Origin of the sequence: Rhodococcus sp. 008 (assembly GCF_001682295.1) — a bacterium.
GTDB lineage: Bacteria > Actinomycetota > Actinomycetes > Mycobacteriales > Mycobacteriaceae > Rhodococcus_F > Rhodococcus_F qingshengii.
This window is the reverse complement of the sequence record NZ_CP012749.1, coordinates 2,060,723-2,118,393: the sequence shown is the minus strand read 5'-3', so window position 1 is coordinate 2,118,393 and position 57,671 is coordinate 2,060,723. Positions and strand designations below refer to the sequence as shown.

The 57,671-nt window shown below is 62.8% G+C and carries 52 protein-coding genes (1 of these 52 cut by a window edge); 27 read left to right on the top strand and 25 right to left on the bottom strand.

The features are described from left to right. Positions 1–18: 18 nt before the first annotated feature. From AOT96_RS10005 to AOT96_RS09965, 9 genes are all read right to left on the bottom strand, one after another. Positions 19–933, bottom strand: coding sequence for an SMP-30/gluconolactonase/LRE family protein (locus AOT96_RS10005; RefSeq protein WP_065351661.1), 915 nt, complete (start codon positions 931–933; stop codon positions 19–21). 31 nt (positions 934–964) lie between these two features. After that, positions 965–2,164: a zinc metallochaperone GTPase ZigA gene (zigA, locus tag AOT96_RS10000; RefSeq protein ID WP_042450649.1), complete on the bottom strand. Its 1,200-nt coding sequence runs from the start codon at positions 2,162–2,164 to the stop codon at positions 965–967. 98 nt (positions 2,165–2,262) lie between these two features. Continuing rightward, a complete protein-coding gene (gene nthB, locus AOT96_RS09995) occupies positions 2,263–2,901 on the bottom strand; it encodes a nitrile hydratase subunit beta (protein ID WP_065351660.1) in 639 nt (212 codons plus the stop codon). Positions 2,902–2,927: 26 nt separating this feature from the next. Beyond that, the gene (gene nthA, locus AOT96_RS09990; RefSeq protein WP_042450854.1) at positions 2,928–3,551 is read right to left on the bottom strand and encodes a nitrile hydratase subunit alpha; all 624 of its coding nucleotides are present in this window, start codon (positions 3,549–3,551) and stop codon (positions 2,928–2,930) included. A gap of 73 nt (positions 3,552–3,624) precedes the next feature. Continuing rightward, entirely contained in the window at positions 3,625–5,190 is a 1,566-nt protein-coding gene (locus AOT96_RS09985; RefSeq protein WP_042450636.1) for an amidase, read from the bottom strand. Positions 5,191–5,304: 114 nt separating this feature from the next. Further along, complete coding sequence (locus AOT96_RS09980) at positions 5,305–6,711, bottom strand: substrate-binding protein (RefSeq protein ID WP_054187255.1); 1,407 nt, start codon at positions 6,709–6,711, stop codon at positions 5,305–5,307. Between the two features lie 44 nt (positions 6,712–6,755). After that, positions 6,756–7,124, bottom strand: coding sequence for an ArsR/SmtB family transcription factor (locus AOT96_RS09975; RefSeq protein ID WP_007735244.1), 369 nt, complete (start codon positions 7,122–7,124; stop codon positions 6,756–6,758). Positions 7,125–7,239: 115 nt separating this feature from the next. After that, positions 7,240–8,301 (bottom strand): aliphatic aldoxime dehydratase, encoded by a 1,062-nt coding sequence (gene oxdA / locus AOT96_RS09970; protein WP_065351659.1) that lies wholly within the window; start codon positions 8,299–8,301, stop codon positions 7,240–7,242. Positions 8,302–8,505: 204 nt separating this feature from the next. Continuing rightward, on the bottom strand, positions 8,506–9,486 hold the full coding sequence (locus AOT96_RS09965) for a helix-turn-helix domain-containing protein (RefSeq protein ID WP_030537648.1): 981 nt from the start codon (positions 9,484–9,486) through the stop codon (positions 8,506–8,508). Between the two features lie 176 nt (positions 9,487–9,662). Between AOT96_RS09965 and AOT96_RS09960 the strand changes: the two genes are divergently transcribed. From AOT96_RS09960 to AOT96_RS09950, 3 genes are read left to right on the top strand one after another with little or no spacing between them, the layout of a single operon-like run. Then, positions 9,663–10,298, top strand: coding sequence for a TetR/AcrR family transcriptional regulator C-terminal domain-containing protein (locus tag AOT96_RS09960; RefSeq protein ID WP_030537647.1), 636 nt, complete (start codon positions 9,663–9,665; stop codon positions 10,296–10,298). A gap of 36 nt (positions 10,299–10,334) precedes the next feature. Then, entirely contained in the window at positions 10,335–11,840 is a 1,506-nt protein-coding gene (locus AOT96_RS09955) for a class I adenylate-forming enzyme family protein (RefSeq protein ID WP_020971425.1), read from the top strand. A gap of 10 nt (positions 11,841–11,850) precedes the next feature. Then, complete coding sequence (locus tag AOT96_RS09950; protein WP_050655941.1) at positions 11,851–13,542, top strand: acyl-CoA dehydrogenase family protein; 1,692 nt, start codon at positions 11,851–11,853, stop codon at positions 13,540–13,542. Here the strand turns inward: AOT96_RS09950 and AOT96_RS09945 are convergent. Beyond that, entirely contained in the window at positions 13,539–14,417 is an 879-nt protein-coding gene (locus AOT96_RS09945) for a LysR family transcriptional regulator (protein WP_030537644.1), read from the bottom strand. The two genes, AOT96_RS09950 and AOT96_RS09945, sit on opposite strands and share 4 nt — an antisense overlap. A 146-nt stretch (positions 14,418–14,563) precedes the next feature. Here AOT96_RS09945 and AOT96_RS09940 point away from each other — a divergent pair, with 146 nt between their 5' ends. Genes AOT96_RS09940 through AOT96_RS09930 form a run of 3 tightly spaced genes read left to right on the top strand, consistent with a single transcriptional unit; the run spans position 14,564 to position 18,875 of the window. Next, the gene (locus tag AOT96_RS09940; protein ID WP_064075479.1) at positions 14,564–15,934 is read left to right on the top strand and encodes an MFS transporter; all 1,371 of its coding nucleotides are present in this window, start codon (positions 14,564–14,566) and stop codon (positions 15,932–15,934) included. Continuing rightward, the gene (locus tag AOT96_RS09935; protein ID WP_054828110.1) at positions 15,934–17,649 is read left to right on the top strand and encodes an acyl-CoA dehydrogenase family protein; all 1,716 of its coding nucleotides are present in this window, start codon (positions 15,934–15,936) and stop codon (positions 17,647–17,649) included. Before AOT96_RS09940 ends, AOT96_RS09935 begins: the two co-directional genes overlap by 1 nt. Continuing rightward, positions 17,646–18,875, top strand: a complete 1,230-nt coding sequence (locus tag AOT96_RS09930; protein WP_065351658.1) for a CaiB/BaiF CoA transferase family protein — start codon at positions 17,646–17,648, stop codon at positions 18,873–18,875. Before AOT96_RS09935 ends, AOT96_RS09930 begins: the two co-directional genes overlap by 4 nt. Here the strand turns inward: AOT96_RS09930 and AOT96_RS09925 are convergent. Beyond that, positions 18,797–19,591: an LLM class F420-dependent oxidoreductase gene (locus AOT96_RS09925; protein WP_030537640.1), complete on the bottom strand. Its 795-nt coding sequence runs from the start codon at positions 19,589–19,591 to the stop codon at positions 18,797–18,799. The genes AOT96_RS09930 and AOT96_RS09925 overlap by 79 nt on opposite strands. A gap of 285 nt (positions 19,592–19,876) precedes the next feature. Here AOT96_RS09925 and AOT96_RS09920 point away from each other — a divergent pair, with 285 nt between their 5' ends. Both AOT96_RS09920 and AOT96_RS09915 read left to right on the top strand, forming a co-directional pair. Next, complete coding sequence (locus AOT96_RS09920; RefSeq protein WP_007735229.1) at positions 19,877–20,485, top strand: ClpP family protease; 609 nt, start codon at positions 19,877–19,879, stop codon at positions 20,483–20,485. A gap of 4 nt (positions 20,486–20,489) precedes the next feature. Next, a complete protein-coding gene (locus AOT96_RS09915) occupies positions 20,490–21,077 on the top strand; it encodes an ATP-dependent Clp protease proteolytic subunit (RefSeq protein WP_065351657.1) in 588 nt (195 codons plus the stop codon). Here the strand turns inward: AOT96_RS09915 and AOT96_RS09910 are convergent, their stop codons facing one another. Genes AOT96_RS09910 through AOT96_RS09900 form a run of 3 tightly spaced genes read right to left on the bottom strand, consistent with a single transcriptional unit; the run spans position 21,078 to position 22,823 of the window. After that, positions 21,078–21,446, bottom strand: a complete 369-nt coding sequence (locus AOT96_RS09910; RefSeq protein ID WP_003946041.1) for a helix-turn-helix domain-containing protein — start codon at positions 21,444–21,446, stop codon at positions 21,078–21,080. Positions 21,447–21,504: 58 nt separating this feature from the next. Next, positions 21,505–21,948, bottom strand: a complete 444-nt coding sequence (locus AOT96_RS09905) for a TIGR04338 family metallohydrolase (protein WP_231917454.1) — start codon at positions 21,946–21,948, stop codon at positions 21,505–21,507. A gap of 50 nt (positions 21,949–21,998) precedes the next feature. Further along, positions 21,999–22,823, bottom strand: a complete 825-nt coding sequence (locus tag AOT96_RS09900) for a DUF2786 domain-containing protein (RefSeq protein ID WP_065351655.1) — start codon at positions 22,821–22,823, stop codon at positions 21,999–22,001. A 114-nt stretch (positions 22,824–22,937) separates the two neighbouring features. On the opposite strand from AOT96_RS09900, the gene AOT96_RS09895 reads away from it, so the two are divergent. The 6 genes from AOT96_RS09895 to AOT96_RS09870 all read left to right on the top strand — a co-directional run bounded on the left by AOT96_RS09895 (position 22,938) and on the right by AOT96_RS09870 (position 30,031). Next, positions 22,938–24,011: an ABC transporter ATP-binding protein gene (locus AOT96_RS09895; protein ID WP_003946073.1), complete on the top strand. Its 1,074-nt coding sequence runs from the start codon at positions 22,938–22,940 to the stop codon at positions 24,009–24,011. A gap of 170 nt (positions 24,012–24,181) precedes the next feature. Further along, positions 24,182–25,471, top strand: coding sequence for an ABC transporter substrate-binding protein (locus tag AOT96_RS09890; RefSeq protein WP_007735225.1), 1,290 nt, complete (start codon positions 24,182–24,184; stop codon positions 25,469–25,471). A gap of 20 nt (positions 25,472–25,491) precedes the next feature. Continuing rightward, complete coding sequence (locus AOT96_RS09885) at positions 25,492–26,667, top strand: carbohydrate ABC transporter permease (RefSeq protein WP_007735224.1); 1,176 nt, start codon at positions 25,492–25,494, stop codon at positions 26,665–26,667. Then, positions 26,664–27,500, top strand: a complete 837-nt coding sequence (locus tag AOT96_RS09880) for a carbohydrate ABC transporter permease (RefSeq protein ID WP_003946046.1) — start codon at positions 26,664–26,666, stop codon at positions 27,498–27,500. The genes AOT96_RS09885 and AOT96_RS09880 overlap by 4 nt, the downstream gene beginning before the upstream one ends. 19 nt (positions 27,501–27,519) lie before the next feature. Next, positions 27,520–27,729 carry a hypothetical protein gene (locus AOT96_RS09875; RefSeq protein WP_019746112.1) on the top strand — a complete coding sequence of 70 codons (210 nt, stop codon included), beginning with the start codon at positions 27,520–27,522 and terminating at the stop codon, positions 27,727–27,729. A 112-nt stretch (positions 27,730–27,841) separates the two neighbouring features. Further along, the gene (locus AOT96_RS09870) at positions 27,842–30,031 is read left to right on the top strand and encodes a transglycosylase domain-containing protein (RefSeq protein ID WP_058228172.1); all 2,190 of its coding nucleotides are present in this window, start codon (positions 27,842–27,844) and stop codon (positions 30,029–30,031) included. Between the two features lie 24 nt (positions 30,032–30,055). Here AOT96_RS09870 and AOT96_RS09865 read toward each other — a convergent pair whose 3' ends face one another. Both AOT96_RS09865 and AOT96_RS09860 read right to left on the bottom strand, forming a co-directional pair. Continuing rightward, the gene (locus AOT96_RS09865; RefSeq protein WP_003946055.1) at positions 30,056–31,354 is read right to left on the bottom strand and encodes a T3SS (YopN, CesT) and YbjN peptide-binding chaperone 1; all 1,299 of its coding nucleotides are present in this window, start codon (positions 31,352–31,354) and stop codon (positions 30,056–30,058) included. Between the two features lie 139 nt (positions 31,355–31,493). Next, on the bottom strand, positions 31,494–32,552 hold the full coding sequence (locus AOT96_RS09860; protein WP_042926153.1) for an SDR family oxidoreductase: 1,059 nt from the start codon (positions 32,550–32,552) through the stop codon (positions 31,494–31,496). Positions 32,553–32,643: 91 nt separating this feature from the next. Between AOT96_RS09860 and AOT96_RS09855 the strand changes: the two genes are divergently transcribed. Both AOT96_RS09855 and AOT96_RS09850 read left to right on the top strand, forming a co-directional pair. Further along, on the top strand, positions 32,644–32,955 hold the full coding sequence (locus AOT96_RS09855) for an ArsR/SmtB family transcription factor (RefSeq protein WP_007735219.1): 312 nt from the start codon (positions 32,644–32,646) through the stop codon (positions 32,953–32,955). Between the two features lie 150 nt (positions 32,956–33,105). Then, entirely contained in the window at positions 33,106–34,497 is a 1,392-nt protein-coding gene (locus AOT96_RS09850) for an amidase (protein WP_064075500.1), read from the top strand. On the opposite strand, the gene AOT96_RS09845 is transcribed toward AOT96_RS09850, so the two are convergent. Further along, entirely contained in the window at positions 34,489–35,220 is a 732-nt protein-coding gene (locus tag AOT96_RS09845) for an MBL fold metallo-hydrolase (protein ID WP_003946042.1), read from the bottom strand. The two genes, AOT96_RS09850 and AOT96_RS09845, sit on opposite strands and share 9 nt — an antisense overlap. Here AOT96_RS09845 and AOT96_RS09840 point away from each other — a divergent pair. Beyond that, complete coding sequence (locus AOT96_RS09840) at positions 35,186–35,881, top strand: hypothetical protein (RefSeq protein WP_231917423.1); 696 nt, start codon at positions 35,186–35,188, stop codon at positions 35,879–35,881. The two genes, AOT96_RS09845 and AOT96_RS09840, sit on opposite strands and share 35 nt — an antisense overlap. Here the strand turns inward: AOT96_RS09840 and AOT96_RS09835 are convergent. The 3 genes from AOT96_RS09835 to AOT96_RS09825 are packed head-to-tail and all read right to left on the bottom strand — an operon-like array spanning position 35,849 to position 38,395. Further along, positions 35,849–36,508 carry an enoyl-CoA hydratase-related protein gene (locus tag AOT96_RS09835; protein ID WP_007735215.1) on the bottom strand — a complete coding sequence of 220 codons (660 nt, stop codon included), beginning with the start codon at positions 36,506–36,508 and terminating at the stop codon, positions 35,849–35,851. The two genes, AOT96_RS09840 and AOT96_RS09835, sit on opposite strands and share 33 nt — an antisense overlap. Further along, entirely contained in the window at positions 36,505–37,164 is a 660-nt protein-coding gene (locus AOT96_RS09830; protein WP_003946066.1) for a TetR/AcrR family transcriptional regulator, read from the bottom strand. Before AOT96_RS09830 ends, AOT96_RS09835 begins: the two co-directional genes overlap by 4 nt. A gap of 43 nt (positions 37,165–37,207) precedes the next feature. Beyond that, entirely contained in the window at positions 37,208–38,395 is a 1,188-nt protein-coding gene (locus AOT96_RS09825) for a CaiB/BaiF CoA transferase family protein (protein ID WP_003946016.1), read from the bottom strand. 282 nt (positions 38,396–38,677) lie between these two features. Between AOT96_RS09825 and AOT96_RS09820 the strand changes: the two genes are divergently transcribed. From AOT96_RS09820 to AOT96_RS09810, 3 genes are all read left to right on the top strand, one after another. After that, complete coding sequence (locus AOT96_RS09820) at positions 38,678–39,793, top strand: XdhC family protein (protein WP_020909752.1); 1,116 nt, start codon at positions 38,678–38,680, stop codon at positions 39,791–39,793. A gap of 102 nt (positions 39,794–39,895) precedes the next feature. Continuing rightward, positions 39,896–41,539, top strand: a complete 1,644-nt coding sequence (locus tag AOT96_RS09815) for a PucR family transcriptional regulator (RefSeq protein ID WP_007735212.1) — start codon at positions 39,896–39,898, stop codon at positions 41,537–41,539. 148 nt (positions 41,540–41,687) lie between these two features. Continuing rightward, a complete protein-coding gene (locus AOT96_RS09810) occupies positions 41,688–43,121 on the top strand; it encodes a uracil-xanthine permease family protein (RefSeq protein ID WP_003946008.1) in 1,434 nt (477 codons plus the stop codon). A gap of 87 nt (positions 43,122–43,208) precedes the next feature. Here AOT96_RS09810 and AOT96_RS09805 read toward each other — a convergent pair whose 3' ends face one another. From AOT96_RS09805 to upp, 4 genes are all read right to left on the bottom strand, one after another. Continuing rightward, a complete protein-coding gene (locus AOT96_RS09805) occupies positions 43,209–44,720 on the bottom strand; it encodes a carboxyl transferase domain-containing protein (RefSeq protein WP_007735211.1) in 1,512 nt (503 codons plus the stop codon). Continuing rightward, the gene (locus AOT96_RS09800) at positions 44,717–45,943 is read right to left on the bottom strand and encodes a CaiB/BaiF CoA transferase family protein (protein ID WP_007735210.1); all 1,227 of its coding nucleotides are present in this window, start codon (positions 45,941–45,943) and stop codon (positions 44,717–44,719) included. The genes AOT96_RS09805 and AOT96_RS09800 overlap by 4 nt, the downstream gene beginning before the upstream one ends. A 289-nt stretch (positions 45,944–46,232) precedes the next feature. After that, the gene (locus AOT96_RS09795) at positions 46,233–47,930 is read right to left on the bottom strand and encodes a PucR family transcriptional regulator (protein ID WP_003946020.1); all 1,698 of its coding nucleotides are present in this window, start codon (positions 47,928–47,930) and stop codon (positions 46,233–46,235) included. 92 nt (positions 47,931–48,022) lie between these two features. Then, positions 48,023–48,646: a uracil phosphoribosyltransferase gene (upp, locus tag AOT96_RS09790; RefSeq protein ID WP_007735207.1), complete on the bottom strand. Its 624-nt coding sequence runs from the start codon at positions 48,644–48,646 to the stop codon at positions 48,023–48,025. 223 nt (positions 48,647–48,869) lie between these two features. Between upp and AOT96_RS09785 the strand changes: the two genes are divergently transcribed. Continuing rightward, on the top strand, positions 48,870–49,979 hold the full coding sequence (locus AOT96_RS09785) for a ring-opening amidohydrolase (protein ID WP_007735206.1): 1,110 nt from the start codon (positions 48,870–48,872) through the stop codon (positions 49,977–49,979). Here AOT96_RS09785 and AOT96_RS35245 read toward each other — a convergent pair. Continuing rightward, entirely contained in the window at positions 49,973–50,113 is a 141-nt protein-coding gene (locus tag AOT96_RS35245; protein ID WP_155277953.1) for a hypothetical protein, read from the bottom strand. The genes AOT96_RS09785 and AOT96_RS35245 overlap by 7 nt on opposite strands. Between AOT96_RS35245 and AOT96_RS09780 the strand changes: the two genes are divergently transcribed. From AOT96_RS09780 to cutA, 6 genes are all read left to right on the top strand, one after another. Next, entirely contained in the window at positions 50,105–51,583 is a 1,479-nt protein-coding gene (locus AOT96_RS09780; RefSeq protein ID WP_007735205.1) for an amidase, read from the top strand. The two genes, AOT96_RS35245 and AOT96_RS09780, sit on opposite strands and share 9 nt — an antisense overlap. Positions 51,584–51,623: 40 nt before the next feature. Continuing rightward, positions 51,624–52,847 carry an aminotransferase family protein gene (locus tag AOT96_RS09775; protein WP_065351653.1) on the top strand — a complete coding sequence of 408 codons (1,224 nt, stop codon included), beginning with the start codon at positions 51,624–51,626 and terminating at the stop codon, positions 52,845–52,847. A gap of 292 nt (positions 52,848–53,139) precedes the next feature. Continuing rightward, on the top strand, positions 53,140–54,579 hold the full coding sequence (locus AOT96_RS09770) for a uracil-xanthine permease family protein (protein ID WP_003945984.1): 1,440 nt from the start codon (positions 53,140–53,142) through the stop codon (positions 54,577–54,579). A gap of 89 nt (positions 54,580–54,668) precedes the next feature. Further along, the gene (locus tag AOT96_RS09765) at positions 54,669–55,571 is read left to right on the top strand and encodes an FAD binding domain-containing protein (protein WP_047271858.1); all 903 of its coding nucleotides are present in this window, start codon (positions 54,669–54,671) and stop codon (positions 55,569–55,571) included. 2 nt (positions 55,572–55,573) lie between these two features. Continuing rightward, positions 55,574–56,218 (top strand): (2Fe-2S)-binding protein, encoded by a 645-nt coding sequence (locus AOT96_RS09760; protein WP_003946048.1) that lies wholly within the window; start codon positions 55,574–55,576, stop codon positions 56,216–56,218. Beyond that, positions 56,215–57,671 carry the 5' portion of an aerobic carbon-monoxide dehydrogenase large subunit gene (cutA, locus tag AOT96_RS09755; protein WP_058039341.1) on the top strand. 1,066 nt of this gene lie beyond the right edge of the window, so the window shows 1,457 of its 2,523 coding nt (coding positions 1–1,457); the start codon lies at positions 56,215–56,217; its stop codon lies off the right edge, out of view. The genes AOT96_RS09760 and cutA overlap by 4 nt, the downstream gene beginning before the upstream one ends.

Sequence of the window (57,671 nt, the reverse complement as noted above, 5' to 3'; positions counted from 1 at the left end):
GTGCCGAAGAGATCGGCGTCAGCGGACGGGTGCGAGTTCGACGCCCGACGGAGGTACCAGGCGACGCAGCGTTCCGTCGAAGCCGGTGACGTAGAGCGCCCAGCCGTCGCCGTCCTGTCCGATACGCACGGAACTCGGCCCGTTCCACCCATTCGACAGACCCGAAGCGACGACGCAGGAAGTGCCGGTTTCAGGGTGTACGCGATAGATCGAGCCTTCGACGTGAGCAGCGGCGTAGAGCATTCCATCCTGCGACATGGTCAGATCGTCGAGTCCGGGTATCAGGCTCGGGACCGTCGCTACAACTGTCCACGCGTCAGGGGGATCCAAGGGCACTCGAATGATCTGACCGGTGAACAGGTCATCGGTGTACACGGCTCGATGATCCGGACTGAGCGCGAGTCCCTCCGAACGCGGCACTGTCGACCAATTGGGAACGACGGCTCCGGAGTCGTGCAGATAGCGCGAGACGCCCTTTGGCGGACCTCCTTCTGTTCCGACCCACGTGGTCAGCAGATCGCCGTCGGGAAGCCGGAGCAGGCCGTTGCCCGCGAAGTCGACGGGTGCGGACAGCTGATCCGTCGAGGTGTCCAGGTGCCACAGCTTGCCGTCCTGTCTGGTGAGGAAGGACAGCCTCGAACCGTCGAGTTGCAAACCGCCAGGGGCAGCCATGTCGTCGAGGACAGTTCGTACCTGTCCTGCGGCGTCGACGTGATAGATCTTCGACTCGCCGGAGAGGTAGAACCCGCCGTTGTCATCGGGCTCGAGGTTTTCGAGCTGTTCCAACCCTTGCGCTACGGTTTCGACCCGCCACTCGCCGCACATCGGCGCGACTGTCCAGGTGGCCCCCGCCGGCGTCACCGCGGCCACGGTCCCGGCTGCGATCGCCGCGACGATCAACAACGCCCGAGTTCGGTTGCGTGATACCCCCATTGCGCACAACTTACGGCAAACCGGACCAATATCAAACGGTCTGGTCGGTATAGCCGACGCCCAGAGGGTCGCTCCAGGTGGTCCACACGTCTGGCCCGAGTTCGATCTCGGCTGTGGTGAGTAGACACGCGTCGAGTTCTCGGTGCAGTCGAGACGGGTCGATGGATTGGCCGATGAAGACGAGTTCTTGTCGGCAGTCTCCGACGGGTTCTTCCCACTTGTCGAGGATTCCGTCACGACGGTAATCGTCGGCCGGCCACTCGTCACGGGGTAGAAACTTCCACCAACGGCCGACGTATCCGTGGCGAATGAGATGACCGGCCTGAGAAATACTCCCGATCTCGGTGAACCGGCCGGCATTCCAGTAGTAGCCCTTGGCCCGAAGTAACTTTCCGTTGGTCCACTCGCTGCTGAGGAAATCATGCAGCCGTTGGGGGTGGAAGGGTGCGCGCTCGCGGTACACCACCGAACTGATTCCGTACTCTTCGGTTTCGGGGATGTGTTCACCTTGGAGTTCTTGTAACCATCCGGGGGCCTGTGCAGCCTTTTCGAGCGAGAACAAACCGGTGTCGAGAATCGTGTCGAGTGGGATGCGACCGAGCGTCATCGGAACTATCGCAGCGGATGCGTTCAAAGAGCGCAGGACTGCGGTCAATTCGACCAGGTGCTGGTGCGAGACGAGATCGGCCTTGCTCACCAGGATGACGTCGGCAAATTCGATCTGATCGACAAGCAGATCCGCGATGTCTCGTTCGTCTTCCGGGGCATCGGCTTCGACGCGGCCCCCAGCCGTGTAGTCGCGCAGAAAACTGTGGCCGTCGACGACGGTGACCATGGTGTCGAGTCGGGCGACGTCGGCGAGGGCGTGGCCGTCGGTATCGATGAATGTGAACGTCTCTGCGACGGGAAGCGGTTCGGAGATGCCCGAAGATTCGATGAGTAGGTAGTCGAATCGGCCATCGGCGGCCAAGGCACTGATCTCGGAAAGAAGATCCTCTCGCAGAGTGCAGCAGATGCAGCCGTTGGTCATCTCGACCAGTTTCTCCTCGGAGCGACTGAGCGAGATCTCACGCTCGACTTCTGCACTGTCGATGTTGATTTCGCTCATGTCGTTGACGATCACCGCGACCCGCCGACCCTCTCGATTTCGCAGGATCTCGTTGAGTAGTGTCGTCTTCCCGGCGCCCAGGAAACCTGACAGCACCGTGACCGGAAGTCGTGTGTCGACCATGATTTCCAGTGTCCTTCCGAATGAGAGAATTGCTGTGATCAGGCGGCGGTCACGCGAAACGCTGTGATCGCGTGACCGCCGCCCGGAATGTTGGACGATCAGGCCGCAGGCTCGAGGTAACCCTCGAAAAGGTCGACTACGACGCTGCCGCCGTCGGTGTCGCTACCGAACAATTCCTCGGCGGCGAACTTCACGTGGTACGTCGGTCCTTCGCCGGCGTCGTTGCGCCCGTGGCCGATTGCGTCGGGAAACGGCCACTTCTCGGTAGTCCGATGAGAGATGGTTCCCACTCGTCCGCGGCAGTACGCAGGCATTCGAATATGCCCCGGAACGTACTCGTCGCGCACGCGTACTCGCTGACCGACTTCGAAGGTGGTCGTCTCGACGGGTGCCGGACGCCCTTCGGATTCGCTTGGCCGCGACAGTGGGAACGGTCCCCCTGCAAGGCTTTCGAGTTCTTCCTGCGTCAGGATTCCCTTTTCGACCATCAGTGTCGCGACGCCGATGACGTACCTCTCGTAGTACGGGGTCATCATGTAGTGGCGTGGTTCCATCCGCTCGACGACGTATCGAACTTCGTCGACGCTGAATGCCCCGAGTTCGGCGACACCGGCGAACATCAGGCTGTACGGCAGGTGTTCCCACTCGGCGTGGAAGGTGGGGCCGATGTCGGCGTTGACGGTATGCGGGACTTTGCCGAAGCCTTGAACTCCGGCAAGATCGTGTACTCCATCCATGGTGTGCTTCTTTCTTGTCGGGGTGATCAGACGGTGGGGACCTGCGGGACTGCGACGCCGATCAGGCAGTCCTTGGTGACGATCTCTTGAAGCTGTTCCTGGCTCCAGCCTTCGGTGCCTGCGGGACGTTGCGGGAGAACCATGTAGCGAGTTTCGGCGGTGGTGTCGTAGACGCGGATCTCGACGTCCGACGCGATCTCGGTTCCCATCTCGGAGAGAACCTTCCGTGGCTCACGCACCACTCGCGCACGGTATTCGAAACTCTTGTACCAGGTAGGGGGCAGGCCGAGAATGGGCCACGCGGTGCATGAACACAACGAGCACACGATCACGTTCTTGAGGGTCGGGGTGTCTTCGACTGCCACGATGTACTCGCCCTGGGGGCCCAGATATCCGTACTGGGCAACCGCGGCGGTACCGTCGGTGAGAAGCAACTGCCGGAACTCGGGGTCGGTCCACGCCCGCGCGACCAATTCCGCTCCGCGCCTTGGACTGAAGTCCTCCTCGAAGGTCTTCTTCCATCCCTCGACGTAACCGTCGGGTACCAATCCCTTACCGTCGAGTGCGCGGAACAGGGCCCACGCCCGGTCGGAGACCGGCGCCTGGGCCGGTGCGGCGTTCTCCGTTGTGTGGTCGATCGTTACTGACATCTGGTTCACCTTTTCTATGCGGGCTGATCATGTGTGAATCGGTGGAATTTGTTGTGCAAGTGCGGATACAGAACTAGGTGAGGCTGAGTTGTGGTGCAGAGTCGGAGATGTGGTCGGCAGGCGTCGGAAACGCGCCGCGAAGCTTTTCGAATGCGCGCCCGACCCGGAGGACCGTCGCATCGTCGAAGGTCTTGCCGGTGATCATCATTCCGACCGGAAGCCCGTTCACCAGGCCGGCGGGAACGGACAGGGACGGATGTCCGGTCACGTCGAACGGTGCTGTGTTGGCGATCATCCCGAGAGCCTTCGTGATGAAGGTTGCACGATCCACGTCCTTCGCCGGTAGTTCGGATGCGACGTAGGGCAGTGTGGGCATCACCAGGACGTCGAATTGTCTCAAGGCAGTGTCGTAGGCGGCACGGGCGAGCGGTACGAGGTTCCGGGCTTTGCCGTAGCTCGCGCCGCCGAGGGTGGTGATGCCGTGGTGGCCGGTCAGAGCCACCAGTTTGACGGTTTCGGACAGAGCGTCGGCGTGCTGAAGGCGTCGAGAAGCAAAGTGTGCCATCAGTTCCGGATCGTACAAACCTTCGGCGTTCATGCCGTATCCGTTGCCGTCCAACATCTGGTAGGCACCACCGTCCGTGGCGATCACGTTCCAGATGTGGAAAGCATGTAGGTGCCACGGGATGTTTACTTCCTCTACCGTGCAACCGATTTCGGACAGACTGTGTGCCGCTGCGCGGACTGCGTCGTCGACCTCGGGCTGTGAGACCGCGTGCCCGAAACCTTCTCGAACGATCCCGATTCGCAGACCATCCACATCGGAGTCGAGGGTGGACAGATAGTCACCTGCTTCGACGCTGTCGGCTTGGCGTGGGTCGTTACCGTCGCGACCGGCGATGACCGAGAGCATCAGTGCGGCATCGTGGACCGTGCGTGTGATCGGGCCGAGATGGTCGATTGTTCGCTCGATGGGAAATGCCCCGGTATACGGGACGAGCCCGAACGTCGGCTTGTGTCCGACGACGCCGCAGAATGCCGCCGGGATCCGGATCGATCCGCCCTGATCCCCGCCGATGGCAAAATCGACGTCACCGTTTGCGACGAGAGCCGCACTGCCACCGGATGATCCACCTGCTTCACGCTGTGGGTCCCATGGATTGCGGACCGGTCCGCTTGCCGGTGTGAAGCTCGAACCGGAGAAACACAGGTCCTCACACACAGCTTTGCCCGCGACGGTTGCACCGGCCGCTAGTAGTCGAGTGACCACAGTCGCGTCGCGAGACGGAGTGAACCCCTCTACTGTCCGAGACCCGTTCATCATCGGAACTCCGGCCACGGTCACGTTGTCCTTGATCGCCACGCGTCGGCCGGTCAGGACGCCGTCCGACGTCGGCGGGATGCTTGTGGTCACATACCAAGCGCTCAAAGGATTTTCGCTCGCTGTTGGCACCGTGTGCTCACGTGACGTGGTCGGCGGGGTTGCCTCGTCGGCGTACAACTGGTCGACGACGTCGTAGGAGCCCAGTGCTCCGTCGATCAGTGCCGGCCACTCGAGCCGGGCTGACTGGTCGAGAGTGATGCCGTAATGCCTTGCGGCGGTGTCTATTGCATTGTCGTCAGGTCGGATTGTCGCCATGAGAAGTGTGCTCCTGATGTGATCGGCTTCACTTGTCTTTCAGACTAGGGCCGGATCCATAATTGCGTCAATAGGTATCGACATATTGACTCGTTAAGTTCGGGTTACGCGCGCTCAGAGAGAGCGGGGGTACAGGCGCCCACGGCGTGATTCAGCGAGCAGAATCGGTCGATGCAGTGGAACGCCGTTGTTCGTAGAGCTTTTCGATGTCGTGACAAGCTGCCGAAGTACTGTTTCCGGATCGCCTGCCGACGTTCGTTCGACTGCGCGTGCGTAAGCGACGATCGCTTCGTATGTTGTCTCCGACAGGGAACTGAGCGGAGGCAGGAGTTCGTTCGAGCTCGCGCTGTATCGCTTTTCGAGGTCGTGATCGCCGGCTGCGGATTGAAAGTAGCCGAATGCCGCCCAGACTCCGTCGGCATCGGAATTGCCGATGAGCTGCTGAGTGGCCTCGTCGAGGACCAATGCAAACGTCCGCGTGGTGGCCCGCAGTCCGTGCTGGGCGCATTGTCGTTCGAAGAAGACCTCGTCATGGCCCACCAGGGTGGAAAGAATCAGTTCGGCCCCGGAGTCGGCTATCGACTCGATGATGCGTGAGAAGTCGGTTGTCCCCAACGGTACGTAGACTTCGCCGGCCACCGAACCTGTGGATTCGGCGATCACACGCCGGGCCGCCCAATGCGCTCCGAACGACCACGAATACTGCTGGCCGACCAGGAACCAAGTGCGAGAACCGGTCTCGGACATCATTGCGGGTATACCTGCTCGCGTCTGGTCGAGTGGTCGCTCACCCAATCGAAGGACTCCCGGACGCGATCGACCTCCCTCGTTGAGAACTGTGTGCACCAACAGCACACCGGTGTTCTGCAATGCAGATGCAGCGGCATTGAAGGTCGACGATGTCACGCACGCGAAAACGGCGCGACATCCGCTTTTCACCAATCGCAGTGCGGTCGCCGCTCCGGCCGCCGAGTCGGAAGCGTCATCGCCGATCACCAAGTCGACGAGAACGCCGCCGATGCCGCCGTCGGCATTGATTTCTTCCACGGCCAGGGCTGCGAGTGTTTCTGTCGCCTGGGCGAATACAGCTGCCGGGCCGGATTTGCTGACCAGCAGCCCGATCCGATGTCGGTCGGAACGCGGAGGTTCGGGTGGAGCGAATCCGCGCTTGTTGGCAAGCCAGGAAATGCCGTCCTGATCGAGGCTGGACTCGAGAACGATCCGGGTCCCGGCGCCGTCGGGAAAGAACCGGATCGTCAGGCGGCCGCGCCACGGTTGGTGGTGCACGATCACGACCGATCGGCCCCGCTTCACGCCGGCGACGTATCCCAACAGCGTGATCGGCATTCCGACTGGATCTGCGCGTGCGCCGTCGCCGACGGGAAGGGAGATGGCGGCAGCGGCCCCGACCGTCAGTTGCTCACATTCGAGTTCGAGCAGTTGCCCCGTTTCGAGGCGCTCGAAGGCTGACCCTGGTGGGTCGGTCGTCACGATCTGTGCCGTTACGGAGAGACCTGGCACGTTCTACTTCCTGCCTGAAATAGGTGCTGGGGCTCAACAAGGCCTCACGCTCGGCGACGCACCGATGCGACGTCTGAATCCTCAGTCGCAGTGGCCGGCAACTCGGAGGCGTTCGAACCTGCTTCCAGCGCTCGCCCGAGGACGTCGCGCAGGAACTGGAGTGCATCGTTGGCGGGCCCCGATGGATCTATCGAGAACAGGCGATGACGTCCTTGACGCCGTTCGACGATCACGCCGGACAACCGCAGCGCCTTGAGATGTGTGGATACCGTGGTGCGACCGACCGTCGAAATTTGATCGCTGATGAAGCCCGCGTTGCACTCGCCGTGTGTAGCCAGCGTGTCGAGAATCTGTCGACGCACTTGGTCGGCCAGCACAGCAAACGCCAACTCTTCGTTTCGTTGAGTAGTCACTGTCTGCTGTCCGCGCTTCCTCGATGGTCTCTACTGAGATATGTCGACACCCGTCAACATATCTCGAGTTGCCTCCGAGGGAAAGAATGTGGCCGAAGATTGCCGGCGACTTCGGTCAGTGCTCGGCGGTGATCACCGCGTCGCGCAGCATTCCGGTCCCGGGATGGCAATTGATGTACTCGTAGAGCTGATCGGCGGCATCGAATACCGAGACCTCATGGTAGAGACGCAATTTCGACAGGCCCTCGGCCACCCGGAAGAACGTCGTGAAGATCCGTAGATGGGTCGGGTGGGATTCCGACCACCGTTCGAGTTGGTCGAGGGAGGCCCAGTGGCCGATGTTGTAGCTCAAGTCGAGGAAGTTTCCGTCGATGTCGATATTGCGTACGAATCGGTTGCTGTAGCACCCGACGGCCGGGCCGTTGTCGCGGAGGAAGTCCATGCCCGATTGAAGAGTGGGCAGGATTTCGTCCAGGTAGAGGCTGCGCTCGTCTGCTTCCGCGTCGGCCCAGTCCTGCCCGGACCTGATCAGTGCGATGTTGTCGTGTCCCCGCACTACTACGCGTCCACCTACGGCGGGGTCACCGGCGACGACCCGTAGTTCGCCCGAGGCCTGCATCCAGTCGGTTTGGGAGATCGGAAACCGCTCGCGCATCGAACCCCAGTAGCCGTGCTCGTTGATTTCGCCGCTGACACCGTCCATGACAGCTCCCACTCCGGGGAGGTCGTCTTGGAACGCGTAGAGCGTTTCGAATTGTTCGGCTCTCGGTGCCACGATCTCGCGGAAGAACCCCAATCCGTCCGACAGGCGGTCTTCGGACTCCCACCAGGAGGATACTGGAGGTGATGCGCTCCAACGATGTTGGGAAGAAACATCTTTCCAGTAACCGACCACGATCAGGTTCTCGTAGCCCTGGTTGTCGATGTGATGGGTGAGATCGTGGTGTGCCGGTCCGTCCGGCAAGTCGAAGCCGGCGACGATATCCCGCATCGCCTGCAGTGCTGCCGGGCGCTGATCCTCGCCGCGGAACTGTACGCCGAGATAGCCCATCACGACCTGGTGCAATGTGTCGTCTGCGCGCCCGACCCACATGGGAAACGGTGGCGTATAGGTATCCGGAACCCGCCTGGTCAGAGTGCGCGGGCATTGAAGGTGTTCGCCGATTGCAGATTCCATGAGTGCTCCCTGTGATGTAGGTGGTCGAATCGGGTGCCTGGCACTTGGCAACGCCGTGCCGAAAATCTACGCCCGCTCAGCCGAGCAAACTTGGCCGTCAGCGCCCGATACTTGGCCTACCGCGCCGAGAATTGTGGATAGGCGTCGGCGACAGAACGTTTTGAACATCATGTTGAATGGTTAAGTGTCCGAGGATGTTACAGATCAGCGGGCAGTACTTGTGGGGGCCACTGCTTGCGACCGGTATTGCCGCGGGCTGATCCCGAACTCCGTCTTGAATGCGCGACTGAAGGCGGCCAGGTCGGTGAATCCCCAGCGGTGAGAAATCTGGGTCAGCGACCGCTCTACTCCGTGGCGTTGCACGATCTCACGACGGCAACCGTCGAGTCGACGGCTGCGAATCGAACGCGACACCGTTGTGCCGTGTTCGGCGAAGGCTCGGTGCAACTGGCGAATGGAGACTTTGACTGATCCCGCGATGTCCACCGGAGACAGGGCCGGGTCTGCGATGCGGGCGTCTATGACCGACAGGGCGGATTCGTAGAGGCTGGTTCGCCGTGAGGTGATCGGTCGCGCAGTTGTGTGAAGAACGGACTTGACCAGGTTGCCGATCTCGTTGACGACTTCCTCTTCGTCTCCGCTTGCGTCGGACGTCATGCGGACGGAGGCAAGATCGTGAAGAAAGCGACCGAGCAGGCCACTCAGGCCCGCGTGTCCGTCGAAGGCGATGGCGGTCAGGCTCGTGACCTCCGCGTCGCTGAGCGACAGGTACGACCGTGGCCAGGTGAACACCTCGAGTCCCCAGATGCCGTCGTGTGCGTGTCCCTCGATCTGCCAATCGAAGGGGCGCGTGGTGTCGTACAGGACGTAGTCGCCACGTCGCAGGACGCATTCGCGGTCGTCTTGGCGCACTACCGCGCTACCGCGGCGGATCATCCCGATCTGCAGATAGTCCGCACCGTCGCTTTTGATGAGGCTGTTGCTACGGACTATTCGTTGTTCCATCGATTGAACTGCGGATACCCGAACGTGTGCGAGTTGGGCCGAGTGGACGGCCCCGCTGAATCGATCGCCGTCTCCGATATCGGATACGTCGAGCGCGACAAAATGCTCGCGCAACAAATCTGCCCAGTCGCCCGTGAGAGTCGTGCGTGTGGGCAGGGAGAAGCCGGATCGCGCGAGCATTGCAGGGCGCCTCCTCGCAGAAAAGCCGAAGTTCTCGGGTGCTCGATGTTCAGAGAGTAATCCCGCACATCAGACATGTCGATAGAAGTCGACATGTCATCGCGTCGGGAAGAAATTGTTTGCCATACAAACAACGCCGAGTTATTGTTTGTTGTACAAACAAGTAGGAGTTCGTGATGGCCACCGAGGCAGTTCCCGCAGCGCGCGCGACGCGTGAGTCGGGCAAGCAGACGCGCATGGCGCTGTTCAACGCCGCAACCGAGCTGTTCCTCGAGCACGGCGACAGCGTCTCCATCGCGCAGATCTGCACGGCCGCCGGCGCCCATCCCAACCAGGTGACCTACTACTACGGCTCCAAAGAAAAGCTCTTCGTCGAGGTGGCGTGCGCGGCCGTTCTGCGCGCAGGCAAGCGTGCCGAGGTCGATGCCGCCGACGCCGACACGGTCGGCGATTACACCGAGAAGCTGGTCGGATCCCTCCTGGGCTCGGGCGCTCCCAGCGTCGAACTCTTCGTGGAAGCGATGATGATGACGGGTCGTCGTGGTGAACTCCGCGACCTGATCTCCGAAACGCTTCGCACTCTGCACTCCTCGGGCGAAACCGCCCTCCTCCGTACCTTGATCCGCACCGGCTGGCAGCTGCGCGCGGGCATCGACGTCGAGTCCAAGGCCTTCTGGTCTGCGATCTTCGGCCTCGTCATCCAGAAGACTGCCACCGGCGAGAGCTTCGGCTACTCCCTCGAGGAGGCGGTTGCCGTCATCTTCGCCACCCTCCAGATACCCGACGCCGTACTCAACAGCTCGATGGAATGAACTCTCTTCGAGCGTGATTCTCCGACAAGGACTTCGATGAATATCGTTCGCGTATTCGACAGCAACGTCACCAAGACCCCGGACAAACCCTTCCTGATATTCGATGGTCACGATCACACGTACTCCCAGGTTCAGGACGGAAGTCGACGCGCCGCAGGCTATTTGCAGTCGCTGGGCGTGCAGCCGGGCGACCGCGTCGCGCTGATGTGTTACAACACTCCAGGATTCGTGTACGCGATGCTCGGTGCCTGGCGCTTGGGCGCCGTCGTGGTCCCCATCAACCACAAGATGCAGACTCCGGAAGTTGCCTACGTGCTGGGACACGCTAAGGTGTCGGTGTGCGTCTTCGACGGTGAGTTGGCGCCGGTTGTCGGTCGACTGGAGACAACGGCCAAGCTGATCAGCACGGACTCTGTCGCAGACGGTTTCGACTTCTTCGACGACGCCATCACCCGCCAGGAGGGCGTCGACGGTATCGACATCGACGAGAACGATCCGGCTGAAATCCTCTACACCTCGGGGACTACCGGCTCGCCCAAGGGCTGCGTCCACAGCCACCGCAACGTCGTCGGTGTTGCCGTCACCGCGGCCCTCGCCGTGTCGACGACTCGGGACGAGCGACTGCTCATGGCCGTGCCGATCTGGCATGCTTCCCCGCTCAACAACTGGTTCATGTCCACGCTCTACATGGGCGGAACCGTCGTGCTGCTGCGCGAGTACCATCCCGTCAAATTCCTGGAAACAGTTCAGGAACAACGCATTACCCTCTGCTTCGGCCCGCCGGTCATCTACACCACTGCACTCAACCTCGTGCCGAACTTTGCCGACTACAACCTCGGAAGCGTTCGTGCGTGGTTGTACGGTGGGGGACCGATCGGCGCGGATGTCGCTCGGCGACTGGTGGAGTCGTACGGCACCACCGAATTCCGGCAGGTCTACGGCATGACCGAGACCGGGCCAGTGGGCACCGTGCTGTACCCCGAAGAGCAGTTGAGCAAGGCGGGCTCGATCGGCCGCGTCGCGCTGGCCGGCGTCGACCTGCGCCTGGTTGCCGATGACGGCACCGACGCGGAGCCCGATCAGATCGGTGAGATCTGGCTGCGCGCCGACACCGTCATGCAGGGGTACCTCGACGACCCCGCTGCCACGAAGGCTGCATTTGCCGACGGCGGTTGGTATCGCACCGGCGATCTGGCGCGCAAGGATGCGGACGGCTACCTCTTCATCGTCGACCGCGCGAAGGACATGATCATCACGGGCGGTGAGAACGTCTACTCCAAGGAGGTCGAGGACGTGATCTCCGGCCACCCGGACGTCGTCGACGTCGCCGTTGTCGGAAAACCCAACGAAGAATGGGGCGAGACCGTCGTCGCGCACGTCGTCTGGCGTGAACCGGATGTCATCAGCGCCGACGACATCAAGGACTACCTCTCGGACAAGTTGGCGCGCTACAAGATTCCGCGTGAAGTGGTGTTCGCGACGATTCTTCCGCGTACACCGACCGGCAAGATCCAGAAGCACCTCATCCGCGCAGCGAGCTGAAAGGCCTGTCATGACTGATATTTCCGAGAAGACCGTCACCCACCCGGCTCCGCATCGCACCCATGCAGTGCTCAACCAGTCGGTACCGCGCACGGACGTCAACGAGTTCCTGCTCGATACGGTCCTGGCCGAAGGCGTCGCGCGTCACGACGCCGATTGGGCCACCAGTGAACTCACCGATATCGGTGAACTGGTCGGCAGTGCCGGGTTCCAGCACGACGCCGAGCTGGCCAACACGGTGATCCCCGAATTGAAGACCTTCGATCGCTGGGGAAACCGCATCGACGAGGTCGAATACCATCCGTCGTATCACCGGATCATCTCTGCCGCCGTTGCGCACGGTGCTCACACCTCTGCCTGGGCTGACCCCAAGCCGGGTGCCAACGTGGCTCGGGCCGCGGCATTCATGCTGTTCTCCCAGGTCGAACCGGGCCACGCGTGCCCAATCTCCATGACGCACGCTGTGATCCCCTCGCTCGAGCTGCAACCCGATGTAGCCGCCATCTGGACCCCGCGTGCCCTTTCTCGGAGTTACACCCCCGAGTTGGATGCTCCCGGAAAGGCATCCGCGATCTTCGGAATGTCGATGACGGAAAAGCAGGGTGGCTCCGACGTGCGAGCCAACACGACCATCGCCAAGCCGGCCGGACGTGGCGGCCCGGGTGCGGACTACCTCCTCACCGGACACAAGTGGTTCTGCTCCGCGCCGATGTCTGACGCCTTCCTGGTTCTCGCTCAGGCCGAAGGTGCTGCCGGCGAGGGACTTTCCTGCTTCCTTCTCCCCCGCATCCTGCCTGACGGCACACGCAACGTCTTCCGTATCCAGCGTCTGAAGAACAAGCTGGGCAACAAGTCCAACGCGTCGTCCGAGATCGAACTCGACGGCACCGTCGGCACCATGATCGGCGAACCGGGTCGTGGCGTGCGGACCATCATCGAAATGGTGTCCCAGACGCGACTCGACTGCATCCTCGGCAGCACGGCAGGTATGCGTCAGTCGGTGGCCGAAGCGGTGTGGCATGCACGGCACCGCAGCGCTTTCGGTGCCGTCCTGGCAGATCAGCCCGCAATGACGTCGGTGCTCGCCGACCTGGCTCTCGAATCCGAGGCCGCGACCATCACCGCACTGCGATTGGCCCGTGCGCAGGACGAGGACGCGAATGAGCAGGAAAAGGCGTTCCGCCGACTCGCGACGGCTGTTGCGAAGTACTGGATCTGCAAGCGCGGCCCGCACCACTCCTACGAAGCCCTCGAGTGCCTGGGCGGCAACGGTTACACCGAGGACTTCCCGCTTGCCCGTCGCTACCGTGAGCAGCCCGTCATGGCCGTGTGGGAGGGGTCGGGCAACGTCATCGCGCTCGACGTCCTGCGCGCGATGACCCGTGAACCCGACTCCGTTGCCGCCTTCGACCACGAGATCAACCTCGCCCGCGGCAACAACCCGGTCCTCGATCAGCACCTCGATCGAGTACGACGCCAACTCGGTGAGCTCGCCACGATGGCACCTGCCGACGCTCAACTCCGCGCTCGGACCGTCGTCGAGGCTATGGCGTTGGCACTGCAGGCTTCGCTCATGGTGCGCCACTCCCCGGCCGCCTCGTCCGATGCGTTCATTGCCGCTCGCCTCGGCGCCGACCGTGGTCACGAGTACGGAACTCTGCCTGTGGGAACAGATTTCGCCGGAGTTCTCGCGAGAGCCTAAGGCTGCTCCCTCAGTACCCTGGTGACGGTGTGTACTGCCGGCGTCGGATTGTTGGGTCGCCATGCCATCGCGATTTTCAGCGTGGGCGTGGCCCCGGCGATCGGCAGGTACACGACCCCGTCCATGGACAGATGCGCCGTCGACTCCACGACGACGGCGATCCCGACCCCCGCTCCGACCATGGCCAACAGGCTGTACGGATCGGGGGCTTCGTGTGCGATGGTGGGCGTGAAACCTGCTGTGGCGCAAACGGACAACGTTGCATCGCGCACCACCGAGCCGTGCTCGGCGGGATACATCACGAATCGCTCGGTTGCCAGGTCTTCCGGTGACACCGAGTCATGCGTACCGAGGTGATGCCTGGCAGGAACCGCGACCATCAAGGTTTCCTCCCGCACAGTGTGAGTCTCGAATCCGCGCGGAATGGGCAGGCCGACTATGCCCATGTCCAGTGCTCCGCGTCGGAGAGCGTCGAGCACCTCACCCGAGTACATCTGCGGCCGTAGTTCCAGTTCGATTCCCGGATGGGAGTCGGCCAAGGACCGTGTGAGGGCCGACAGGACGGTGTAGCCGCCTGTTCCGCCGAAACCCACTGTGACACGGCCCGTCTCGCCAGTCGACGCGGCCGATGCGATTTCTCGTACCACGGCGATCTGCGCTTCGATGATCCGTGCGGGCGTGACCAAGGCTTCGCCGGCGGCTGTCAGTTGCACTGATCTGGTGGTCCGGACGAACAGGTCGGTGCCCAGTTCACGCTCGAGCGCCCGAATGGTCTGGCTGAGCGGGGACTGGCCGATGTGGAGTCGCTCGGCGGCCCGGCCGAAATGAAGTTCGTCGGCGACTGCGAGAAACGCGCGCAGTTGACGCAGTTCCACGTCGCTCCTCCCGGGTTTCATTATGTGGTTCTCCCACATAAATAAGTCGAACTAAGTCTTGGACTCTACATGGATTTCGGACGATAGTGATTCACGCCTCACATTGCATCCCTTGGTGATGCCCGACGCGAGAATCAGGGAGAACCGTGGATCAACACCCAGGTCAAGACACCAATCCGCCTGAATACAACACCAAACAGGCACGCAAGGCCGGAATCACGGCGTTTGTCGGAACGACTATCGAGTGGTTCGACTTCTACATCTACGGAACCGCATCCGCCTTGGTGCTCGGCCCGCTGTTCTTCCCGGATGCGTCGCCGGCGGTGGGAACACTCGCAGCCTTCGCGACTTTTGCCGTGGGATTCGTGGCGCGTCCGGTCGGCGGAGTGGTGTTCGGTCATTTCGGAGACAAGTTCGGTCGCAAGAACGCCGTGATCATCACCCTCGCGCTCATGGGGTTGGGAACCGTCGGTGTCGGCCTCCTCCCTACGTACTCCCAGATCGGGATCTGGGCACCGATACTGCTTGTGGCACTGCGTGTTCTCCAGGGCATTGCCATGGGCGGCGAATGGGGTGGCGCCGTATTGATCGCCACCGAGTTCGCTCCCCCGAAGAAAAAGGTGCTCTACGGTGCGTTTGCGCAGCAGGGTTCACCGGTCGGCAACCTGCTCGCGACGCTGGCCTTCCTCGGCCTGACGTTGATGTCGGATTCCGTGTTCGAGTCGTGGGGTTGGCGTCTGCCGTTCCTCGGATCCGCAGCTTTGGTGATCGTCGCTCTCTACATCCGTCTGCACATCTCCGAGACACCCGAGATGAAGAAGGCTGTTGCGGCACAGGAGCGTACACGGATGCCGCTGGTCGAAGTGTTGCGGTCGCATCCCGTCGAACTTGCCCTCGGCGTCGGCGCTGTGGTTGCCGGTGTTGCCATCACGTACGTCAAGACAACCTTTGCGCTCTCCTGGGCGACAACGGATCTCGGCTTCGAGCGTAGTGACTTCCTCCTCGTGATCACCGTGGCACTGGTAGCCCAGGCGCTCGTACAGCCTTTCGGCGCTGTGCTGGCCACGCGGATCGATCCGTCGAAAGCGGTCCGTTGGATGCTGCTTCCGGAGATCGTGCTCCTACCACTGATGTTCGTGCTGGTTCAGACGGGCTCCGTGCCCTTGGCGATTCTGGGTATGGTCCTCGCGACGGCGCCTCACGCAATGTATTACGCCGCGTTGGCCGGCATCCTGGCGCAGGTTTTCCCCACCAATGTTCGGTATACCGGCATCTCTCTGTCGTACCAATTGTCGACCGCCATTTTTGCCGGAACGGCCCCGATGGTCAGCCAGTATCTGCTGACGCGAACCAACTCGATCTGGCCGGTCGTAGCTCTAGGGCTCGTGTATGTCGTTCTCTCCCTTGTCTGTATGACTGCATTGTTGCGCAGGAGTGCGCTGCACGGGCAAGGGCTGGAGTCGACGAGCTCCTCGAACATGACCGATGCTTCCACCCTGAAAGGCGTTGACCACTGATGAACTTTGCACACACCGACCCCGCTCTGACAGCGGTAGTGGACAGATGGACCGCCGGGGCGGACCGAGAGACGTTGAACGGATTGCTCGACCGACTGGGCCGAGATGCCGCCGGCCGTTTGTCCGAGCTTGCCGACATCGCAGACAAGAACCCGCCGGTGCTGCAGCAATTCGACAAGGCCGGTGACCGCGTCGACCGGATTTCCTATCACCCGGCCTACCTGGAACTGTGCCGGGCGGCGTACAACGAGTACGGCCTGTCCGCCATGTCGCACCGAAAAGGGTTGCACGGATGGGACTCCGTGCATCCGCCACTCGCGAAGTACCTCGCGTCGTACATCTTCGTGCAGGCAGAGTTCGGGCTGGCCTGCCCGGTGTCGATGACAGATGCTGCTGCGCGGACCCTGCGTATGTTCGGTGATCCGGCCGTGTTCTCGCCCTGGATCGACGCGTTGACGTCGACGGACCCCGAGCAGGCGAAGACGGGTGCGATGTTCATGACCGAGATTCAGGCAGGCACCGACATCGCCTGCACCGAAACACGCGCCGAGCGCGACGGTGACGGATGGGTTCTGACGGGCAAGAAGTGGTTCGCCTCCAACCCGGATGCCGATGTGATCATCACCCTCGCAAGATTCCCGGGCGGACAGGATGGTTCGACGCGTGGAGTCGGAATGTTCATGGTGCCCAAGACCTTGGGATCCGGCGAGCGCAACAACCTCACGATCGATCGTCTCAAGGACAAGCTGGGTACGCGTTCAATGCCGAGCGGCGAGGTGACGCTGAACCGCGCGCACGCACTCCAGGTCGGTGAACTCGATCGAGGGTTCCGCCAGATGGCGGAGATGGTCAACACGTCTCGCCTCTCCAATGCGATGCGTTCGAGCGCTCTCATGCGCCGAGCAGTCCGTGAAGCCGTCGAACATTCGAAGAGCCGAGTCGTGTTCGGTAAGAGGCTCTTCGACCAGCCGCTGATGCGGGCGACACTTCTTCCCCTTGCACTCGATGCCGAGGCTTCGCTGGCCCTGGTCGCGTACAGCGCACAGTGTCTTCAGGCAGCAGACGGCGGCGACGAACAGGCGCGCGCACTGATCAGGGTACTGACACCGATCGCCAAACACTTTGTCTGCAAACGCGCGCGGGTGGTCACCGGCGAGGCCATGGAGGTGCGCGGAGGAAACGGCTACATCGAGGAATGGGCCAACGCGCGACTAGTGCGGGATGCCCACTTGGGCTCGATCTGGGAAGGGTCGAGCAATGTCATTGCGCTGGACGTACTTCGGTGCCTGCGCAAGTTCGGCTCGCACCGCACCGTCGCGGGAGCGATGACGGACATCCTGTCCACCGTCGGACCGGACTGCGAGGCCGGTGCCGGAGTTCTGTTGCGGCGCTGGGAGGAACTGGTAGAGGAAGGAGATCGTCTGATCTCCGGATCTGACGATGCCGCCCAGGCCGCCAGCGCAAAGTATGCCGACGAGTTGGCTCGTGCCGTCATGGCGACGCTGCTTTTCGATCTTGCGGACCACGGCATCCGACACGGTAATGGGTACCGGTCACTGCTGGTGGCGAATTCCTACCTGGCCGGTCTTGCCGGGAAGGTGCCGTCGGCCGCGCTCGGCGATCTCGACGTGATCACCGACGGCGGTGACGTCGAGCTGGATGATGCACGTGACGTCATAGCCGAGTTCCTCTCCGTAGCAGGGGTTCACCAGTGAATTCTCCAACAGGTCCCACACCCCTCGCCGGCGTCCGTGTTCTGGATCTGTCGAAGATCCTTGCCGGGCCGTACGCAACCATGTCGCTTGCCGATCTCGGTGCCGACGTCACCAAGATCGAACACCCTGAAGGCGGCGACCCCACGCGTTCGTGGGGGCCTCCCTTCGTCGGGGTAGATGCCGCCTACTACCTCGCGATCAACCGCGGTAAGAAGTCGGTCACGATCGACCTCAAGTCCACCGAAGGACAGGAGATCATCCACCGCATGCTCGAAGAGACCGATGTAGTCGTGGAGAACTTCAAGCCGGGCAGCGGATTACAGAAGATCTTCGACTACCAGGCACTGTCCGAGCGATATCCGCATCTGATCACCCTGCACATCTCTGCCTTCGGTGAGGAAGGACCGCTGCGCGACGAACCGGGGTACGACATGATCGCGCAGGCCGCGGGTGGGCTCATGTCGCTCACCGGTGAACAGGGTGGTGCTCCGATGAAATCCGGGTTTGCGTTGGGAGACTTGGGCGCAGCGCTTTTCGGACTGGTCGGTGTCCTGGCCGCGTTGGTCGAACGAGGCCGGACCGGACGCGGACAGTACGTGACCACGTCGCTGTACGAGTGCCAACTCGCGATGCACGTGAACTGGGCGACCAGTTACTTCGCCACCGGTGAGCGCCCGACTGCGTTGGGCTCCGGTCATCCGAATCTTGCTCCGTATCAAGCATTTCCTGCCAGCGACGGGTACTTCGTCGTCGCTGTCGGCAACGACGCGATGTGGGCGTCGCTGTGCGAGGCCATTGGAAGGAGTGAACTGGTCACCGATCCGCGTTTTGCCCACAACCGCGACAGGGTGGAGAACCGCGAGAGTCTGGAACGAGAACTCACCAGCGCCTTCGCATCGGAGACCGTCGAACACTGGTGCGCTCTTCTCGCCGAACGCGCCGTACCGGTCTCACCGATCCGGCATCTCGACGAGATCTACTCCGATCCCCACACCGCCGCGCTCGGCATGGTCGGAACCGTCGACCATCCGACGCTCGGACCGTTGAAGCAAGTGGCCTTTCCGGTCAACTTCTCCGGCCAGAGGCCACGTCTGACGTCGGCGCCGCCCGTTCTCGGCGCCGACAACGACGAAGTCCTTGGTACCGCTCAGGCCAGCCCGCTCAACGCAGGCGGCGTGTTGTCGTCGCGCCAACCGATGGCCTCGGCAAGCGTCGTGAGGTCGTAGTCCGGTCCGCTGACGCCGACGGTGAAGAGTGAGACACCGTCGGCGACCAGGTCGGCTGCATTTTCGAGCCCAGGCCACGGAACCGAGTGCTCTACTTCCAGCGGGTTCCGGCCCACGTCGGCGCAGTGGTCGGAGAGGATGTCTGACTTGCGCAGGTGTGTCTCACGGTCGCCGAAGCTGTGCCAGACGTCGGCGTACTCGGCGACCAAGCGCAGGGTCTTCTTCTCGCCGCCACCGCCGATGAGGACCGGGATGTTGCGCGTCGGCGGCGGGTTGCCCTTCGCCAGGCGGCCCGTGATGCGGGGGAGGTATTCGCCAAGCAGTTTCAGCCGTGAACCGGGAGTGCCGAAGTCGTATCCGAACTGGTCGTAGTCCTTCTCGAACCAGCCGGCACCGATACCGAGGATCAGGCGCCCACCGCTGATGTGGTCGACGGTTCGCGCCATGTCGGCGAGTAGATCCGGATTGCGGTAGCCACCACCGGTGACCAGGGCGCCGATCTCGACGCGTTCGGTTTGCTCGGCCCAGGCGCCGAGCATGGTCCAGCATTCGAAGTGGGCGCCGTCGGGATCGCCGGTCAACGGGTAGAAGTGGTCCCAGTTGAAGACGATGTCCACCCCGGCGTCCTCGGACCGCAAGACGGCGTCGCGTATCAACCCGTAATCGGGTGCGTGCTGGGGTTGGAGTTGAACACCGATGCGTACCGGACGAGTCATGCCACGCTCCTGACGAGAGGAATGGTTGTCTTCTCCCATCATGGCCGGGTGTGCGCGGTACCGCTACCGCCGCCGTAGGTGACGGGTTTGCCCGATCTTGTGCCCACCCCTTTTCGAGCGAACGGTACTTTCGGAGCCTTAGATCGACTGAACGTGCCGTTCGCTCAAACAGGGGGGCAGGCAAAGGGGGGGGCAGGCAACAGGGGGGGCGGGTAAAAGCAGGGGTGGTCTGCCCACAGCAGACAGGCGGGGCCGCGGCACTGCCGCGCCGGTAGGAATGGATTCATGACTACTGAAGCGCCCACCGATACCGGCTACCGTGACCTGTTGACAGACAGGCTCTTCCGACAGCGAACGATTCTGCTCACCGGCGAGGTCAACGACGCCATGGCCGAACGTGTGTGTTCGGAACTGGTGCTCCTCGCCACCACCGACCCCAAGCGCGACGTCGTGCTCTACATCAATTCACCTGGCGGATCGGTGTTTGCCGGTCTGGCCATCTACGACACGATGAAGCTCATCCCCAACGACGTCGTGACGGTCGCGATGGGCTTCGCCGCCAGCATGGGCCAGGTGCTTCTCTGCTCCGGCACCCACGGCAAGCGAATCAGCCTGGCGCACAGCCGCATCATGATGCACCAACCTTCGGCAGGTATCGGTGGCACTGCGGTGGACATTGCGATCCAGGCCGAGAGTCTCGAGCTGATGAAGCGTCAATCGCAGGAAATCCTCGCCGCCGAAACGGGCCGGACCGTCGAAGAGATCGAGACCGACAGCGATCGGGATCGCTGGTTCACCGCCGAGCAGGCGCGCGAGTACGGAATCGTCGACCGCGTCGTGACGTCCTTCGCCGAGATAGCACCGCAAGCCACCTTCCCCAAGATCGGATTGTGACGTCATGTCCCAGTACACGATTCCCAGCGTCATCGAGCGAACACCAACGGGTGAGCGATCTTTCGACATCTTCAGCAGGCTGCTCAACGAACGCATCGTCTTTCTCGGCACAGAGATCGACGACGGCGTCGCCAACGTCGTGATGGCTCAGATGCTGCATCTGCAAGCCGACAACCCGGATCGCGAAATCGGTTTGTACATCAACTCTCCCGGCGGTTCCACCACGGCGATGCTCGCGATCTACGACACCATGCAGTTCTTGAAGCCGACGATTTCGACGTACTGCATGGGTCAAGCGGCTTCGGCTGCTGCAGTGCTTCTGGCCGCAGGCACTCCGGGCCATCGGCATGTTCTTGCCCATTCGCGGGTGCTGCTGCATCAACCGTCGACGCAAGGTAGCGGCACCATCTCGGACCTCGCGCTTCAAGCAGCCGAGATCCTGAGAATCCGGGAGCAGACCGAGGCGATTCTGAGTATGCACACCGGTCAGAGCGTCGAGCGGCTCCGTAAGGACACCGATCGCGACAGAATCTTCACTGCCGACGACGCTATCTCCTACGGATTGGCTGACACCCTCATCGAAGGGAACTGATCAGGCCGCCATCAGGACGGGACCGGAGATCGGTGCGGGAGAATGTCCGAAAGTGAGGGAGTTGAGCGCAACGATCCTGTTGCCCGCTCGGAACAGCAGGTGCTCGAGCGGCATCCCGAGCGCTTCGCAGATGGCGCGCAGAATTTCCGACGACGGTTCCTTCTTGCCCCGTTCGATCTCTGAGAGGTACTGCTTCGACATCCCGACCTTTGCGGCTACGTCGTCGAGAGTTCGGTCCTGATCGCGTCTGACCTCCCGCAGCACTCGTCCGTAGGCTTCACGAATCAGCGGGGGTTTGCGCACGGCGACAGCCGGATCGGGGAGTTCCGACTCACCCTTGACCAGGACCAGTCTGCGCGGCGCATCCATAGGCCGAGTATTCCAGCCGACCGGTTCGCACACCACCCGGTTCACCGAGGGCTGACATCTAGTCCGTTCGAACACCACCGGCAAGAAACATCGCTCGAAGAACGAAGGTCGCCTCGGGTCCGATGATCTCGCCGACCAGGCTCGTATAGCGGTCGACGAACTCGGGCCCGTGGGAGGCCTCGTCGGAAGTGGGGTCGCCGAGGTGGTGCGCAAGTTCGTGCAAGACAACGAATTCGCGTAGCGCCCACCGGCCGTCACGGTCGTCCGGGACGGCGATGACGTCGTTCGAGTAGTGAGCGGCGGCATTGCCGGCGCGGGAGCGTACGGACACCGGAATGGTTGCGCGAGTCCAGGTCTCCCGTACCCAATTCAGCCCGAGTAGCTGATCGCAGTACGCCTGGACCGACTCCACGGAACCGAATTTGCGCTCGACCGGCAAGGTGATGGTGGAACCCATGACTTCGACGCTCCGAAGTCCGCGCTGGTCGGCGCGATCGAACATGGTGCGTACCAACGTCTCTGCCTCGTAAACGGCGCTCCGCTGCGTATCCCTCACGAGTCGAGCTGCCCGCGCACCCCGCCGATCTCCGGAAGGTTTCCCAGACGTGCGGAGCGCGCCGCCCGATCACCCGCTCGTCGAGCATGCGAGGAATGCCCGGCGCTTGCGCGGCCGCCGCCCCGCCACGTCCCACGCGCTTTGGAGTTGGACGAGTAGTAGTCCTTCAGCTCGATTTCCTTGTTACGCAGCACGAGTGCGGTTTCGGAAGACGACGTGGCAGATTCTGCGATCGCGGTCTTCTCCGTCTCCTGCTTCGTCTCGGCCAACCGAGAGCCGATGCGGGACGCGTACGCCATCTGGAAGTTCAGGCGTGCCGTCACTCCGGCCACCGGCTTGCGGACCTGCGTGCTGACGCGTCGTCGTCCACGAGTTTCGACGACGGTCCGCACGGACGTTTCGCCGCGGTACGCCCCGGAACGCACGTAGGCATCGGAGTCGCGCACCATCTGAAAAAGCAGGCTCGAATACAGGGCCTCGCACACGTCGATGTCGCCGGCGAAGCCGTAGGCGTAGATGACGGCCGACGTCTGCGCGATGTCGCATTGCACGTCGTTGGCAGCGGCGATGGCGATGAACAACTGGGCGTACGTTCGCAGTCCGCGCTTGCCCGGTTCGCCGATGGTGATCAGCCGTTGAGTGGGCGTCGCACGCTTTTCCGAAGACGCGGTGTGCGCACGCGCGACCGCCAGGTCGATCGCGGAACTGGTGGCCAACCGCTGAGCGGCAGCCATGAAGGCTTCACCTTCGTGTGGATTGTCGGTGGACTCCGCTTGGCGAAGCAGCGCACCGATGCGGGTCAGCATCTTCTCCGAACTCACCGTGAAAGACTACGCTCGCGCGCCGACACGGACGTTTATGCTGCTAGCGCACACGCTCACCCTCGACTTGGATCGTCCGGCACGTTCCTGCCGGTAGAAGGGATCAACCCCGTCATGGCTTCAGTGACTTTCGAGAGCACCACCTGCCTGTTCCCCGGATCGAACACTCCGGCAGTGGACAAGCTCGACCTCGAGATCGAGGACGGCGAGTTCCTCGTCCTCGTCGGACCCTCCGGCTGCGGAAAGTCGACCACCCTGCGCATGCTCGCCGGGCTCGAAGACGTCCACAGTGGACGCATCCTCATCGGCGACCGCGACGTCACCGGTCAGGAGCCGAAAGAGCGCGACATCGCGATGGTCTTCCAGAACTACGCGCTGTACCCGCACATGTCGGTGGCCGAGAACATGGGTTTTGCGCTCAAGCTCGCCGGAACCAACAAGACGGAGATCCGCGCCCGCGTCGAAGAGGTCGCGAAGATGCTCGATCTCGAGCCGTACCTCGATCGCAAGCCCAAGGCGCTGTCCGGTGGCCAGCGTCAGCGAGTGGCGATGGGCCGCGCCATCGTTCGCCAGCCGCAGGTCTTCCTGATGGACGAGCCGCTCTCGAACCTCGACGCAAAACTCCGTGTGCAGACACGTACGCAGATCGCTCAGCTGCAACGACGCCTCGCGACGACGATGGTTTACGTGACCCACGACCAGGTCGAGGCCATGACGATGGGTGACCGCGTCGCCGTCCTCGAAAAGGGAATCCTGCAGCAGTGCGCCTCGCCGCGCGAGCTGTACAACAAGCCGAAGAACGTTTTCGTCGCCGGCTTCATGGGTTCACCCGCGATGAACCTCTTCACCCTCCCCGTCGTCGACGGCGGCGTCGCATTCGGTGACGGGATCGTTCCGGTTCCGCGCGAGACGATGAACGGCGTCGTCGAAACCGAGGTTGTTCTGGGTATTCGCCCCGAGCACCTCGAGATCGCAGCCGAAGGCCTGCCGATGGAGGTCGACGTCGTCGAGGAACTGGGCTCGGACGCCTACGTCTACGGCCGGACCACGATCGGCGGACGGTTGCAGCAGATCGTCTCGCGTGGTGACTGGCGCAATCCGCCGCAGAAGGGCGAGCGCGTCAACCTGCGCGTCGACCCCGAGAAGGTGCACATTTTTGCCACCACCGACGGGCGTCGCCTGGGTTAGGTGGACCTGTCAAACGACACATGACCGATTCAGGTTCGGCGTAATACCCACAAGTAGGGGTGTCTCGTGCCACAGTAGGGGCCGATGCCGGGAGCCGGCACTCATGGCGCATGCCGTGAGCAGGCTCTCGGTGACCGTCTATTTGTCATACACATACGGGGAGCGAATCCATGGTTCTGAACTCGAAGGCGATGCGCCGCGCTGCAATTGCAGCCACGGCAGCGTCCATGCTGGTACTGGCAGGCTGTTCGTCCGATTCGGACAAGGACAGCGGAACCAGCACCACGGCCGCATCCGGGGGATCGTCCTCGAGCGAAGGCCGCGGACCCATCACGATCGTCGAGGGGCAGGATGCCCTGAACGAGGCGCTCGAAAACATCATCTCCGACTGGAATGCCGAGCATCCGGACGAGAAGGTCACGCTCAAGCCGCTGGCGAAGGAAGCCAACGCGCAGGTCGACGACATCACCCAGCGCATGCAGGCCAAGAGCGACGAGTACGACCTCATCGGCGTCGACGTCGTCAACACCGCCCAGTTCGCCGCAAACGGTTGGCTGCTGCCGCTCGAGGGTGACCTCGCGATCGACGAGTCCGGCCTCCTGCCGTCGACCGTCGCTTCGGGCACCTACAACGGCAAGCTCTACGCAGCGCCGAAGAACACCAACGCAGCGTTCCTGTACTACCGCAAGGACCTCGTCGAGAAGGCCCCCACCACGTGGGCCGAGCTCAAGGAAAACTGCCCGAAGGCTGTCGAAGCCGGCATCTCCTGCTACATCGGTCAGTTCAAGAACTACGAGGGCCTGACGGTCAACACCACCGAGATCACCAACGCCTTCGACGGACCGTGGGTCGGCCCGGACGGACTCACCCCGGCCATCGACGACAAGACAAAGGCAGGCGTTCAGTCGATCGTCGACAACTTCGCCGACAACACGATCCCGCAGGAAGCGCTGACCTACTCCGAGGGCGAGTCGCAGACCGCGTTCGGCGACGGCAAGGCACTCTTCATGCGCACGTGGTCCGGCTTCTCGGTCGACGGTGAGAAGACCTCGGTTGCCGGCAAGTACGGCTACACCGTTCTTCCGGGTGTCGACGGACCGGGCGCTTCGACCGTCGGCGGCTACAACGTCGGCATCAGCGCGTACTCGGACGCACCCGCCACGGCTCGTGACTTCCTCGAGTTCATGCAGACCAAGAAGTCGCAGACGTACTTCACCGAGGTCGGCGGCGCACCCGTCCTCTCGGCTGTCTACGACGATCCGGCAGTGCTCGCTCAGTTCCCGTACTTCGCGACCCTGAAGGAAGCACTCGCCACCGCTCAGCCGCGCCCCGTCACGCCGTACTACACGCAGGTGTCGAAGTCGATCTCCGACAACACCTACGCTGCTATTCGCGGCGAGAAGACCGTCGAGCAGGCTTTGGCGGACACCAAGGCCGGCATCGAAACCGCCGGTAACTGATCTACCAGGAGCAATAAGCAATGGCAGAACCGCAGGATCCTTCCGCGGCTGTGCCTACCAACCCCACGGTCGGGGCCGGTTCAACCGGTCCCGACCGTTCGGGCGTTGGTGGGAGACACCGTGCACCGGAACCGCTAGAAGAGCCGTCGGCATCCGAGGCAGCAGGGACATCCCTGACCAAGGTTCTGCCTGACCTTGCAGCTACTCCACCCCCGCCGACCTCGCCCCCGCCTGCGTCGGCCGACAAGCCGAAGAAGCGTCGACGAGTTCCGGTGTGGGCGTTCGTCGCACCGTCGCTGATCGTTCTCGCCGTCATCATTCTGTATCCGCTCGGACGAGCGATCTGGATGTCGATGCACAGCGACGGCAAGAAGCTCGATCCCGAGACCGGCATGTTCGTCACCGGTCAGTTCACGTGGTTCGACAACTACAAGAACTGGATCACCCAGTCCTGCAACACCGCCAACGGCTCGATTCCCTGCCCGCCCGGCACACTCGGATCGCAGTTCTGGCAGTCGATCGGAAATACGTTCGGCTTCACCGTCGTCACCGTCCTGCTCGAGACGGTGATCGGTCTGTCGATGGCGTTGATCATGGCCAAGACGTTCCGCGGACGCGGTTTGCTCCGCGCTTCCGTGCTGATTCCCTGGGCCATCCCCACCGCCGTCACCGCGAAGCTCTGGTTCTTCATCTTCGCCAACGACGGCATTGCCAACAAGATCCTCGGCACCAACATCCTGTGGACGGCGGACCCCTGGCCGGCGCGATTCGCGATCGTCGTCGCCGACGTCTGGAAGACCGCGCCGTTCATGGCGTTGCTGATCCTCGCGGGTCTTCAGATGATTCCAGCCGACGTCTACGAGGCCGCCAAGGTCGACGGTGCGACGGCGTGGCAGCGGTTCCGCATGATCACGCTTCCGCTGGTCAAGCCCGCACTCATGGTGGCGGTGCTCTTCCGCACGATGGACGCTCTGCGGATGTACGACCTGCCCGCGATCATGATGGGATCCAACCCGGCCACCTCGACCATCTCGGTTCTGGTGGTCGATCAGATGCGCGTCGGCGCCAATTCGGCGTCGGCACTGTCCACCATCACGTTCCTCATCATCTTCGCTGTGGCCTTCATCCTGGTCCGATTCCTCGGAGCCAATGCGGTCAGCACGCAGGAAAAGCAGCGGAAGGGGGAGCCGGTATGAACAAGGCACTACGCGGCAAGATCGGCACCTACATCGGCGTCGTACTGATCATCGTGTGGGGACTCGCTCCCTGCTACTGGATGATCGTGACGGCGCTGCGCGACCCGGCGGACACGTTCTCGACGTCGCTGTGGCCCACCAATCTCACGCTCTCCAACTTCACCGCGGCGCTCGATCCCGACGCCAAGGTGAACTTCACCCGTGCACTGATGAACAGCCTCATCATCGCTGGCGCGACCACGCTGATCGCCTTGGTCATCGGCGTGTTCACGGCGTACGCGCTCTCGCGTTTCGATTTCCGTGGCAAATACTTCGTCACCGGAATCATCCTCGGCGCGTCCATGTTTCCGGTCGTCGCCCTCGTGACTCCGCTGTTCCAGCTGTTCACCGACATCGGCTGGATCGGCAGCTACAAAGCGTTGATCATCCCGAACATCTCGTTCGTGCTGCCGCTGACGGTCTACACGCTGACGTCGTTCTTCTCCGAACTTCCGTGGGAGCTCGAGGAGGCGGCGCGTATCGACGGCGCAACCCGTGGCCAGGCCTTCCGCCTGATCATGCTGCCGCTCGCCGCGCCGGCGCTGTTCACCACCGCGATTCTGGCCTTCATCGCAACGGTCAACGAGTATCTGCTCTCGCTCCAACTCTCGAGTGACAAGACCGCGCCCGTCACGGTGGCGATGGCCAAGTTCTCCGGAACGGACCCATTCGTCACGCCGTACACCTCGATCATGGCCGGCGGAACCCTCGTGATGGTCCCGCTGGTCATCATGGTTCTCATCTTCCAGCGACGCATCATCGCCGGTCTGACCGCAGGCGGCGTCAAGTCGTGATGCGGGCCGCACGGTTTCGATGAGGCGGGCTTCGCGTGCCCAGCGTATGGAGCTGATTGCCGGCTTCATCTCGGTCTTCGCCCTCATGGCGTTGATCGGCGCTGTGGTCGCGATCGTCAAGGGCGACCCCGGCGTGATGCCGTCTTTGGTGCTGCTCGGTTGCGTCGTCGCTCTCGGGCTGGCGTTCCGCGGATATCGGAACGCGGTCCGAGCAGAACGTCGCGAGTAGCCAGCCCGGTAGGGTGACATTTCGGTATCGCAGTTGCCGGGAGTTATCTGATCGAGATATCACCCTGGTGGAATGGTGCCGGTAAGTCCGGATCCACGACCGGGAGTGTTGAGTGAGTCCATCGAACAGATCGAGTGCGACGGGTGGCGATCAGTCGTCGGCTCGATCGGGCAAGTCGGCTAATTCGCCCCGGTCGAACAAGTCGGCCAAGCCCGCGAAAAAGCAGCGCTCGAAGTGGCGGTACGTCCGGCGGACCATCTACGTGCTCGTGCTCCTGATGGTCATCGTGCCCGCGTCGGTTTTTGCTGTCGCGTACAGCCGGACCGACGTCCCGCGCCCCTCTGACATGCAGACCAATCAGGTGTCCACCATCTACATGGCCGACGGCACGACCGTGCTCGGCAAGGTAGTGCCGCCGGAGGGAAACCGGACCGAGGTCGCGTTGTCGGCCATCCCGATTCACGTCCGCGATTCGGTGCTCTCGGCGGAGGATCGTAACTTCTACACCAACCCCGGGTTCTCGATCTCCGGATTTGCTCGCGCTGCCCGCGACAACGTGATGGGCAAGGAAAGCGCCGGCGGTGGCTCGACGATCACTCAGCAATACGTGAAGAACGTCTTGGTCGGTGACAAGCGCAGTATCGACAGGAAGCTGCGTGAGCTCGTCATCTCCGCCAAGATGGCGCGCGAATGGTCCAAGGACGACATTCTTGCCGCGTATCTCAACACCATCTACTTCGGTCGCGGTGCGTACGGCATCGCCGCCGCGTCGAACGCGTACTTCGACAAGCCGGTCAGTGAGCTGAGTGTCGAGGAAGGCGCAGTTCTCGCGTCCGTCATCCAGAGCCCGTCGTTCCTGGACCCCGAGACCAATCTGTCCGCGCTGCAAGCGCGCTGGGACTACGTTCTCAACGGCATGGTGGAACTGGGCAGCCTGACCAAGACGGATCGCGACGCGATGCAGTTCCCGGTCGTCGCCCCCGCCAATCGGCCGACCGATCTGAACCAGGCGCCAGGACCCGAAGGCCACATCAAGACCCAGGTACTCAAGGAACTGGCCGAGGCCGGTATCAGCGATCAGACGCTGAACACCGCTGGTCTGCAGATCACGACAACCATCGACCCGGTTGCGCAGGAAGCTGCGCTGAACGCCGTCAGGCGGAATCTCGAGGGCGAGCCGGAAGACCTGCGGACCGCAGTAGTGTCCATCGACCCCAAGACCGGTGGCGTCGACGCCTATTACGGCGGTGACGACGGAGCCGGCTTCGACTACGCCCAGGCGCCGCTGCAGACCGGTTCAGCGTTCAAGGTCTTCGGTCTGGTCGCAGCATTGATGGAAGACATTCCGCTGTCCGCACGGTTCGACAGTTCACCGCTCACGATCAACGGCGTGACCATCGGAAACGTCGGCGGCGAATCCTGTGGTCGATGCACCATCGCCGAGGCACTCAAGCGTTCGCTGAACACCAGCTTCTACCGGTTGATGCTCTCGATGGAGAACGGTCCCCAGAAGATCGCCGACGCCGCCCACCTGGCCGGCATCCCCGAGCACATTCCCGGACTCGACTACCCGACGCTCACACAGGAGGGTGGTCCGCCGGAGAACGGAATCGTGCTCGGCCAGTATCAGTCTCGCGTTATCGACATGGCGTCCGCTTACGCGACGCTCGCCAATTCCGGTGTGTACCAGCAGCCGCACTTCATCCGGAAGGTCGTGACGGCCGAAGGTGAAGTCCTGCTCGATCGCCCGGTCTCTCCCGGTGAGCGTCGTCTCGATGCTGCCGTTGCCGACAACGTCACGCAGGCAATGCTCCCGATCGCGTCGTACTCGAACGGTCACGCGCTTGCCGGTGGACGCCCGTCTGCTGCCAAGACCGGCACCGCGCAGTTGGGTGACACGGGGCAGAACAAGGATGCGTGGATGGTCGGTTACACGCCGTCGCTGTCCACCGCGGTGTGGATCGGAACTTCCGACGCTCAGGCCATCACCAACTCCTACGGTGGTTTGATCTACGGCTCCGGAGTGCCTGCGGACATCTGGAAGAGCACGATGGACGGCGCGCTGAAGGGATCCGACTGGGAGAGCTTCCCGTGGCCGGACCCCATCGGCGGGCAGGCCGGCGTTCCCGCGAACTCCGGCGTGACCTCGGGGGACGGGACGGGCACGCCCACGACGGGCGCGGTCGCTCCCCCGGCGCCCATCGAGGTGCCCGGCCTACCGCCGATCGAAGTGCCGCCGCTCCCCCAGTTGCCGCGTCAGATCGAGATCCTGCCGGGCATCGTCATCCCACTGCCGGGCTGACAAGCAGCGCCCGATTTCCGGTTCTCAGGCCTGATCGTCGAAGAGACCGAGTTGGGTGGGCGCTGCATCCTTGGCGGGCAGTACGACGACGCGCAGTCCGCGCCTGAGGTTGCGGATCGCGTGCGTCCACGCGCGCTTCTCGCCCGCACACAGGTCGGTGTCGTCGTCCTTGCGGCGGATGGACTCGGTCAACGCCTCGTGCCAGGCAGTCTCCTGCTCCTGGCTGATCCGCAGGTAGTCGAGAATGGTGTCGCGGTCGTGCTCACAGATCACGGCAACCTCTTCGGCGCTGAGCTCGCCCGTTCCGTCTGCGTCGAGTTCGAGGAGCGCCATGAGAGCCGGCGGAAATTCGTGGCACTCGTGTGACTCGTATTCGGCACCGGGATCTTCGTGCTCGGAGGCCATGCCGTCGTTGAAGGCGGTGTCTCCGGTTGCGCGGATGGGTTGCCCGCCCAGTTCTTCGGCGAGTTCGTCGGATGCTTCGGCCAGTTCGGCGAACGAGCGCAGAGCCCGCAGCAGGTGCTCGGCGACGAAGGGTGCGCCGTCCACGCGGACCACGCCCAGCACACTCTGCTCGACGAGAATGAGCTTGATGGTCGGCCATTGCCGATTGAGCTGAGCAAGAATTACAGCAGCGTTCTCGAGGTTCTCCACCGAATGCACGACCCGCGAGAACACCTCTACGTACTCGTCGTCCTCGAGAACACGAACATAGGTGACCTGCTCACCGCGGACCAGCGGGATATCGCCGTCGTCGTCACGCTTGGGCGGATGACCGAGAAGGCGCTCGACGGCCCCGTCGACCAGGATCCGCAGCATGTCGCCCGAACCCGAGGGAGCGTGAGACGGCGTCGTGGCGAACGCCGGCGTCGACTCGCGCCCACTGGTGCTGGCACGCAGGAACGACGGGTGCGCAATGCTCCACATTTCGCGGAATACGCGCAACACCTTTGTCACCAGTTCCTCGGGACGAGCGCGGTCGACGTCGATGTAGAAGGACATGGACCCATTGCCCTCGGGTTCGTGCTCGCACAGATCGGGAGCGTTGAACCCCATGTCGAGCAGCGCTGAATGGTCTTCCGGTTCGAGCATCCGCAGTGGATGCAGAAACCTGTTGGAAGGAACTTCACAGCGCACGGAGGTCTGGTTCCACGCGAAGAACTGGATGCACGCGGGTGCGTCGGCCAGTTCGTCCATGCTGTCGTAATGCGACTCCACCACGAGGGTGTCGTCGTCCTCCATCACGGAGATGTAGCGAGCGAGATGAGTCTCGAAAGTAGTCCAGGCACTCAGGATTTCCAGATCGAAAGTATTGTCCGACATCGTCGCTCCTCTGGTCCGGGGGCGCATGGGGCCCTACCGACGACTCGCCGAAACCCCTGCTTTTCAAACCCCGCCTACGACGTTAGTCGTGGGGTCCGACAGTGACAGTGTTCGTAGGATCCGAGTGACCGTGTTTCAGTCAGGGGATTATCTTCCGAGCCTGCAGATTGGCGAAGATGTCGAGGAACATCGCTTCGGTGTCGACGTGGCGGTGAAATCCGAACCGCCGAGCTTTCGATCCGTCAGCGAAAAAGTCGTAGTCCCATCCGAATACGAAGTCACCGAACCCCCAGGACGAGACATCGGAATACGGGGTCCGAGCAAGTTGGTGTTCCTCGACGAGTTCATCCCACACCGACTCCTTGTCCGCCATTGCGACATCGAGGGACATCGGGAGCGGAGGTGCGACGTCCATGTCGAAGAAGGCTGCGATCTTCGGCCACATCTCCTGCCAGCGGAACAGGTCGCCGTTGTTGATGTTGAACGCCTGATTTGCGCACTCGGGGTTGGTCGCGGCCCAGACCGTCGCTTCGGCCAGGAGTCCGGCGTCGGTCATCTCGATCAAGCTGGTGTACGCGCCGGGTTTGCCGGGGAATCGGAGTGGGACACCCAGTTTCTTCGAGATGGTCGCGTAGACGGCGATGACCATCGCGAGGTTCATCGGGTTACCCAGTGCGAATCCGGAGACGACCGAGGGTCTGATCGCCGACCATGTCCACGACTTGCCGAGCTGCCGACGTTCGAGGAACTGCTGTTGGTCGACGTTGAACTCGGGTGGCATGTGCGGTGGATCGCTCTCGCGGGCCGGAGTTTTGAACGGTCCGAGGTGTGCCCCGTAAACCTTGTAGCCCTGCATCAGGCTGACGTGCTCGAGTCCGCCCGCAACGGGCTCGATGGCGTCGAGAGTGTTGACCAGCATCGCCAAGTTGGGCGGAACCAGCTCGGCCCATGTCGGGCGGTCTTGATAGGCGGCGTAGAAGACGTGAGTGACGTCGCCCAGTCCGCTCAGTGCCGCTGCAGTCCGGTAAGGATCGAGCAGGTCGACTGCGATGTGTTCGACCCGGTCGGTGTCCGTACCGCCTCGCCGCGAGAGTCCGATGATCTTCCATTCTCCGGTCGACTCGAGGTGATCGATCAAGTTCCCACCGATCACGCCTCGGGCTCCGACCACGAGTGCCACTTTGTCGTGCTGCACCATTTCAGCCTCCCATTGGTATATCGCGATGTTGCGATATAGGGAGTGAACCACACATATCGGCATTTCGCGATCTAGCGGTATGCTCACGAACATGGAAGACGCAACAACCGAGTGGGAAACGGCGTTCAAGGCGCTGGCCAACCCGATGCGTGTGCAAATCCTGCAGTGGTTGAAAGACCCCGGGAGCTTTCCCCCTCAGCTCGAGCCTGCTGAGGAGGTCGGAGTGTGCCTCAAGCACATTCAAGCGAGGGCGAAGGTGTCGCAATCGACGGCGTCTCAGTACATGGCCGCACTCCAGGCCGCGGATCTGGTGACCACCACACGAATCGGTCAGTGGCGGCATTACAAGCGAAACGAGCAACAGATCGAGAAGCTTGCAGCATTCATCAGGCAGGGTTTGTAGGTACCAGCACCTGACCGATCCCTCCGGGGCCGCCAACGTTGTGGCAAAACCTCACATCGCCGGCGCCGTCGGTATGTGCATTGTGGTCGTTTCTCGGGTTGCTCGTTGTCCTTACGCTCGGCAGAGGGTACTGGCAAGGAGAGGCGTGCGATGAGTCGTGAGAGCTGGGTGGGCCGTGATGCCCGATCCATCGCCGAGGCCGTGCGGTCGGGTCAGGCGTCGGCGCGGACCATCGTCGAAGACCACCTCGCACGGGTCGACGAATGCAATGACGAACTCAACGCACTGGTCACCGTGTGCGCCGAGGAGGCTCGCACGGCCGCGGATGCCCTGGACGAACGACGCCTTCTCGGTGAGACACTCGGCCCCCTTGCCGGGGTTCCGTTCACGGTCAAGGACCTGATCGCCACTGCCGGCGTGCGCACCACTGCCGGTTCTCGCACTCTGGCGGACAACGTCCCGGCCGTCGACGCCCCGGCCGTCGCGGCATTCAAGGCTGCCGGTGCGATTCTGATCGGCAAGACCAACACCCCGGAATTCGGCGCGTGCGGCCTGACTCGAAACGAACTGTTCGGAACCACGGCCAGTCCGGTGCGACCGGACGGCGTCGTCCGGTCCCCCGGCGGGTCGAGTGGCGGCGAGTCCGCGTCGGTTGCTGCCGGAATGAGCGTGCTCGGACTCGGTACGGATTTTGGTGGCTCGGTGCGTTGGCCCGCCCACTGCACCGGCCTCACTTCGGTTCGCCCGACGCTCGGACGTGTCGATCCGGAAGGTCAGTATCCAGGCGTGCTTTCGGATGGACGGGTACTCGCCAACCCTGCGACGATGCACGGCACGATCCAGACCATCGGCCCACTGGCCCGCAACCTCGGTGATGCGGCGCTTGCGTTGCGCGTCCTGTCGATGCCGCATTTCTCGTGGAGCGAGCCTGATTCGGTCGACGTCGATGACCTCGACATCCGCTGGGCCACCGGCGAGGGAACGATTCCCGTCGACGAAGAAATCCGGTCAGCGGTTCGGACGGTGGCGATCAGCCTGGACGCGAGCGAGTACGACGGTCTGGCTCTGCCGCGGGCCAACGCGCTTTTCGGCGCGTTGCGATCGGTCGAGACCCACGCGGACATCCACTCTCTCGCCGCAGGTTCAGCGCACTCTTTCGACGCGGACATCACCGCCATGCTTGCGGCAGGCCGTGATCGCAGTTCCGCCGAGGTGGAAGCGCTGTGGGCGGATCGTGCGATGTTGATCGCCGAATTCCTCGACGAGATGGGCGACGTCCTGATTCTGCCGGTTGCGTCGGTGCTCGCTCCGCCGCTCGGTGTGGAGAGCTTCGAGGTGGGCGGTCGCAAACTCACGTGGATGGACGCGCTCGCGAGTTGCCGGGCGATCAGTGTGCTCGGCCTTCCGTCGGTCGTGGTTCCGGTAGGACTCTCCCGCAACGGTTTACCGGTCGGAGTGCAAGTGGTGGCCCGGCCGTTCCACGAGCATGTTGCGCTGTCCGTGGCGGCGCGAATCACGTCGAATGCGCAAGCTCTAGTCTGACTTCCATCTTTCGGTTTCGGCTGCGAAACGTGTTGCGTACGAGTCGGCCAGGTCGTGAAGCGTGGTGACGCAGTCGCCGTAGTACGTCGGTGCATGCATGGTAGCCAGAATCCGCGGCTCGAGGTCGGCCAGGGCGCGGATCGTGGGTTCGAGATCCGGGGTGAGGCAGGTGGCGTGGCCCAAGTCCTCGGCTTCCAAAGCGGGACCGACGATTTCGTGCTCGGTGGTCGCGGGGTGGTGCCCGAACGCGGTGAAGAGGTCTCCGCAGAACAGCGTCGACGTCGTCTCCTCGAACATCAGGCCCGCGTCCCAACCGTGTGGGACGTGTGGGGTGTCGATGTGCCGGACTCGGCGGCTGCCGGTTTCGAGTACGTCGCCGTCCTGCAAGGGAAGTGGCGCCCGATCGGCCAGATCGTTGACCTGGACGAAGCACCCCATCGCACCGTGTGCAACTTGCGCTTCGGGGGCCGCCGCAAGCCAGGAGTTCATGGACCCGCATTCGTCGGCCTCGACGTGACCGAACGTGATCCATTTCAGACGGTCGATGTCGATCAGCGTGGAGAGTGCGTCGGAAGCCGAGGTGAACAACGCTCGCTGCCCGGTGTGGAAGAGCAAGGGTTCCTCGCCGTCGACGAGAAACTGGTTCATCGTGAGGTTCGCTTCGTCCACGAAGGTCGACAGTCGGTAGATGTCCGGCGCGATTTCGGTGATCGTGGTGGTCATCGCGGTGCTCCGATCAGGCCTGTTGTACATGTCGAGCTGTCTTCTCCAGCCTTCTCGCCGCCCCGCGCATGCACAAGGTTCTGGACGTGCTTACGGCTCTGCAATAGTGGAGGACGTGTTCGTACTGCTGCTGACAGGCCCGCCGGGCGCGGGGAAGAGTTCCGTGCTGACCGCGCTTCACGATCGACTCGGCGAGGCCGGGGTGAGCAACGCGATGATCGAGGTGGACGAACTCGAGCGATGCTACCCGCCGCTGGGAACCGAGCGGGCAATCTCACACGTCGGGATGCTGTCCGCGTCGTACCGGGACGCGGGGTACGAACTCCTGTTCCTCACGGCGACCGTCGAAGACGACGACTACGGGCGCGCCCTGCTGGCCGCGACCGGCGCCGAGGGGCACCTGCTGGCACGCCTCGAGGCCGATCCGGATACGTTGCGTACCAGAATTATCGAACGTGAACCGGCCGGCTGGGCCGGGTTGGACGAGTTGGTGGAGGCGTCACAACTGCTGGCCGATTCGATGCCGACGCTCAGTGGAGTCGACGTGGTTCTGAGCACCGAAGGCCGCGATCCCGAAAGTGTTGCCGACGATCTGGAAGCGGCTCTGCGAGAACACAGTCCGTCGCTTCTAGCCGTCGGTGTTCAGAGCGGTGACCACTGAAGCGAACATCGTCGACTTGATTGCCCCCAGTGTGCCCGCATTCTTCGGGCCGATCGGTGCAACCATTTCGATGGCCTTGGCGGTCAAAGCGTCGACGGATGCGGTGAAGTCCACCAAACCGGCTGCGAATGCGTCACTTCCGCCGTATCGCCGCCCCGTGGTCATGGCGACGATTGCCGACGCCGGGCTGAGTTTGGCCTGGATGAGAGCTGCCATTCCTTCGGTGAAGGGGATGTTGATGTCCACCTCCGGGAAGCAGTAGTAGCCGCGATCATCGCGCATGACGCGGTAATCGTGCGCGATGCCGAGCATGGCGCCGGCTCCGAAGGCGTGGCCGTTGATCGCCGCGACGGTGGGCATCGGGAACGTCAGCATCCGAGCGAACAGCGACTGCACCTGCTGCACATACCACTTCGCCTTGTCGCCGTTCGCGCCCAGCCAGTCGAGGTCGAGTCCGTTGGAGTAGAACTTGCCCGTCGCCGTGGTGACCAGGGCATGTGCGCTTTCGCTCAAAGCCTGGTCGAGTAGCTTGTCGACGGAATCGAGCCACTCCGGCGAGAATCGATTCTCGTCCTCGCCGAGATCGAGAACGGCGATCTTGTCTTCGAAGCGCAGAGTTGCGGTCATGATTGGCCTTTCCTGTTGCGTGGCTTGGGCAGTGGTGGGTCGAGATGCAGAACCGCTCGAACGGCGGCATCCAACCGCGCGCGTGCTGCGGCGTCGGGGACTCGCCAACCGTCGGCGCGTTTGGCGGGATGGATGAGCAGTCCGGTAGGCAGGCCGACAACACAGGCCTCGATTGCCTCGACGGCTCTGCCGTCCTTGCGGCCCCAGAGCGCGGTCGACAACCGGATGAACAACTCGACCAGAGACCGGTCGAGTTGTGTGAGTTGCTCGGCGATGTCGGCAGGGACGTCGGTGCCGAGCAGTTCGTCGCGCTGGATCGTCAACAGCAGCAACGCGGATTGTGGGTAGTCGAGCGCGAAGACAGCCGGAACTTCGGCGGCCGCGACGACGGCGGAAACCGCCGAAGTCGGCGACGGGTCCGCGAGAGCGTCGTCCACTCTCGATTGTTGAAGCGCGAGAAATCGTCGCGCAGCACGCAGCCACGCGCTACCGACCAGTCCACTGCGAGAGCCGAATGCGTGATAGATCGCCCCGTTGGATACACCGGTGGCGTCGGAGACTGCCCGGACCGTGACAGCGCTCGGCCCGGCAGTGGCGGCAAGTTTTTCGGCAGCGTCGAGCAGGGTGTCGAGGTCGTGGACGCGTGGCCGAGGCATGAACGCACAGTAACAGAGCGTCTGCTCTGTTACTAGTGTGCGGTCAGATCACCGAATTTGCGCGAAGATCCTCGATCTCCTCCGGGCGCAGGCCGAAGTCGGTGAGTACGTCGTCGGCGTCACCGCCGAGAGTCATGGGTGGCGCATTCCTGACGGGAAGGGTCTTGCCGTCCACCCAGAACGGTCCGCGGACAACGGGAATCGACGTTCCGTCGGCGCTCTGGGTCTGCTCGACCATCTGCAATGCCTCGACCTGAGGGTCGGAGAACACCTGATCGATCGAATGGATGGGGCCGCAGGGAATTCCGGCACCGCGGATCTCGGAGATCCATTGCGCCGCGCCCTTCGTGGTCAGTAGGTCCTCGAGTTCTTTGGTCAGTTGGTCTCGGTGCGCCAAACGTTCTTTACCCGTCGCATATTCGGTACGGAAGGCGAGCTCGGGGTCGCCGAGTACCGAGCACAGTGCGATCCAGTGCTTGTCCGAGCCGGTGGCAATGTTGATCGGGAAGTCGGCAGTGTCGAAAGCGCCGTACGGCGTGATCGTCGGGTGCGTATTGCCGTTCGGCGTCGAAACCCGCCCGGTGCTCAGGTAGTCCTGCGCCTGGAAGGTCATGATCGAGATCGCGGATTCCAGCAACGAGGTCTGCACGCGGTGCCCACGACCGTCGCGTCCGCGCGAAGCCAGTGCCGCCGTGATTCCCAGTGCCGCGTAGATGCCCGAGACCGTGTCGATGATGGGGATACCGACCCGCATCGGGGTCTGTTCCCCGGCACCGGTGACCGACATCAGCCCGGACATGCCCTGGGCCACCTGATCGAGTCCGGGCGCGAACTGGTCAGGGCCCACCGGGCCGAAACCACTGATGCTCATCACGACGAGCCCTGGATTCTCCTGCTCGAGCGAGTCGGGATCGAGCCCCATGTCGGCCAGTACTCCCGGACGGAAGTTCTCGACCAGCACATCTGCGTCGAGGGCCAGGCTGCGAAGCAGTTTCCGCCCGCGGTCACTGCGCATGTCGATGGCGATCGACCGTTTGCCGCGGTTCACGGAAGCGAAGTAGAGGCTTCGATCGCCGTCGAACGGCGGCCACTGACGCGAACTGTCGCCGGAGCCACGGGTTTCGACCTTGACCACGTCGGCGCCGAAGTCCGAGAGCAGCGACGTGCACAGAGGCCCCGCGAGAGCACGGGTGAGGTCGAGAACTTTGATACCGCTGAGCAATTGGTCCATGGGAGAAACCTCGGTTCTGTGGTGTGCAACGTCGCCCACTCGATCCGTCGCACCATCTGCGTGAATTGCCGCTGCAGTGATCGTCGGAGAGGGGAAGAATGAAGGTCAGGCCTGCTTTCGGCTGGGCTCGGTGACAACACTGGTCGAGAGCGCACGGTGATGCGACGGCGACATTGCACAACTGCAGGGCCCGGATTTAGGCGCATTGTGTGACAGGCAGGATTGCGGTGGGCCGATACCGTGAACTCTCTACGGACGGCGATGCAAGCGGGAGGCGAGGCGATGCGCGACATTTCCACTCAGCTGGCGCAGTGGCACGCCCGCGGCGAGGATTTTGCACTGGCGACGGTTGTCCGTACCTGGCGATCCTCACCGCGCATGCCCGGTGCTTCGATGGCCGTCTCACGCTCCGGCGAGGTGGTCGGCAGCGTCTCGGGCGGGTGTATCGAGAGTGCACTGTACGAGATCGCCCAGGAGGTTCTCGCCGACGGCACCAGTCGCGTCGAGGTCTTCAGCGTCTCCGACGACGACGCCATCGGAGTAGGGCTGACCTGCGGCGGAACCATCGAAGTGTTCGTCCAGGCCGTCGGAGCCGATTTCGCCGAGTTCGGTCAGGTTTGTGAACGGATCGAGGCCGATACGCCCGTCGTCGTGGTCACCGAAGTGCGTCCGGGAGCACCGGCACGGCACCTCGTCGTCGAGCACGGCCGACGCAGCGGAGATCTGGATGCCACGGAGGACGAGGTGTCCATCCTGCTGCGCACGATGGACACCGGTGAGTCCGTCGCTTTTGTCGCGCCGGCGGGAACTCTCATCGATTCGCAGCACGACCTGCTGGTCGAGATCTTCGCGCCACTACCGCGGATGTACGTGTTCGGGGCCATCGACTTCGCGGCCTCGATGTGTACGTTGGGCGCCTTTGCGGGTTATCGCGTGACCGTCGTGGACGCACGGCCGGTCTTCGCGACACGGGCGCGCTTCCCCGACGCCCACGATCTGGTCGTCATGTGGCCACACAAGTTCCTCGAAACCGCACCGATCGACAACAAAACCGTCCTGGCCGTGCTCACGCACGACGAGAAGTTCGACATCCCCCTGCTCGAGATCGCGCTGCGTTCGCCGGCTGCGTACGTCGGCGCGATGGGAAGTCGTGCGACGCATGAGCGTCGGGTGGCGCTGTTGAAGGAGCGAGGCGTCACCGACGCCGAGTTGGGGCGTCTGCACTCACCGATCGGGTTGGATCTCGGCGCGAGGACACCGGAGGAGACTGCAGTGTCGATCCTCGCCGAGATGACCAAGACCCTGCGCAATGCCTCCGGTTTGGAACTGCGGGATCTGCAGGGGCCGATCCACCCGCCACCTCAGGAGAATCCAACCGCCCTGCATCGAACGGCCTGAGTCGACTGCGCTGAATTCGGACATCTTGTGTTCGGTGGGGATAGGATCGTTTCTTTCGTGAACCATCTTCCGTGATCCGAATGAAATCGAGGTGCCTGCCAAGTGGCAAACCCGGCCGTACCGGCATCCGAGGTGAATGCTGTTCTCTCCGAACTTCTTCGAACCCAGCTCCTTCCTGGTGTTCGAAAGGTCGCCGGCGGCTGCGAAGACCCGACGGTAGCCCGGGTGGGATTCATGGCGGTTCCGGACATCGGACCGTGGCTGCGGCACGGACAGTTGCTGATCACCACGCCGGAAACCCTCGCCAGGGTCACCGAAACCTTCAAAGCATTTGTCGGACGGTTGTCGACGCGAGGTGTTGCGGCACTTGCCGTCCAATTCGGCGCAGACGGGGACACTCTCGCGCCGGAGCTGGTCGACGCGGCCGAAAGCGCCGGCTTCCCGCTCCTGGTTTTTCACGGTGCGTGTGATCACCCTGCGGCGAGAGACCGTGAGCAGACGGAGTCGGCCCAGATCGACGCCATGTTCGGGGCCGAGCGCTTGCGACGGCTGCTGGTCGACGTCGTGATGGGCGGCGGCGGCCTCCCGCAATTGACCGAAGTCATCGCTCGGGAGATGAAGGGCGCTGCCCTGATCACCACCTCGGACGGACGCGAGATCTGCCGCGCCGGGGACGCCGCGGAGCGCAAGCATCTGTCTGCCTGTCCCGCCGTCGATTCCACCGGTCGTCTGCGGACCGACACCGTCGAGGGCGGATTGGGTCTGCACGAGTTCGACGGTCAATTCATCGCGGTGTCCGCGATTTCCGCCAATCACATCGACCACGGGCGTCTCGCGTTGTTCACCGGTGAGCGCGTGATGACGAGTTACGACCAGTACCTGGTCGAGCGGGCCGCGTCGGTGTGTGCGTTGGTCATCACCCGCGAACAAGCCGTGGCGTCGGTGGAGGAACGCCATCGCGCCAACTTCGTTCACGACCTGCTCCTCGGTCGGGCCGGGGACCACGATCACGTTGTCTCCCATGCCAAGACATTCGGTTGGGACTTCGACCGCCCGCTGGTGATCGTCTCGATCGAGCCGGACCCGATCGACGAACCGGCCTCTGCGGCGCCCGCTCGGCTGCCCGTCGTCGATCGCCAGGCGATGGCGTTCTCCGGCGCGATCGCCCACCGCGATCCCGGTGCGGCGGTGACCGCGCTGACGGGCGAGACGGTGATCGTGATGGGCGTCGGCACCGACACGATGGCATTGGTGCGGGACCTCGTCACGGTCGTTCGCGGTGAAGGTGGCGGCGGGAGAAGGCCGTTCAGTGTCGGGGTGTCCCGGCCGACAGCGGCGATCGACGCCGTTCCGGCGCTCTACAGTCAGGCGCGCACCGCACTGACCGTCGGGCGACGGATCTCCGGTCCGTGGACGGTGACTCAGTTCGACGATCTGGGCGTGTACAGACTGCTCAGTCTGGTCGAGGACGAAAACGAGCTGGAGACGTTCGCGCGGGAGACACTGCGGGAACTGACGGAGGAAACTGCCGAAGCGCAGGACATGCGCAAGACATTGGAAGTCTTGCTCGCGACCAACATCAACATCGCCGAGACAGCGCGCAAGCTCCACTTCCATTACAACACACTGCGTTACAGGGTCGTTAAGCTGGAGAAAATGCTGGGACCCTTCACGGCGCAACCCGAGCTACGGCTGGATCTGTCTCTAGCACTGAAGATAACCGCGATGCGCGGCATCAATCACTAATATTGCCAATCCGAGTCCGTGGGTTCTGGCAGATTGTCATCACGTCGATACCCCTGCGCTGTAATAGCGTTTCACTCCAGTCACGGTGTTTTGTGAGCTGGAGCACACTCAGCGTTCGGACACCTTCCTCTGCACGAAAGGTCCCATCATGCCGATTTGGACGTTGCACGGAGATGGAAAGAACATCAAACCGGGTGAAGTGGTCGCTCCCGGCGAGCGGCTCAGCTGGGGAAGAACCATCGGGCTGGGCAGCCAGCACGTGGTGTCGATGTTCGGCGCGACGTTCGTCTTCCCGATCATCATGGGGCTCAATCCTCAACTTGCCGTGATGATGTCGGGTTTCTGTACGCTCTTCTTCCTGCTGGTGGTCAAGGGACGCATCCCCAGCTACCTCGGTACGTCGGCGGCCTTTGTCGGTGGTATCGCCGCCATTCGTGCCCAGGGCGGAACATCCGCAGAGGTGACCGGCGCGATCCTGGTGTCCGGACTGGTCCTGGCAGCCATCGGTATCGCGATCCACTTCCTCGGTGGCCGGGTCGTATTCAAGGTTCTTCCCCCGGTGGTGACCGGCGCAGTGGTGATGCTGATCGGATTCAACCTGGCACCCGTCGTCGCGGGGCTGTACTGGCCACAGGACCAGTGGGTGGCTCTGATCGTCATGGTGGCCCTGATCGTCATGAGTATCGCGCTACGCGGCTTCATGGCGCGCATCGCCATCTTCCTGGCGCTGATCTTCGGCTACGTCCTCTCCTGGATCCTCGACCGGGTCTCGGGGACGATCACCTCCTACGACGCAGGCACCGGTCAGATCACCGAGCACTTCCGCGTCAACTGGGATTCGGTGCAGTCGGCGTCGTGGTTCGGGCTTCCGCCGTTCTCGGACGAGGCCAACGGAATCGTCGGCATCCACGCTCCGTCGTTCAGCCTCACGTTCATCATCCTGGTCCTTCCGGGTGTCATCGCGTTGATCGCGGAGAACGCGGGCCACGTCAAGGCCGTGGCCGAGATGACCGGGGACGACCTCGACCCGTACATGGGACGTGCGCTCGCCGGTGACGGTTTCGCCACCGCTATCGCCAGCAGCGTCGGCGGTTCGCCCACCACGACGTACGCCGAGAACATCGGTGTCATGGCAGCGACCCGTGTGTACTCCACCGCCGCCTACGCGGTTGCCGGCATCGTCGCCATGATGCTCGGCTTCTCCCCCAAGTTCGGTGCCGTCATCTCGGCGACGCCCGGCGGTGTTCTCGGCGGAATCACCGTGGTGCTCTACGGCATGATCGGCCTTCTCGGCGCCAAGATCTGGAAGGAGAACGGCGTCGACTTCGGCAATCCGCTCAACCTGATGCCGATCGCGGCCGGTCTGATCATCGGTATCGGCGACACGGCCCTGAAGTTCAGTGACACGTTCTCGCTCAGCGGCATCGCGCTCGGCACCATCGTCGTGATCGGGATGTACCACCTGTGCCAGTTCATCGGTTCGAAGAACCCGGAACTGAATGCGAAGAATCCGGAACCGAACAAGCCGGATTCGAAGACTCCCGGCGGCGATCGGGAGGAACCCGCCAAGCAACTCACGTGACGCTTGGCTGAGTGTGCTCGATCGACGAAGGCCGGACATCCTCCGCGGAGGATGTCCGGCCTTTCCGGTGTTCTGGGTACTGATCGATCAGACGGAGGTACTGGCTTCGACCAGGCCGATACGGTCGATGCGTTCGGTGCGGGTGTTGAGCCGTTCAGTCGCATCGGTAGCACTGAGCACGCTCAGCTCGTAGTGCAGTACCGCTCCGACGCGAGTGCAGAAGGCGGCGGATTCGTCCGCGGCATCGGGAAATTCGGGGATGACCCGATCGACGATGCCGCCCGCGAGCAGATCGAAGGACCTGATCCCTTGACTGGCTGCCATGTCCGGCGCGTGCGTGACGTCGTGGAACATGATCGCGCTCGCACCTTCGGGAGGTAAGGGCGAGAGCCAACCGTGGCGGGCCGCCAGCACTCGATCGGCCGGAATCAGTGCCAGGGCGCCGCCGCCCGTGCCCTGCCCGAGCAGGAGGGAAATGGTGGGGACCTCGAGTGAAATCATGTCGGCTATGCACCGAGCGATCTCGCCCGCCAGTCCGCCTTCTTCGGCCTCCTTCGACAGTGCCGCGCCCGCTGTGTCGATGATCGTCACCAGCGGCAGGTCGAGTTCTGCGGCCAGCCGCATACCTCGCCGAGCCTCCCGCAGAGCGCCGGGGCCGAGTGGGGAGTGAGCAGTCTGTCCGCGCCGGTCCTGTCCGAGAAGGACGCAGGGCATGTCGCCGAAGCGAACGAGCGCGAGCATGATGCCGGGATCGTTCTCGCCTTGGCCGGTTCCGTTGAGCGGGAGCATGTCCGAGGCGGAATTGAGCAACACTTCCCGTATCCCCGGTCGGTCTTCGCGCCGGGATGCGACGACGGATTCCCACGCCGACGTATCGGGTGGGCAATCGTACGAGCACGGGTCACTGGGCAATAAGTACCCACGATGCGCCCCGGTGATGATGCGCAATGCGCGTTCGACGATTTCGGCGAGCTGGTCTGGCGGCCTCACTGCATCGATGAGTCCGTGCTCGTGAAGGTTCTCCGCTGTCTGGACACCGGCGGGGAAAGGTGAGTTGTACAAGGCCTCGAACACTCGAGGGCCGAGGAATCCGACGAGGGCCCCCGGTTCCGCGATCGTCACGTGACCGAGTGATCCCCAGGACGCGAATACGCCTCCGGTGGTGGGGTTTCGGAGATAGACGATGTAGGGCAGGTGCGCTTCTTTGTGCTTGATGAGCGCCGCGGTGATCTTGACCATCTGCAAAAACGCCGTCGTCCCCTCCTGCATACGCGTTCCCCCGGACGTGGGAAGCGCAAGAAGGGGCAGCTGCTCTTGGGTGGCTCGACGGATGGCGACGACGAGGCGTTCTCCCGCCGCCACGCCGATCGAACCACCGAGAAAACCGAACTCGCAGACGATGATTGCCACACGGCGGCCTCGGACGGAGGCGCTTCCGGTCAGGACGGACTCGTCGAGTCCGGTCTTCTCCTGGGCCCGCAGAAGTGCTTCGGCGTAATCGGAGTCGGTCGCGACGGGAATCGGAGGGGTATCCCACGACTCCCAGGTGCCGGCATCGATCACCAGGTCGAGCAAGTCGCGAGCCGTCAGGCGGTTCATCGGGTGAATCCTTGTAGCCACGACATGATTTCGTCAGTGTCTTCACCGAGAACCGGAGGTGCAGTGTGGCGGGTCTCCGTCACTTCGGTTCCGTCCGGATCGAAAAATCGTAGCGGTGGACCGGGCAGTGTGATGTTTCCGAGCGTGCTGTGGTCGACGTCGACGAGCAATCCCTGTGATCGGGTCTGCTCCCATTCGTACACTTCGGAGATCGTCCGAACCCGTCCTGCCGGTACTCCGATGCGGTCGAGTTCGGTCAGAAGCTCGTCACGCGAGTACGGCTTGAAGGTACGTTCGATCAATTCGACGACCTGGAAATGATTTTCGACGCGTTCGGCGTTTGTTGCCATACCCGGGGCGTCAGGGTCGAGGTCGAATCCTTCGCAGAATCTTCTCCACAGGCTTTCGCTGCCGACCGAGATCTGCACTGCGCCATCGCCGGTACGAAAGAGCCCGTACGGTGCGATGGAGGGATGGTGGTTGCCCTGCGCTGTGCCTACCTCGCCGGCGACGGTCCACTTCGTTCCTTGAAACGCGTGAACACCGACCACGCTGGCCAAGAGCGACGTTCGGACAACGCGGCCTTTCCCCGTCTGTTCGCGTTCCTTCAAAGCCGCGACGACACCGAACGCCCCGTACATTCCGGCGAGAAGATCGGCGATCGGAACTCCGACTCGTTGAACGTCGTCCGGACTCGAGCCGGTCAGCGACATGAGTCCGGCTTCCCCCTGGGCGATCTGGTCGTAGCCGGCGCGACCGCCTTCCGGGCCGTCGTGGCCGAAACCGCTGATGGACAGAACGATCAGTCGAGGATTGAGTTCGGCCAACCGCTCGGTCGAGAATCCGAGTCGATCGAGAACTCCGGTGCGGAAGTTCTCCATGAGAACATCGGCGCGGCAGACGAGATCTTCGAGGGTCGCGCGCCCACTGTCGGATTTCAGATCGAGCGTGATCGACTTCTTGTTCCGGTTCGTGGACAGAAAATACGTCGATTCCCGTTGTGTGTTCGGTGGTTCCAACGTGGGCTCCACAAAAGGCGGCCCCCACCCACGGGTGTCGTCGCCGCCGTGAGGTGATTCGACCTTGATCACGTCGGCACCCAGATCGCCGAGCATCATTGCCGCGTGAGGACCCGCGAGTGCGCGCGTGAGGTCGACGACTATCACGTCGTGTAACGGACCACTACGAGCACTTGTGTTGTGAGGCTTCGAAGTCGAGTTCATGTCGCACCGCCGTGTTCTGGTGTAATTGGCTGAGCCAGTTGGTGGTTGAGGCCTCCGTAGTTCGGTCGACTCCGGTCCGCTGGACCGAGAAACCGGCCAGGGCCACTGAAGGAGGTATGTGCGGCCCGTCTTTCGAACCGTAAGCGGGCACCGGTGAACGGCACATGGGTAACCTTGCCGACGACGGGTGTCAGTGGTGGGTAAGAAGTGACGAACGCTCACCGGGCGGCGCGATTGCGGTTGTATCGAACCGTTATCGGGACGTTCTGTCAGCTCATATCGTGCGAAGTCATGACATTTCGTGCATCTTCATGACCTGCAGGGCGAGTGAGACGTTCAATCGAAGGACGGGGTCGTCGGTGAACGATCCGACGACGCTCTCCAGCTTTCCGATTCTGTAACGCAAAGTGTTGTAGTGCATGTGCAGCGCCCGGGAGGCCTCGGCGACATTGCAATTGCAGTCGAGCAGGGTCTGGAGTGTCAGACGCAGGTCAGCGGCTTCGGCGTTGTCCGCCGACAAGGACTTCAGAACGTCATCGGTGAACGAACGCAGTTCGCTCTTGTCCGTCTGGAGCGAGAGGAGTCGGTGTACACCGAGTTCGTCGAAGTGTGCGATCTGCCCCGGCCCGTTGATACGTCGGCCGACGACCACGGCTGTACAGGCTTGGTCGTAGGCCGCGGGTAGATCGGCCAGGGAGTAGATCACCCGGCTCACTCCCGTGCTGAAGGATCGGCGGCCGCTGGTGCGATCGCCGGCAACCTTGCGCACCAACCCTTCGATGTCCCGAACCGCACGGTCGGTGCTGGTCGGGAAAAGCGTGACCACCTCGTGTCGAAACCCGACGGACGGCGCCGTCCGCTCGTGTGTTCGTACCACTTGTTGCCAGCCGTCGCTGAGTCGATCTTGGTCCGTGCGAGTGGAATTCGCGTGCTGGGATTCCGGGTGATCGACGTCGAGTTCTGCAACCACAACGGCAAGTGGACGAGTGACATCCCACCCCAACTGGGTGAAGTGCGCGCTCACTTCCGCTGGCGAGCCGGCTTCGCCTATCAGTGCGTCGCGGAGGAAGTCGCCGCGGAACTTGGATTCCACTGCCGCAACTGCCAGCTGTTTGGTGACGGCCAGCGCGGCAACGGTGGCCGCTCGCTCCAGCGCTTGAACGACAACTGCGCCGAGTTCGTGGGTGCCGGCGTACGCCACCATCCGGCCGTGGTCGGTGCCGCCGGCCACCACTCGGGTGAGCGCCAACTGGCCGGGAAATCCCTTGGGCGCGTTCTGTAAACCGACGGCGACCCGCTCGGTCAGGAACCGACCGGTGCTTTCGAACAACGGAAGCGCGTTCAGCGCGGCTGAATCCCCGGCCTCGGTCAATACCCTTCCGTCCGGCGAGCAGATGAGAACGCTGACGTCGAAAAGCGCGGCGAATTCTGCGGCAATCTGAGGTAGATCGCCACCTTCCAAGACGATCGACGTCAACGAGCGGTGAAGTCGATCGGCAATGTCGAGTGCCGCGGACTGCTTCGCCACCAACTTGGTGAAGACCTCCGAGATCACCTCGTCGAATCCCGCGGTGACGGGAAGAACCAACAGCGGAAGCCCTCGCTGCTCTGCCATGTGCAGCATCGCCTCGGGCAGCTCGTCGAGATAACGGCCCGTTTTCACGGCAAGTGCCGCGACTCCTCGACGTGCAAGACCGTCGACGAGGTCACTGAGATCTGTGTCGTCGAGAAGCTCGCCGGTTCGCCCGTAGCGCAGCGGGAACCCGGTTGTCACCAACAACTCGTTCGGCTTCACCCAAGCGAGGATGTCCGGTACTTCCATCACGTTCACCGATTGAACGAGGTGGCGCAAGCCCCCGTGCCCGGCAAGGACTTCGGCTCCACGCAGACTGGGCAGCTCGAGGACATCCCGAACTGTGAGTCTGTAGTCGCCACCTTCTGGCAAATGTTGAAGCTCTTCGCTCGAATATTTGGCAGATCTATCCATGTCGCGAGACTACGCTCGATCACGCGACGAACATTGTCAACAGTTGACGAAAATAGCCTCTCGGAATGAGCGGTTCTCCGTATGTCTGCCAACTACCGCGGCCCGAATTGGCGATCGCCCGCGTCTCCGAGTCCAGGTATCAGGAAAGCATTTTCGTTCAGGCCGTCGTCGATGCTCGCTGTGAGGAGCCGGACCGGATGTCCGGAGTTCTTCAGTGCTTCGATCCCTTCCGGAGCCACGACGACACATATTGCAGTCACATCGGTGGCTCCGCGTGCAATGAGCAGATCGATTGTGCGGACGATGGATCCACCGGTCGCCAACATCGGATCGAGGACGTAGACGGGGGTGCTCGACAGATCAGCTGGCAGGGACTCGAGATACGGAACCGGCTGGTGTGTCTTCTCGTCTCGTGCCATTCCCACGAAACCGACGCCTGCCTGCGGAATAAGGGCACTCGCCTGTTCGACCATGCCGAGGCCCGCTCGCAAGACCGGGACCAGGAGCGGTGGATTCGCCAGCCGCACCCCCAGCGTCGGAGCAACTGGCGTCTCGATGTCGAACTGTTCCAGTTCTGCGCCGCGCATGGCCTCGTAGACCAACATATGGGTCAGTCTGCGCAAGGCGGACCGGAACGTTGCGTTGTCGCTGCGAGCGTCGCGCATGGTCGTGAGCAGCGATGCCGCCAGCGGATGGTCGACAACAGTGGTGTCCATGGTCGAATCGTAAGTGAGAACCGATGTGGCGGCGCGCAACCGGTGAATCGGAGTCGAAATAACCAATCGCGGTTTTCGTTTGGGCAAGTATTGACGATGCAGATGGGTTCGAGTCGTCATAGCGTGGTCGACACGGCAGTTCCGAACCGCTCGGCTGGACTGAGCGCCCGGAGCTGTCAAGGCCCAATTTTGCCTCCACGATTCCCTATACAAGGAGATGCCAATGCCCGAAGCAATCGAGGTCCGTAAGGTTCCGCTACACAGCGTCTCCGACGCCAGTGAGCTCGCCAAGCTGATCGACGACGGTGTCCTCGAGGCCGACCGCGTCATTGCAGTCATCGGCAAAACCGAGGGTAACGGCGGCGTCAACGACTACACGCGCATCATCGCGGACCGAGCGTTCCGAGAGGTTCTCTCCGCCAAGGGTAATCGCAGCCCCGAAGAAGTGGCGGAGGTGCCGATCGTCTGGTCCGGCGGCACGGACGGCGTGATCAGCCCGCACGCGACGATCTTCGCGACCGTGCCGGCAGACAAGGTCACCAAGACCGACGAGCCGCGACTGACCGTGGGTGTCGCCATGAGTGAGCAACTGCTGCCCGAGGACATCGGCCGTACGGCCATGATCACCAAAGTTGCTGCGGCAGTGAAAGACGCGATGGCCAATGCCGGCATCACCGATCCCGCCGACGTGCACTACGTACAGACCAAGACTCCGTTGCTGACAATTCACACCATCCGTGACGCCAAGAGCCGCGGCAAGACTGTGTGGACCGAACAGACTCATGAGTCGATGGACCTGTCCAACGGCGGAACGGCTCTGGGGATCGCGGTTGCGCTCGGCGAAATCGACATGCCGACCGACGAGGATGTCATGCACAGCCGCGAACTCTTCTCCTCTGTCGCATCCTGCTCGTCCGGCGTCGAGTTGGACCGCGCGCAGATCGTCGTCGTCGGTAACGCACGCGGGGTCGGCGGACGCTACCGGATCGGCCACAGCGTGATGAAGGATCCGCTCGACCAGGACGGCATCTGGGCGGCGATCCGTGACGCCGGACTCGAACTTCCGGAGCGGCCGCACTCGAGCGACCTGGACGGTCAACTCGTCAACGTGTTCTTGAAGTGCGAGGCCAGTCAGGACGGAACGGTCCGTGGCCGTCGTAATGCGATGCTCGACGACTCCGACGTGCACTGGCACCGCCAGATCAAGTCGTGTGTCGGCGGAGTCACGGCAGCTGTCACCGGCGATCCGGCAGTGTTCGTCTCGGTATCGGCAGCGCACCAGGGTCCCGAGGGCGGCGGCCCAGTCGCTGCCATCGTCGATCTCGGTCAGTAGTAGGCAAGAACCTCGCTGGAAACCTCGACAGTCGCGCCGCCACCGGCAATTCGTCCTCGAATCAGTTGCCGGTGTCGGCGAGTCCGCCGCGGCGTACCCCACTTCACTGCTTGAAAGGATTCACGATGGTTCATGCTGCTGACCCTGTCGACGAGAGCGTTTCCGGTGCGCCCGAGAATCGCGAACTCGTCATGGCCGATGCGGTCACGCTCAGTGGTCTGATACGCAGGCGTGAAGTGTCGTGTGTCGAGGTGATGGACAGCTTCCTCGATCAGATCGAATTACATAACCCGGCGGTGAACGCGATCGTCGCATTGCGGGATCGGGAAGCGTTGACGGCGGAGGCGCGCGAGCGTGATTCGCAGTTGGCGAGTGGGGAGTATCTCGGTTGGATGCACGGGTTTCCGCATGCGGTGAAGGATCTTTCGGCAGCCAAGGGTCTGCCGTTCACGTCCGGGTCGCCGATGTTCGCGGATCGAATCGCCGAAGATGACGAACTGTTCGTCAAGCGGATCAGGTCTGCCGGTGCCATTGTGATCGGCAAGACGAACACACCGGAGTTCGGACTCGGATCCCAGACGTACAACCCGGTGTGGGGTACGACGGTGTCGCCGTACGACAATTCGCGCACTGCCGGCGGTAGCAGCGGTGGCGCCGCAGCGTCGTTGGCGCTTCGCATGCTGCCGGTGGCTGATGGAAGCGATTACATGGGTTCGCTCCGAAACCCGTCGGCGTTCAACAACGTTGTTGGGTTTCGACCTTCCTGGGGTCGGATACCGGAGACGGGATTCATCGCTCAGGGCGCTGTTGTGGGTCCGATGGGCCGAACCGTCACCGACGTGGCTCACCTGCTTTCCACGATGGCGGGGCCGGATGCTTATGCACCGTTGGGGATTCGTGAGGATCCCGCGGTATTCACCGAAAGCCTCGCACGTGATCTGAAGGGCTCTCGGATCGCATGGGTCGGTGACTGGAACGGTTACCTGGCAACCGAACCTGGAGTTCTCGAGTTGTGCGAATCCTCGTTCGAGGTCTTCGAACAGTTGGGGTGCCGCGTCGAGGCGGCGCTTCCCGACTTCAAACCCGAGGACATCTGGCAACTGTTCTTGCGGTGGCGTTGGTGGGCACAGCTCGGCTTGATCGATCAGTACAACGATCCGAGCTTGCGCGAGTTGATGAAGCCCGAACTGTTGTGGGAACTCGAGCACGCGGTCACACTGTCGGCTCTCGACGTGACCAAGGCCGCGGAGGCCCGCAACGGCTGGCTGTCGGCCATTACCAAGATGTTCGAAACCTACGACTACATTCTTGCGCCCAGTGCCCAGGTGTTTCCTTTCGACAAGAACACTCACTGGCCCGAGACCGTCGACGGCCGATCGATGGACACGTATCACCGGTGGATGGAGACGGTTGTTCCCTGGACGATGGCCGGGGTTCCGGTTGCGGGGATGCCGGTCGGCTTCGACGATCGTTCGCTTCCCATGGGTATCCAGATCATCGGTCGGCACGGCGCCGACTTGGACGTACTCCAACTCGCCTACGCATTCGAGCAGGCAACCCAGTGGGTCGAGCGGGTTCTTCCGCCCGCACTCCGCGTGAACTGACCGATCTATTTCGAACGTATCCAGTTGGGAGAGAACGACGATGGCTTCGGCATTGTGGCACGGGTTCGCGGACATGGGCGCTGTGGAGAAGAACGGCGCGTTTGTCGTCTCACGCGGTGAGGGCGCGTACATCTGGGACCGCGAGGGCACTCGGTATCTGGATGCGACGGCGGGCCTGTGGTTCACCAATGTCGGGCACGGCCGCACCGAGATCGCGGATGCGGTAGCGGCTCAGTTGTCGAAGATCGCTCATTTCTCCAACTTCGGTGATTTCGTTCCCGAGACCACGCAGGTGTTGGCCGAGCGTCTGGCGGCCATCGCGCCGGTTGCCGGGAGCAAGATCTTCTTCACCTCGGGTGGTTCGGATTCGGTGGACACTGCGGCGAAGCTGGCTCGCCGGTACTGGCACGAGGTGGGGCAGCCGGAGAAGACGATCATCGTCGGACGCCAGAAGGCGTATCACGGAATGCACGTTGCCGGAACAGCTCTCGCTGGTATTCCGGTGAACCGTGAGGGGTACGGCGAGCTGATGGCGGATGTGGCGACCGTCGGCTGGGATGATGCGAAGAGCCTGCTCGAGTTGATCGAGAAGATCGGTGCGAACAAGATCGCTGCGTTCTTCGCGGAGCCGATCATCGGTGCGGGTGGGGTGTATCTGCCGCCGGAGGGGTATCTGGCGGAGGTGCGTGACATCTGCCGCGAGCACGACATTCTGTTTGTCGTCGACGAGGTCGTGACCGGTTTCGGCCGGATCGGTGGTGAGTGGTTCGCGTCCACCCGTTTCGATTTGCAGCCGGACATGATGACCACGGCAAAGGGTTTGACGTCGGGTTATGTTCCGATGGGTGCGGTGTTCATCGCGCCGCGGGTGGCGGAGCCGTTCTACGCGGGTTCGTGGTGGCGCCATGGGTACACCTACGGCGGGCATGCCGGTGCTGCTGCGGCGGCGATGGCGAACCTCGACATTCTCGAGCGTGAGAATCTGCTCGCGGAGTCGAAGCGTTTGGAGGCGTCGTTGCATACGCATCTGCAGCCGTTGGCGGAGCATCCGCGGGTGGCGGAGGTTCGTAGTGGGCTCGGTGCGGTCGCGGCTGTGCAGTTGGCCGATCCGGCGGAGGCGTTGCCGTTTGTGAAGACGCTTCGCGAGCATGGTATTTCGGGTCGCGCTGCGGGTCAGGGTGCGATGCAGATTTCGCCGACGTTTGTGATGACCGATGATCAGGTCGCGGAGATGGCAGCGGGAATCCTCGCAGCCCTCGGCTAGGACTGTCGTTTTCCGTTGACAGACATCGTGTTACGGAATCATTAAGCCGAAGAAAATGTTTGGGCCCTTCGTGGCGTGGTCCTCATTTCGGTCGAAACTGCCTCCAACACTGACGATGACCCCTGCCCGCATCATCTGCCACCATTGTTGCCAATCTCGGTGAGTGGGTTCTGGCAGATTGTCATCACGTCCAAATCTCGGTCCTGCATTAGCGTTTCACTCCAGACACGGTGTTTGTGAGCTGGGGCACAAAGCATTTCGAACACCTTCCTCCTTTGCGAAAGGTCTCGTCATGCCGATCTGGACGTTGCACGGAGACGGAAAGAACATCGGAGCCGGTGAAGTGGTCGCTCCCGGCGAGCGACTCAGTTGGGCGAGAACCATCGGGTTGGGCGGCCAGCATGTCGTGTCGATGTTCGGCGCGACGTTCGTCTTCCCGATCATCATGGGCCTCAATCCTCAACTTGCCGTGATGATGTCAGGCTTTTGTACGCTCTTCTTCCTGCTGGTGGTCAAGGGGCACGTCCCCAGCTACCTCGGAACATCCGCAGCTTTTGTCGGTGGCGTTGCCGCCATTCGTGCCCAAGGTGGAACGACGGCCGAAGTGACCGGTGCGATTCTGGTGTCGGGGTTGGTTCTGGGATTCGTCGGCATCGCCATCCACTTTCTCGGCGGTGGCGTCATCAGTAAAGCGCTACCGCCGGTGGTCACCGGCGCTGTGGTGATGTTGATCGGCTTCAACCTGGCGCCTGTGGTCGCGGGGTTGTACTGGCCGCAGGATCAGTGGGTGGCACTGATCGTGATGGTTGCACTGATCGTGATGAGCGTTGCGCTACGCGGCTTCCTGGGACGTATCGCCATTCTCGTCGCGCTGGTTTTCGGCTACATCTTCTCGTGGGTCCTCGACCGGCTCTCCGGTCCGATCACGTCCGCCAGTGGTAGCGGCGCACCCACCGAGCACTTTCGTGTCAACTGGGATTCGGTGCACTCGGCGTCCTGGTTCGGGTTGCCGCCGTTCTCGGACGAAGCCAACGGGATCGTCGGTATCCACGCTCCCTCGTTCAGCCTCACGTTCATCGTTCTGGTGCTTCCCGGTGTCATCGCACTGGTCGCGGAAAACGCCGGACACGTCAAGGCCGTCGCCGAGATCACGGGCGACGATCTCGACCCGTACATCGGACGCGCCATTGCCGGTGACGGTTTTGCCACCGCCATCGCCAGCGCAGTAGGCGGCTCCCCTACGACGACTCATGCCGAGAACATCGGTGTCATGGCTGCCACGCGGGTGTACTCGACCGCCGCGTACGTGATTGCGGGTTTCATCGCGATCCTGCTCGGCTTCTCGCCCAAGTTCGGAGCAGTCATGGCGGCGACGCCCGGCGGCGTCCTGGGCGGAATTCTTGTGGTTCTGTTCGGCATGATCGGTCTGCTCGGCGCCAAGATCTGGAAAGAGAACGGCGTCGACTTCGGGAACCCGCTGAATCTGATGCCGATTGCCGCCGGTCTGATCATCGGTATCGGCGACACGGCGCTGAAGTTCAGTGACACGTTCTCGCTCGGAGGTATCGCGCTCGGCACCATCGTCTTGATCGTGATGTACCACCTCTGCCGGCTCGTAGGGTCCTGGAACCCTGAACTGAACAGGCCGAAGTCCGGCAGGCGGCCGGGCGCAACGCCGGGGGCGAATGCGTCAGATGACGAACGCGAAGAGCCCGTGGCGCAGCTCACGTGATGCCAAGTTGAATGTATGCCAGGTATGACCCGTGACCGTTGTCACATCTGCACAAAACGTGAAGTGACTCATAGAGGCAGGATTGAGTAATGAAACCGTCGCCGCTGACTTATCACCGACCGTCCTCGGTCGAGGACGCGTGCCGAATCCTCTCCGAGGTCTCTCACGAGGGGAAGGTGCTCGCCGGTGGGCAATCGCTTGTGCCGCTGCTGTCCATGCGCCTCGCCGCGCCCGCCCACATCGTCGACATCGGATCGATCCCGAACCTCGCTTCGGTGACCTCGTCCGAAGACGAAGGAGTGCGGTTCCAGGCCCTGGCCACGCACTCGGTGCTGGCGGCCGACGAAGGTGCTCGTCGAGTCCAGCCTCTGCTGAACCGTGCTCTGCAGTTGGTAGCGCACCCCACGATCCGTAACCGCGGGACGAGCGTCGGCTCCATCGTCCATGCCGATCCGTCGGCGGAGATGCCGGCAGTCCTGACGCTGCTCGGGGGCAGCGTGACCGTCCAGTCGGTGCGTGGCACCCGCGAGATCGCGTCGACGGATCTCTTCGCCGGCCCTCTCGAGTCGAGCCTGGAATCAGACGAGATCGCGGTGTCGGTGTCGGTGCCCGCCGCCGAACCCGGCGTGGGAACCGCCATCGACGAGATCGCGCGTCGTCACGGTGACTATGCACTGGTCGGCGTCGTCGCCCGGATTCGCGTGGTCGACGGTCTGGTGGCCGAAGCGCACATGACGTACGTGTCCGCCGGAGAGCTGGGGCAGGTCGTGGACTACACGAACGTGCTGGCGGGGGCGTCCGCGACGGATCAGCGAGACCCGCGGTGGCGCACCCTCGGGGAATGCGCCCGCGCGCAGATAGATACCGAGGCAGACATTCACGGGACGGCGGCGTACCGCTCGCAGTTGGTGTCCGCGCTCACGGCGCGGGTCGGCTTCGCGGCGGCAACGGATGCTCTCAGTGAGAACGCAGTACTGGCAGGAAAGTGGTGACAATGTCCAAAAACGATCGCTCCATCGATGATCAACTTGCCGAGTTGGCAGCAGACACCGGTGAGCACCATGTAGCTGTCACGTTCACGCTCAACGAGGTGACGAACACCGTCGTTCTTCCCTCCCGCACTCTGGCTTCGGATGCCATTCGTCACCACCTCCGTAAGACGGGCACGCACGTGGGTTGTGAACACGGCGTGTGTGGTGCGTGCACCGTGCTGCTCGACGGAAAGCCTGTTCGATCCTGTCTCGTCCTCGCGGCCAGCCTCGAAGGTCGATCGATCACCACCGTCGAAGGCCTCGTCGAGCCGGACGGCACTTTGCATCCGGTTCAGCAGGCGTTCAAGGATTGTCACGGTCTGCAGTGCGGATTCTGCACTCCGGGATTCGTGACGACCATCGCGGCATTTCTCGAGGAGAACCCCAACCCCACGCGGGAGGAAGCTACCGACGCGATAGCGGGAAACCTCTGCCGTTGTACGGGGTACCAGAACATCAGGGCGTCGGTTTTGCGCGCAGCCGAGATCAAGCGTGAACGGGCCGGGCAGTTCCCGCTCGGAATCGACGACGCGTCCACTCGGGAGGCGTTGGATCGCAAGGTGCGGGGAACAACGAATCCTGTCGGAGGACGGGCGGGTAAGGCATGAGTACTCCGGTCAAACCAGCAAAGCGCAACGGGGCGAAGCACCCCGCTTCCGATCATTCGACGGCCGATCATTCGGTTGCCGACGACGGCAAGTTCTTCGGTAAACCGATTCCGCGCGAAGAAGATACGCGTCTGCTCAGCGGTCAGGGGCGATACCTCGACGATCTGGGCCACAACGCGCTGATCGCGGCATTCGTCAGGTCGCCGCACGCTCATGCGCGAATCATCGACATCGACATCGACCAGGCGCTGGAAGTGCCTGGTGTGCATGCCATCTACACCTACGAAGATCTCCTGGCCGACACGCCGGAAATGGCGGAGAACCTGCCACTGCTCATTCCGCATCCGGGAATCATCGCTCCGCGCAACGGGTATCCCCTCGCGAAGGACGAGGTGAAGCATGTCGGCGAAGCCATCGCCATGGTGGTCGCCGACAACCGGTACATCGCCGAGGACGCTTGCGCGAAGATCGACGTCACCTACGAGGCGCTGAAGCCTGTAGTGGGGATCGACGTCGCTCGCACCGCCGCGAACGCCGTCCACGCAGACGTTCCGGACAACGTCGCCGCTCACCTGCAGCACGGGTTCGGAGATCTGGATGACGAACTGGCCGCCGCGCCGCACCGACTGACGCTGGATCTCGAAATCGAGCGTTCGGCTTCCATGCCGATGGAGGGCAAGGGCGTCTACGCACGTTGGGACGGTGACGAGAACACCCTCACGTTCTGGACCTCCACCCAGACGTCCACGTCCGCCCGCGCCGCAATCGCCGCGCGATTGGGGATGGCGCTGAACAAGGTTCACTGCATCGCTCCTGACGTCGGCGGCGGATTCGGCGTCAAGATCGTTCACCCGTGGCCCGAAGAAGTCATGATCACGTGGGCCGCTCGACGCCTCGGCCAGGCCGGTATCTCCTGTGAGGTGAAGTGGGTCGAGGATCGCCGTGAGCACTTCATCTCGAGCGCACACGAGCGCGGGCAGATCCAGAAGGTCGACATCGGATTCGACGACGATGGTCGTCTGTTGGCGTTCGACTTCACGTTCTGGCACGACAACGGTGCTTACCTGCCGTACGGGATCATCGTCATGATCAACACCGCGACGCAGGTTCTCGGGCCGTACAAGCCGAAGTCGTTCCGGGTCAACGCCTATTCGCTGTATACCAACACCGTGATCGTGACCCCGTACCGCGGCGCCGGACGTCCGCAGGCCGTGTTCGCGATGGAGCGATCCATGGACGCCATCGCCAAGTACCTGAACAAGGACAAGATCGCGGTGCGGGAGGCGAACTTCATTCGCCCCGAGGACATGCCGTACGACTTCGGCCTGATGTTCCAGGACGGACGCCCGTTGATCTACGACACGGGCGACTACCAGGCGGGCATCGACAAGCTCAAGAAGCTCATCGACTGGGACGGATTTCCCGAGTACCAGAGGAAGGCTCGTGCCGAAGG

Coding starts and splice junctions, on each gene's coding strand:
- AOT96_RS09905 (WP_231917454.1), bottom strand. CDS start 21,948: ATGTTCGATCGCGCCGACCAGCGCGGACTTCGGAGCGTCGAAGTCATG.
- AOT96_RS09805 (WP_007735211.1), bottom strand. CDS start 44,720: ATGAACCGCCTGACGGCTCGCGACTTGCTCGACCTGGTGATCGATGCC.
- AOT96_RS09820 (WP_020909752.1), top strand. CDS start 38,678: ATGCGCGACATTTCCACTCAGCTGGCGCAGTGGCACGCCCGCGGCGAG.
- AOT96_RS09960 (WP_030537647.1), top strand. CDS start 9,663: ATGGCCACCGAGGCAGTTCCCGCAGCGCGCGCGACGCGTGAGTCGGGC.
- AOT96_RS09770 (WP_003945984.1), top strand. CDS start 53,140: ATGCCGATCTGGACGTTGCACGGAGACGGAAAGAACATCGGAGCCGGT.
- AOT96_RS09845 (WP_003946042.1), bottom strand. CDS start 35,220: ATGACCACCACGATCACCGAAATCGCGCCGGACATCTACCGACTGTCG.
- AOT96_RS09865 (WP_003946055.1), bottom strand. CDS start 31,354: ATGTCGGACAATACTTTCGATCTGGAAATCCTGAGTGCCTGGACTACT.
- AOT96_RS09925 (WP_030537640.1), bottom strand. CDS start 19,591: ATGACTCGTCCGGTACGCATCGGTGTTCAACTCCAACCCCAGCACGCA.
- upp (WP_007735207.1), bottom strand. CDS start 48,646: ATGGACACCACTGTTGTCGACCATCCGCTGGCGGCATCGCTGCTCACG.
- AOT96_RS09955 (WP_020971425.1), top strand. CDS start 10,335: ATGAATATCGTTCGCGTATTCGACAGCAACGTCACCAAGACCCCGGAC.
- AOT96_RS10005 (WP_065351661.1), bottom strand. CDS start 933: ATGGGGGTATCACGCAACCGAACTCGGGCGTTGTTGATCGTCGCGGCG.
- oxdA (WP_065351659.1), bottom strand. CDS start 8,301: ATGGAATCTGCAATCGGCGAACACCTTCAATGCCCGCGCACTCTGACC.
- AOT96_RS09850 (WP_064075500.1), top strand. CDS start 33,106: ATGAGTCGTGAGAGCTGGGTGGGCCGTGATGCCCGATCCATCGCCGAG.
- AOT96_RS09920 (WP_007735229.1), top strand. CDS start 19,877: ATGACTACTGAAGCGCCCACCGATACCGGCTACCGTGACCTGTTGACA.
- AOT96_RS09810 (WP_003946008.1), top strand. CDS start 41,688: ATGCCGATTTGGACGTTGCACGGAGATGGAAAGAACATCAAACCGGGT.
- AOT96_RS09875 (WP_019746112.1), top strand. CDS start 27,520: ATGAGGCGGGCTTCGCGTGCCCAGCGTATGGAGCTGATTGCCGGCTTC.
- AOT96_RS09800 (WP_007735210.1), bottom strand. CDS start 45,943: ATGAACTCGACTTCGAAGCCTCACAACACAAGTGCTCGTAGTGGTCCG.
- AOT96_RS09890 (WP_007735225.1), top strand. CDS start 24,182: ATGGTTCTGAACTCGAAGGCGATGCGCCGCGCTGCAATTGCAGCCACG.
- AOT96_RS09965 (WP_030537648.1), bottom strand. CDS start 9,486: ATGCTCGCGCGATCCGGCTTCTCCCTGCCCACACGCACGACTCTCACG.
- AOT96_RS09795 (WP_003946020.1), bottom strand. CDS start 47,930: ATGGATAGATCTGCCAAATATTCGAGCGAAGAGCTTCAACATTTGCCA.
- AOT96_RS09855 (WP_007735219.1), top strand. CDS start 32,644: ATGGAAGACGCAACAACCGAGTGGGAAACGGCGTTCAAGGCGCTGGCC.
- AOT96_RS35245 (WP_155277953.1), bottom strand. CDS start 50,113: ATGAACCATCGTGAATCCTTTCAAGCAGTGAAGTGGGGTACGCCGCGG.
- AOT96_RS09785 (WP_007735206.1), top strand. CDS start 48,870: ATGCCCGAAGCAATCGAGGTCCGTAAGGTTCCGCTACACAGCGTCTCC.
- AOT96_RS09765 (WP_047271858.1), top strand. CDS start 54,669: ATGAAACCGTCGCCGCTGACTTATCACCGACCGTCCTCGGTCGAGGAC.
- AOT96_RS09880 (WP_003946046.1), top strand. CDS start 26,664: ATGAACAAGGCACTACGCGGCAAGATCGGCACCTACATCGGCGTCGTA.
- AOT96_RS09885 (WP_007735224.1), top strand. CDS start 25,492: ATGGCAGAACCGCAGGATCCTTCCGCGGCTGTGCCTACCAACCCCACG.
- nthA (WP_042450854.1), bottom strand. CDS start 3,551: ATGTCAGTAACGATCGACCACACAACGGAGAACGCCGCACCGGCCCAG.
- AOT96_RS09985 (WP_042450636.1), bottom strand. CDS start 5,190: ATGGCGACAATCCGACCTGACGACAATGCAATAGACACCGCCGCAAGG.
- AOT96_RS09835 (WP_007735215.1), bottom strand. CDS start 36,508: ATGACCGCAACTCTGCGCTTCGAAGACAAGATCGCCGTTCTCGATCTC.
- AOT96_RS09915 (WP_065351657.1), top strand. CDS start 20,490: ATGTCCCAGTACACGATTCCCAGCGTCATCGAGCGAACACCAACGGGT.
- AOT96_RS09935 (WP_054828110.1), top strand. CDS start 15,934: ATGAACTTTGCACACACCGACCCCGCTCTGACAGCGGTAGTGGACAGA.
- nthB (WP_065351660.1), bottom strand. CDS start 2,901: ATGGATGGAGTACACGATCTTGCCGGAGTTCAAGGCTTCGGCAAAGTC.
- AOT96_RS09910 (WP_003946041.1), bottom strand. CDS start 21,446: ATGGATGCGCCGCGCAGACTGGTCCTGGTCAAGGGTGAGTCGGAACTC.
- AOT96_RS09775 (WP_065351653.1), top strand. CDS start 51,624: ATGGCTTCGGCATTGTGGCACGGGTTCGCGGACATGGGCGCTGTGGAG.
- AOT96_RS09760 (WP_003946048.1), top strand. CDS start 55,574: ATGTCCAAAAACGATCGCTCCATCGATGATCAACTTGCCGAGTTGGCA.
- AOT96_RS09950 (WP_050655941.1), top strand. CDS start 11,851: ATGACTGATATTTCCGAGAAGACCGTCACCCACCCGGCTCCGCATCGC.
- AOT96_RS09840 (WP_231917423.1), top strand. CDS start 35,186: ATGTCCGGCGCGATTTCGGTGATCGTGGTGGTCATCGCGGTGCTCCGA.
- AOT96_RS09895 (WP_003946073.1), top strand. CDS start 22,938: ATGGCTTCAGTGACTTTCGAGAGCACCACCTGCCTGTTCCCCGGATCG.
- AOT96_RS09825 (WP_003946016.1), bottom strand. CDS start 38,395: ATGGACCAATTGCTCAGCGGTATCAAAGTTCTCGACCTCACCCGTGCT.
- AOT96_RS09830 (WP_003946066.1), bottom strand. CDS start 37,164: ATGCCTCGGCCACGCGTCCACGACCTCGACACCCTGCTCGACGCTGCC.
- AOT96_RS09780 (WP_007735205.1), top strand. CDS start 50,105: ATGGTTCATGCTGCTGACCCTGTCGACGAGAGCGTTTCCGGTGCGCCC.
- AOT96_RS09860 (WP_042926153.1), bottom strand. CDS start 32,552: ATGGTGCAGCACGACAAAGTGGCACTCGTGGTCGGAGCCCGAGGCGTG.
- zigA (WP_042450649.1), bottom strand. CDS start 2,164: ATGGTCGACACACGACTTCCGGTCACGGTGCTGTCAGGTTTCCTGGGC.